Source organism: Dinoroseobacter sp. S124A (assembly GCF_049801015.1).
In the GTDB taxonomy this organism is placed as follows: domain Bacteria; phylum Pseudomonadota; class Alphaproteobacteria; order Rhodobacterales; family Rhodobacteraceae; genus Dinoroseobacter.
In genome coordinates this window covers 113,754-161,761 of the sequence record NZ_JBNAGD010000002.1, presented here as the reverse complement: position 1 = coordinate 161,761, position 48,008 = coordinate 113,754, and the positions used below count along the sequence as shown (strand labels likewise).

The 48,008-nt window shown below is 60.8% G+C and carries 83 protein-coding genes and 2 tRNA genes (2 of these 85 cut by a window edge); 29 read left to right on the top strand and 56 right to left on the bottom strand.

All coding sequences use genetic code 11. The features are described from left to right. On the top strand, positions 1 to 1,022 hold the 3' portion of the coding sequence (locus tag ACP15I_RS05665; RefSeq protein WP_424974296.1) for a cobyric acid synthase. It extends 439 nt beyond the left edge of the window; the window shows 1,022 of its 1,461 coding nt (coding positions 440-1,461); its start codon lies beyond the left edge, outside the window; its stop codon occupies positions 1,020 to 1,022. On the opposite strand, the gene ACP15I_RS05660 is transcribed toward ACP15I_RS05665, so the two are convergent. The 3 genes from ACP15I_RS05660 to ACP15I_RS05650 all read right to left on the bottom strand — a co-directional run bounded on the left by ACP15I_RS05660 (position 1,019) and on the right by ACP15I_RS05650 (position 4,123). Further along, complete coding sequence (locus ACP15I_RS05660; RefSeq protein WP_424974295.1) at positions 1,019 to 1,876, bottom strand: hypothetical protein; 858 nt, start codon at positions 1,874 to 1,876, stop codon at positions 1,019 to 1,021. The genes ACP15I_RS05665 and ACP15I_RS05660 overlap by 4 nt on opposite strands. Before the next feature lie 159 nt (positions 1,877 to 2,035). Continuing rightward, a complete protein-coding gene (locus ACP15I_RS05655; protein ID WP_424967738.1) occupies positions 2,036 to 3,406 on the bottom strand; it encodes a TolC family outer membrane protein in 1,371 nt (456 codons plus the stop codon). A gap of 63 nt (positions 3,407 to 3,469) precedes the next feature. Beyond that, positions 3,470 to 4,123 (bottom strand): protein-L-isoaspartate O-methyltransferase family protein, encoded by a 654-nt coding sequence (locus ACP15I_RS05650; protein ID WP_424967737.1) that lies wholly within the window; start codon positions 4,121 to 4,123, stop codon positions 3,470 to 3,472. Between the two features lie 467 nt (positions 4,124 to 4,590). Between ACP15I_RS05650 and ACP15I_RS05645 the strand changes: the two genes are divergently transcribed. The 4 genes from ACP15I_RS05645 (at position 4,591) to ACP15I_RS05630 (ending at position 6,127) form a co-directional block, all read left to right on the top strand. Then, positions 4,591 to 4,758, top strand: coding sequence for a hypothetical protein (locus tag ACP15I_RS05645; RefSeq protein ID WP_424974294.1), 168 nt, complete (start codon positions 4,591 to 4,593; stop codon positions 4,756 to 4,758). A 591-nt stretch (positions 4,759 to 5,349) separates the two neighbouring features. Beyond that, positions 5,350 to 5,586 carry a hypothetical protein gene (locus ACP15I_RS05640; protein ID WP_424974293.1) on the top strand — a complete coding sequence of 79 codons (237 nt, stop codon included), beginning with the start codon at positions 5,350 to 5,352 and terminating at the stop codon, positions 5,584 to 5,586. 15 nt (positions 5,587 to 5,601) lie between these two features. Next, positions 5,602 to 5,760, top strand: coding sequence for a hypothetical protein (locus tag ACP15I_RS05635; protein ID WP_424974292.1), 159 nt, complete (start codon positions 5,602 to 5,604; stop codon positions 5,758 to 5,760). 13 nt (positions 5,761 to 5,773) lie between these two features. Further along, positions 5,774 to 6,127, top strand: coding sequence for an ASCH domain-containing protein (locus tag ACP15I_RS05630; protein WP_424974291.1), 354 nt, complete (start codon positions 5,774 to 5,776; stop codon positions 6,125 to 6,127). 10 nt (positions 6,128 to 6,137) lie between these two features. Here the strand turns inward: ACP15I_RS05630 and ACP15I_RS05625 are convergent, their stop codons facing one another. From ACP15I_RS05625 to ACP15I_RS05605, 5 genes are all read right to left on the bottom strand, one after another. After that, positions 6,138 to 7,076 (bottom strand): hypothetical protein, encoded by a 939-nt coding sequence (locus ACP15I_RS05625; protein ID WP_424974289.1) that lies wholly within the window; start codon positions 7,074 to 7,076, stop codon positions 6,138 to 6,140. After that, the gene (locus ACP15I_RS05620; protein WP_424974288.1) at positions 7,073 to 9,409 is read right to left on the bottom strand and encodes a hypothetical protein; all 2,337 of its coding nucleotides are present in this window, start codon (positions 9,407 to 9,409) and stop codon (positions 7,073 to 7,075) included. The genes ACP15I_RS05625 and ACP15I_RS05620 overlap by 4 nt, the downstream gene beginning before the upstream one ends. Before the next feature lies 1 nt (position 9,410). Continuing rightward, complete coding sequence (locus ACP15I_RS05615; RefSeq protein ID WP_424974287.1) at positions 9,411 to 9,686, bottom strand: hypothetical protein; 276 nt, start codon at positions 9,684 to 9,686, stop codon at positions 9,411 to 9,413. 160 nt (positions 9,687 to 9,846) lie between these two features. Then, complete coding sequence (locus ACP15I_RS05610) at positions 9,847 to 10,209, bottom strand: hypothetical protein (protein WP_424974286.1); 363 nt, start codon at positions 10,207 to 10,209, stop codon at positions 9,847 to 9,849. Next, positions 10,209 to 10,883, bottom strand: coding sequence for a phage antirepressor KilAC domain-containing protein (locus tag ACP15I_RS05605; RefSeq protein WP_424974285.1), 675 nt, complete (start codon positions 10,881 to 10,883; stop codon positions 10,209 to 10,211). The genes ACP15I_RS05610 and ACP15I_RS05605 overlap by 1 nt, the downstream gene beginning before the upstream one ends. Before the next feature lie 192 nt (positions 10,884 to 11,075). On the opposite strand from ACP15I_RS05605, the gene ACP15I_RS05600 reads away from it, so the two are divergent. Genes ACP15I_RS05600 through ACP15I_RS05585 form a run of 4 tightly spaced genes read left to right on the top strand, consistent with a single transcriptional unit; the run spans position 11,076 to position 13,076 of the window. Further along, positions 11,076 to 11,294, top strand: a complete 219-nt coding sequence (locus tag ACP15I_RS05600; protein WP_424974284.1) for a histone H1 — start codon at positions 11,076 to 11,078, stop codon at positions 11,292 to 11,294. Next, entirely contained in the window at positions 11,294 to 11,782 is a 489-nt protein-coding gene (locus ACP15I_RS05595) for a Panacea domain-containing protein (protein ID WP_424974283.1), read from the top strand. The genes ACP15I_RS05600 and ACP15I_RS05595 overlap by 1 nt, the downstream gene beginning before the upstream one ends. Beyond that, positions 11,779 to 12,132 (top strand): hypothetical protein, encoded by a 354-nt coding sequence (locus ACP15I_RS05590; RefSeq protein WP_424974282.1) that lies wholly within the window; start codon positions 11,779 to 11,781, stop codon positions 12,130 to 12,132. The genes ACP15I_RS05595 and ACP15I_RS05590 overlap by 4 nt, the downstream gene beginning before the upstream one ends. A 47-nt stretch (positions 12,133 to 12,179) precedes the next feature. Then, on the top strand, positions 12,180 to 13,076 hold the full coding sequence (locus tag ACP15I_RS05585; protein ID WP_424974281.1) for an IS1 family transposase: 897 nt from the start codon (positions 12,180 to 12,182) through the stop codon (positions 13,074 to 13,076). Positions 13,077 to 13,206: 130 nt separating this feature from the next. Here the strand turns inward: ACP15I_RS05585 and ACP15I_RS05580 are convergent, their stop codons facing one another. Then, positions 13,207 to 13,350, bottom strand: coding sequence for a hypothetical protein (locus ACP15I_RS05580; protein WP_424974280.1), 144 nt, complete (start codon positions 13,348 to 13,350; stop codon positions 13,207 to 13,209). A 144-nt stretch (positions 13,351 to 13,494) separates the two neighbouring features. Between ACP15I_RS05580 and ACP15I_RS05575 the strand changes: the two genes are divergently transcribed. Both ACP15I_RS05575 and ACP15I_RS05570 read left to right on the top strand, forming a co-directional pair. Then, positions 13,495 to 13,674, top strand: a complete 180-nt coding sequence (locus ACP15I_RS05575) for a hypothetical protein (RefSeq protein ID WP_424974279.1) — start codon at positions 13,495 to 13,497, stop codon at positions 13,672 to 13,674. A 73-nt stretch (positions 13,675 to 13,747) separates the two neighbouring features. Then, entirely contained in the window at positions 13,748 to 14,011 is a 264-nt protein-coding gene (locus ACP15I_RS05570; RefSeq protein WP_424974278.1) for a hypothetical protein, read from the top strand. Here ACP15I_RS05570 and ACP15I_RS05565 read toward each other — a convergent pair. The 24 genes from ACP15I_RS05565 to ACP15I_RS05450 form a co-directional block, all read right to left on the bottom strand. Then, positions 14,008 to 14,238 carry a hypothetical protein gene (locus ACP15I_RS05565; protein WP_424974277.1) on the bottom strand — a complete coding sequence of 77 codons (231 nt, stop codon included), beginning with the start codon at positions 14,236 to 14,238 and terminating at the stop codon, positions 14,008 to 14,010. The two genes, ACP15I_RS05570 and ACP15I_RS05565, sit on opposite strands and share 4 nt — an antisense overlap. A gap of 105 nt (positions 14,239 to 14,343) precedes the next feature. Then, the gene (locus tag ACP15I_RS05560) at positions 14,344 to 14,520 is read right to left on the bottom strand and encodes a hypothetical protein (RefSeq protein WP_424974276.1); all 177 of its coding nucleotides are present in this window, start codon (positions 14,518 to 14,520) and stop codon (positions 14,344 to 14,346) included. Further along, entirely contained in the window at positions 14,517 to 15,032 is a 516-nt protein-coding gene (locus ACP15I_RS05555) for an N-acetylmuramoyl-L-alanine amidase (RefSeq protein ID WP_424974275.1), read from the bottom strand. The genes ACP15I_RS05560 and ACP15I_RS05555 overlap by 4 nt, the downstream gene beginning before the upstream one ends. Beyond that, positions 15,029 to 15,532, bottom strand: coding sequence for a hypothetical protein (locus ACP15I_RS05550; RefSeq protein ID WP_424974274.1), 504 nt, complete (start codon positions 15,530 to 15,532; stop codon positions 15,029 to 15,031). Before ACP15I_RS05550 ends, ACP15I_RS05555 begins: the two co-directional genes overlap by 4 nt. A gap of 129 nt (positions 15,533 to 15,661) precedes the next feature. Further along, entirely contained in the window at positions 15,662 to 17,065 is a 1,404-nt protein-coding gene (locus ACP15I_RS05545; protein ID WP_424974273.1) for a glycosyl hydrolase family 28-related protein, read from the bottom strand. 53 nt (positions 17,066 to 17,118) lie between these two features. After that, positions 17,119 to 17,553: a hypothetical protein gene (locus ACP15I_RS05540; protein WP_424974272.1), complete on the bottom strand. Its 435-nt coding sequence runs from the start codon at positions 17,551 to 17,553 to the stop codon at positions 17,119 to 17,121. 2 nt (positions 17,554 to 17,555) lie between these two features. Next, on the bottom strand, positions 17,556 to 18,116 hold the full coding sequence (locus tag ACP15I_RS05535) for a hypothetical protein (RefSeq protein ID WP_424974271.1): 561 nt from the start codon (positions 18,114 to 18,116) through the stop codon (positions 17,556 to 17,558). Continuing rightward, positions 18,113 to 19,843, bottom strand: coding sequence for a hypothetical protein (locus tag ACP15I_RS05530; RefSeq protein WP_424974270.1), 1,731 nt, complete (start codon positions 19,841 to 19,843; stop codon positions 18,113 to 18,115). Before ACP15I_RS05530 ends, ACP15I_RS05535 begins: the two co-directional genes overlap by 4 nt. Then, positions 19,836 to 20,660, bottom strand: coding sequence for a hypothetical protein (locus tag ACP15I_RS05525; RefSeq protein ID WP_424974269.1), 825 nt, complete (start codon positions 20,658 to 20,660; stop codon positions 19,836 to 19,838). Before ACP15I_RS05525 ends, ACP15I_RS05530 begins: the two co-directional genes overlap by 8 nt. After that, the gene (locus ACP15I_RS05520; protein ID WP_424974268.1) at positions 20,657 to 22,144 is read right to left on the bottom strand and encodes a hypothetical protein; all 1,488 of its coding nucleotides are present in this window, start codon (positions 22,142 to 22,144) and stop codon (positions 20,657 to 20,659) included. The genes ACP15I_RS05525 and ACP15I_RS05520 overlap by 4 nt, the downstream gene beginning before the upstream one ends. Further along, complete coding sequence (locus ACP15I_RS05515) at positions 22,141 to 22,293, bottom strand: hypothetical protein (protein ID WP_424974267.1); 153 nt, start codon at positions 22,291 to 22,293, stop codon at positions 22,141 to 22,143. Before ACP15I_RS05515 ends, ACP15I_RS05520 begins: the two co-directional genes overlap by 4 nt. 56 nt (positions 22,294 to 22,349) lie before the next feature. Then, positions 22,350 to 22,682 (bottom strand): hypothetical protein, encoded by a 333-nt coding sequence (locus ACP15I_RS05510; protein WP_424974266.1) that lies wholly within the window; start codon positions 22,680 to 22,682, stop codon positions 22,350 to 22,352. 53 nt (positions 22,683 to 22,735) lie between these two features. Further along, positions 22,736 to 23,131 carry a phage tail tube protein gene (locus tag ACP15I_RS05505; RefSeq protein ID WP_424974265.1) on the bottom strand — a complete coding sequence of 132 codons (396 nt, stop codon included), beginning with the start codon at positions 23,129 to 23,131 and terminating at the stop codon, positions 22,736 to 22,738. 2 nt (positions 23,132 to 23,133) lie between these two features. Then, on the bottom strand, positions 23,134 to 23,613 hold the full coding sequence (locus ACP15I_RS05500; RefSeq protein ID WP_424974264.1) for a DUF3168 domain-containing protein: 480 nt from the start codon (positions 23,611 to 23,613) through the stop codon (positions 23,134 to 23,136). Further along, on the bottom strand, positions 23,610 to 24,032 hold the full coding sequence (locus tag ACP15I_RS05495) for an HK97-gp10 family putative phage morphogenesis protein (RefSeq protein ID WP_424974263.1): 423 nt from the start codon (positions 24,030 to 24,032) through the stop codon (positions 23,610 to 23,612). The genes ACP15I_RS05500 and ACP15I_RS05495 overlap by 4 nt, the downstream gene beginning before the upstream one ends. After that, positions 24,029 to 24,343 carry a phage head closure protein gene (locus tag ACP15I_RS05490; protein ID WP_424974262.1) on the bottom strand — a complete coding sequence of 105 codons (315 nt, stop codon included), beginning with the start codon at positions 24,341 to 24,343 and terminating at the stop codon, positions 24,029 to 24,031. Before ACP15I_RS05490 ends, ACP15I_RS05495 begins: the two co-directional genes overlap by 4 nt. 11 nt (positions 24,344 to 24,354) lie before the next feature. After that, positions 24,355 to 24,918 (bottom strand): head-tail connector protein, encoded by a 564-nt coding sequence (locus tag ACP15I_RS05485; RefSeq protein WP_424974261.1) that lies wholly within the window; start codon positions 24,916 to 24,918, stop codon positions 24,355 to 24,357. Further along, positions 24,919 to 25,044, bottom strand: a complete 126-nt coding sequence (locus tag ACP15I_RS05480) for a hypothetical protein (RefSeq protein WP_424974260.1) — start codon at positions 25,042 to 25,044, stop codon at positions 24,919 to 24,921. It lies immediately after the preceding gene. Positions 25,045 to 25,091: 47 nt separating this feature from the next. Continuing rightward, on the bottom strand, positions 25,092 to 26,324 hold the full coding sequence (locus ACP15I_RS05475) for a phage major capsid protein (RefSeq protein ID WP_424974259.1): 1,233 nt from the start codon (positions 26,322 to 26,324) through the stop codon (positions 25,092 to 25,094). Positions 26,325 to 26,334: 10 nt separating this feature from the next. Beyond that, positions 26,335 to 27,162, bottom strand: a complete 828-nt coding sequence (locus ACP15I_RS05470) for a head maturation protease, ClpP-related (protein WP_424974258.1) — start codon at positions 27,160 to 27,162, stop codon at positions 26,335 to 26,337. Further along, positions 27,140 to 28,327, bottom strand: coding sequence for a phage portal protein (locus tag ACP15I_RS05465; RefSeq protein WP_424974257.1), 1,188 nt, complete (start codon positions 28,325 to 28,327; stop codon positions 27,140 to 27,142). The genes ACP15I_RS05470 and ACP15I_RS05465 overlap by 23 nt, the downstream gene beginning before the upstream one ends. A 43-nt stretch (positions 28,328 to 28,370) precedes the next feature. Further along, positions 28,371 to 29,906 carry a terminase large subunit gene (locus tag ACP15I_RS05460; protein WP_424974256.1) on the bottom strand — a complete coding sequence of 512 codons (1,536 nt, stop codon included), beginning with the start codon at positions 29,904 to 29,906 and terminating at the stop codon, positions 28,371 to 28,373. Continuing rightward, positions 29,903 to 30,343 carry a hypothetical protein gene (locus tag ACP15I_RS05455; RefSeq protein WP_424974255.1) on the bottom strand — a complete coding sequence of 147 codons (441 nt, stop codon included), beginning with the start codon at positions 30,341 to 30,343 and terminating at the stop codon, positions 29,903 to 29,905. The genes ACP15I_RS05460 and ACP15I_RS05455 overlap by 4 nt, the downstream gene beginning before the upstream one ends. Positions 30,344 to 30,561: 218 nt before the next feature. After that, positions 30,562 to 30,843, bottom strand: coding sequence for an HNH endonuclease (locus ACP15I_RS05450; protein WP_424974253.1), 282 nt, complete (start codon positions 30,841 to 30,843; stop codon positions 30,562 to 30,564). Here ACP15I_RS05450 and ACP15I_RS05445 point away from each other — a divergent pair. Next, positions 30,842 to 31,057: a hypothetical protein gene (locus tag ACP15I_RS05445; protein ID WP_424974252.1), complete on the top strand. Its 216-nt coding sequence runs from the start codon at positions 30,842 to 30,844 to the stop codon at positions 31,055 to 31,057. The genes ACP15I_RS05450 and ACP15I_RS05445 overlap by 2 nt on opposite strands. A gap of 842 nt (positions 31,058 to 31,899) precedes the next feature. On the opposite strand, the gene ACP15I_RS05440 is transcribed toward ACP15I_RS05445, so the two are convergent. The 22 genes from ACP15I_RS05440 to ACP15I_RS05335 form a co-directional block, all read right to left on the bottom strand. Next, positions 31,900 to 32,433, bottom strand: coding sequence for a hypothetical protein (locus tag ACP15I_RS05440; RefSeq protein ID WP_424974251.1), 534 nt, complete (start codon positions 32,431 to 32,433; stop codon positions 31,900 to 31,902). A 153-nt stretch (positions 32,434 to 32,586) separates the two neighbouring features. Continuing rightward, a complete protein-coding gene (locus tag ACP15I_RS05435; protein ID WP_424974250.1) occupies positions 32,587 to 32,772 on the bottom strand; it encodes a hypothetical protein in 186 nt (61 codons plus the stop codon). 24 nt (positions 32,773 to 32,796) lie between these two features. After that, on the bottom strand, positions 32,797 to 32,949 hold the full coding sequence (locus ACP15I_RS05430; RefSeq protein ID WP_424974249.1) for a hypothetical protein: 153 nt from the start codon (positions 32,947 to 32,949) through the stop codon (positions 32,797 to 32,799). Then, positions 32,937 to 33,191 carry a hypothetical protein gene (locus tag ACP15I_RS05425; RefSeq protein ID WP_424974248.1) on the bottom strand — a complete coding sequence of 85 codons (255 nt, stop codon included), beginning with the start codon at positions 33,189 to 33,191 and terminating at the stop codon, positions 32,937 to 32,939. Before ACP15I_RS05425 ends, ACP15I_RS05430 begins: the two co-directional genes overlap by 13 nt. Continuing rightward, entirely contained in the window at positions 33,188 to 33,433 is a 246-nt protein-coding gene (locus ACP15I_RS05420) for a hypothetical protein (protein ID WP_424974247.1), read from the bottom strand. Before ACP15I_RS05420 ends, ACP15I_RS05425 begins: the two co-directional genes overlap by 4 nt. Beyond that, positions 33,430 to 33,663, bottom strand: coding sequence for a hypothetical protein (locus tag ACP15I_RS05415; RefSeq protein ID WP_424974246.1), 234 nt, complete (start codon positions 33,661 to 33,663; stop codon positions 33,430 to 33,432). The genes ACP15I_RS05420 and ACP15I_RS05415 overlap by 4 nt, the downstream gene beginning before the upstream one ends. Beyond that, positions 33,660 to 33,815, bottom strand: a complete 156-nt coding sequence (locus tag ACP15I_RS05410) for a hypothetical protein (RefSeq protein WP_424974245.1) — start codon at positions 33,813 to 33,815, stop codon at positions 33,660 to 33,662. Before ACP15I_RS05410 ends, ACP15I_RS05415 begins: the two co-directional genes overlap by 4 nt. A gap of 136 nt (positions 33,816 to 33,951) precedes the next feature. Next, positions 33,952 to 34,287 carry a helix-turn-helix domain-containing protein gene (locus tag ACP15I_RS05405; protein ID WP_424974244.1) on the bottom strand — a complete coding sequence of 112 codons (336 nt, stop codon included), beginning with the start codon at positions 34,285 to 34,287 and terminating at the stop codon, positions 33,952 to 33,954. Next, positions 34,284 to 34,745 carry a single-stranded DNA-binding protein gene (gene ssb, locus ACP15I_RS05400; protein ID WP_424974243.1) on the bottom strand — a complete coding sequence of 154 codons (462 nt, stop codon included), beginning with the start codon at positions 34,743 to 34,745 and terminating at the stop codon, positions 34,284 to 34,286. Before ssb ends, ACP15I_RS05405 begins: the two co-directional genes overlap by 4 nt. Before the next feature lie 13 nt (positions 34,746 to 34,758). Then, a complete protein-coding gene (locus ACP15I_RS05395; protein ID WP_424974242.1) occupies positions 34,759 to 36,183 on the bottom strand; it encodes an AAA family ATPase in 1,425 nt (474 codons plus the stop codon). Then, complete coding sequence (locus tag ACP15I_RS05390) at positions 36,180 to 36,494, bottom strand: hypothetical protein (protein WP_424974240.1); 315 nt, start codon at positions 36,492 to 36,494, stop codon at positions 36,180 to 36,182. The genes ACP15I_RS05395 and ACP15I_RS05390 overlap by 4 nt, the downstream gene beginning before the upstream one ends. After that, positions 36,491 to 37,249 carry a hypothetical protein gene (locus ACP15I_RS05385; RefSeq protein WP_424974239.1) on the bottom strand — a complete coding sequence of 253 codons (759 nt, stop codon included), beginning with the start codon at positions 37,247 to 37,249 and terminating at the stop codon, positions 36,491 to 36,493. The genes ACP15I_RS05390 and ACP15I_RS05385 overlap by 4 nt, the downstream gene beginning before the upstream one ends. Beyond that, complete coding sequence (locus tag ACP15I_RS05380; protein WP_424974238.1) at positions 37,250 to 37,438, bottom strand: hypothetical protein; 189 nt, start codon at positions 37,436 to 37,438, stop codon at positions 37,250 to 37,252. Positions 37,439 to 37,551: 113 nt separating this feature from the next. After that, positions 37,552 to 37,935: a hypothetical protein gene (locus ACP15I_RS05375; protein WP_424974237.1), complete on the bottom strand. Its 384-nt coding sequence runs from the start codon at positions 37,933 to 37,935 to the stop codon at positions 37,552 to 37,554. Beyond that, positions 37,932 to 38,132 carry a hypothetical protein gene (locus ACP15I_RS05370; protein ID WP_424974236.1) on the bottom strand — a complete coding sequence of 67 codons (201 nt, stop codon included), beginning with the start codon at positions 38,130 to 38,132 and terminating at the stop codon, positions 37,932 to 37,934. Before ACP15I_RS05370 ends, ACP15I_RS05375 begins: the two co-directional genes overlap by 4 nt. Then, the gene (locus ACP15I_RS05365) at positions 38,129 to 38,290 is read right to left on the bottom strand and encodes a hypothetical protein (RefSeq protein WP_424974235.1); all 162 of its coding nucleotides are present in this window, start codon (positions 38,288 to 38,290) and stop codon (positions 38,129 to 38,131) included. The genes ACP15I_RS05370 and ACP15I_RS05365 overlap by 4 nt, the downstream gene beginning before the upstream one ends. A gap of 277 nt (positions 38,291 to 38,567) precedes the next feature. Next, positions 38,568 to 38,644: transfer RNA gene (locus tag ACP15I_RS05360), tRNA-Arg, on the bottom strand. Positions 38,645 to 39,082: 438 nt separating this feature from the next. Next, positions 39,083 to 39,334, bottom strand: coding sequence for a hypothetical protein (locus tag ACP15I_RS05355; RefSeq protein ID WP_424974234.1), 252 nt, complete (start codon positions 39,332 to 39,334; stop codon positions 39,083 to 39,085). Further along, the gene (locus tag ACP15I_RS05350) at positions 39,331 to 39,594 is read right to left on the bottom strand and encodes a helix-turn-helix domain-containing protein (RefSeq protein WP_424974233.1); all 264 of its coding nucleotides are present in this window, start codon (positions 39,592 to 39,594) and stop codon (positions 39,331 to 39,333) included. The genes ACP15I_RS05355 and ACP15I_RS05350 overlap by 4 nt, the downstream gene beginning before the upstream one ends. Beyond that, positions 39,594 to 39,896, bottom strand: a complete 303-nt coding sequence (locus ACP15I_RS05345) for a hypothetical protein (protein WP_424974232.1) — start codon at positions 39,894 to 39,896, stop codon at positions 39,594 to 39,596. Before ACP15I_RS05345 ends, ACP15I_RS05350 begins: the two co-directional genes overlap by 1 nt. Before the next feature lie 148 nt (positions 39,897 to 40,044). After that, positions 40,045 to 40,311 (bottom strand): hypothetical protein, encoded by a 267-nt coding sequence (locus ACP15I_RS05340; RefSeq protein ID WP_424974230.1) that lies wholly within the window; start codon positions 40,309 to 40,311, stop codon positions 40,045 to 40,047. Positions 40,312 to 40,394: 83 nt separating this feature from the next. Beyond that, positions 40,395 to 40,604 carry a hypothetical protein gene (locus ACP15I_RS05335; protein WP_424974229.1) on the bottom strand — a complete coding sequence of 70 codons (210 nt, stop codon included), beginning with the start codon at positions 40,602 to 40,604 and terminating at the stop codon, positions 40,395 to 40,397. A 27-nt stretch (positions 40,605 to 40,631) separates the two neighbouring features. Between ACP15I_RS05335 and ACP15I_RS05330 the strand changes: the two genes are divergently transcribed. The 17 genes from ACP15I_RS05330 to ACP15I_RS05250 all read left to right on the top strand — a co-directional run bounded on the left by ACP15I_RS05330 (position 40,632) and on the right by ACP15I_RS05250 (position 47,692). After that, positions 40,632 to 41,027, top strand: coding sequence for a helix-turn-helix domain-containing protein (locus tag ACP15I_RS05330; protein ID WP_424974228.1), 396 nt, complete (start codon positions 40,632 to 40,634; stop codon positions 41,025 to 41,027). Between the two features lie 273 nt (positions 41,028 to 41,300). Beyond that, the gene (locus tag ACP15I_RS05325; RefSeq protein WP_424974227.1) at positions 41,301 to 41,654 is read left to right on the top strand and encodes a hypothetical protein; all 354 of its coding nucleotides are present in this window, start codon (positions 41,301 to 41,303) and stop codon (positions 41,652 to 41,654) included. A 9-nt stretch (positions 41,655 to 41,663) separates the two neighbouring features. Continuing rightward, positions 41,664 to 41,867: a hypothetical protein gene (locus ACP15I_RS05320; protein WP_424974226.1), complete on the top strand. Its 204-nt coding sequence runs from the start codon at positions 41,664 to 41,666 to the stop codon at positions 41,865 to 41,867. A gap of 80 nt (positions 41,868 to 41,947) precedes the next feature. After that, positions 41,948 to 42,766, top strand: coding sequence for an ERF family protein (locus ACP15I_RS05315; RefSeq protein ID WP_424974225.1), 819 nt, complete (start codon positions 41,948 to 41,950; stop codon positions 42,764 to 42,766). Next, entirely contained in the window at positions 42,763 to 43,218 is a 456-nt protein-coding gene (locus ACP15I_RS05310) for a hypothetical protein (RefSeq protein WP_424974224.1), read from the top strand. The genes ACP15I_RS05315 and ACP15I_RS05310 overlap by 4 nt, the downstream gene beginning before the upstream one ends. Further along, the gene (locus ACP15I_RS05305) at positions 43,215 to 43,583 is read left to right on the top strand and encodes a Ref family recombination enhancement nuclease (RefSeq protein WP_424974223.1); all 369 of its coding nucleotides are present in this window, start codon (positions 43,215 to 43,217) and stop codon (positions 43,581 to 43,583) included. The genes ACP15I_RS05310 and ACP15I_RS05305 overlap by 4 nt, the downstream gene beginning before the upstream one ends. Continuing rightward, positions 43,580 to 43,879, top strand: a complete 300-nt coding sequence (locus ACP15I_RS05300) for a DUF6197 family protein (protein WP_424974222.1) — start codon at positions 43,580 to 43,582, stop codon at positions 43,877 to 43,879. The genes ACP15I_RS05305 and ACP15I_RS05300 overlap by 4 nt, the downstream gene beginning before the upstream one ends. Positions 43,880 to 44,060: 181 nt before the next feature. Then, entirely contained in the window at positions 44,061 to 44,453 is a 393-nt protein-coding gene (locus tag ACP15I_RS05295; RefSeq protein ID WP_424974221.1) for a hypothetical protein, read from the top strand. Then, positions 44,450 to 44,686 carry a hypothetical protein gene (locus ACP15I_RS05290; protein WP_424974220.1) on the top strand — a complete coding sequence of 79 codons (237 nt, stop codon included), beginning with the start codon at positions 44,450 to 44,452 and terminating at the stop codon, positions 44,684 to 44,686. Before ACP15I_RS05295 ends, ACP15I_RS05290 begins: the two co-directional genes overlap by 4 nt. Further along, complete coding sequence (locus ACP15I_RS05285) at positions 44,683 to 44,871, top strand: hypothetical protein (protein WP_424974219.1); 189 nt, start codon at positions 44,683 to 44,685, stop codon at positions 44,869 to 44,871. Before ACP15I_RS05290 ends, ACP15I_RS05285 begins: the two co-directional genes overlap by 4 nt. Then, positions 44,868 to 45,041, top strand: a complete 174-nt coding sequence (locus ACP15I_RS05280) for a hypothetical protein (RefSeq protein WP_424974218.1) — start codon at positions 44,868 to 44,870, stop codon at positions 45,039 to 45,041. The genes ACP15I_RS05285 and ACP15I_RS05280 overlap by 4 nt, the downstream gene beginning before the upstream one ends. Next, positions 45,038 to 45,589: a hypothetical protein gene (locus ACP15I_RS05275; protein ID WP_424974217.1), complete on the top strand. Its 552-nt coding sequence runs from the start codon at positions 45,038 to 45,040 to the stop codon at positions 45,587 to 45,589. Before ACP15I_RS05280 ends, ACP15I_RS05275 begins: the two co-directional genes overlap by 4 nt. 210 nt (positions 45,590 to 45,799) lie before the next feature. Continuing rightward, the gene (locus tag ACP15I_RS05270) at positions 45,800 to 45,985 is read left to right on the top strand and encodes a hypothetical protein (protein ID WP_424974216.1); all 186 of its coding nucleotides are present in this window, start codon (positions 45,800 to 45,802) and stop codon (positions 45,983 to 45,985) included. 155 nt (positions 45,986 to 46,140) lie between these two features. Further along, positions 46,141 to 46,305 (top strand): hypothetical protein, encoded by a 165-nt coding sequence (locus tag ACP15I_RS05265; protein ID WP_424974214.1) that lies wholly within the window; start codon positions 46,141 to 46,143, stop codon positions 46,303 to 46,305. After that, on the top strand, positions 46,302 to 47,315 hold the full coding sequence (locus ACP15I_RS05260; protein ID WP_424974213.1) for a tyrosine-type recombinase/integrase: 1,014 nt from the start codon (positions 46,302 to 46,304) through the stop codon (positions 47,313 to 47,315). The genes ACP15I_RS05265 and ACP15I_RS05260 overlap by 4 nt, the downstream gene beginning before the upstream one ends. Then, positions 47,315 to 47,536 carry a hypothetical protein gene (locus tag ACP15I_RS05255; protein ID WP_424974212.1) on the top strand — a complete coding sequence of 74 codons (222 nt, stop codon included), beginning with the start codon at positions 47,315 to 47,317 and terminating at the stop codon, positions 47,534 to 47,536. Before ACP15I_RS05260 ends, ACP15I_RS05255 begins: the two co-directional genes overlap by 1 nt. 82 nt (positions 47,537 to 47,618) lie before the next feature. Beyond that, positions 47,619 to 47,692, top strand: a tRNA-Cys gene (locus ACP15I_RS05250). A gap of 92 nt (positions 47,693 to 47,784) precedes the next feature. On the opposite strand, the gene ACP15I_RS05245 is transcribed toward ACP15I_RS05250, so the two are convergent. Further along, positions 47,785 to 48,008, bottom strand: partial view of a LysR substrate-binding domain-containing protein gene (locus ACP15I_RS05245; protein WP_424974211.1) — the end only. 646 nt of this gene lie beyond the right edge of the window; only the last 224 of its 870 coding nucleotides appear in the window; the start codon falls outside the window, past its right edge — the gene reads right to left on this strand; the stop codon is at positions 47,785 to 47,787.

Below are 48,008 nucleotides of genomic sequence, written 5' to 3'. Positions count from 1 at the left end.
TCGCCAATATGGGTTTTGCCGAGGCGGTCTCGACACCGGTGGTGCTGGTCGGGGATATCGACCGGGGTGGTGTCATCGCGCAGCTCGTCGGCACCCATGGCATCCTCCCCCCCTCGGACCGCGACCGGATCACCGGCTTTGCGGTCAACAAGTTCCGGGGCGATGTGCGGCTCTTTGATGGCGGCGTGACCGAGATCGTCGACCGCACCGGCTGGGCCCCGCTGGGCGTCATCCCCTGGTTCGCCGATGCCTGGCGGCTGCCGGCGGAGGATGTGATGGATGTCGCCTCGCGCAAGGGCGGCGCGTGCCGCATCGTGGTGCCGCGCCTGTCGCGGATCGCGAATTTCGACGATCTTGACCCGCTGGCCACCGAGCCCGGCGTGAGCGTCGAGATCATCGAGGCGGGCCGCCCCCTGCCCCTCGACGCCGATCTGATCCTGATCCCCGGCAGCAAATCGACCATCGGTGATCTCGCCCATCTGCGCGCCCAGGGCTGGGATATCGACATCCATGCCCATGTGCGGCGCGGCGGGCATGTGATCGGGATCTGCGGTGGCTATCAGATGCTGGGTCAGAGCATCGCCGACCCGCTGGGCCTCGAAGGGGCGGCGACCACCGTGCCCGGGCTCGGCTTGCTCGACATCACGACCAGCATGCAGCCGGAAAAGCGCCTCGCCCTCACCACGGCGGAGGATATCGAGACCGGGACGACGGTGACCGGCTACGAGATCCATCTGGGTGTGACCGAGGGGCCGGATTGCGCCCGGCCCTGGCTGCGCGTCGATGGCCGGGCCGAAGGCGCGATCAGCGCCTCGGGGCGCGTCCGGGGCTGCTACCTCCATGGGCTGTTTGCCGAGGATGGGTTCCGGGCCGAGACGCTGCGGCGTCTCGGGGCTGCGATCTCGGATCGCAGCTACGAGGCGGAGGTCGAAGAGACGCTCGACGCCCTCGCCGCGCATCTGGAAACCCATATGGATCTGGACGCGCTCTTGCGGCTCGCGCAGCCGGTGCCTGCACCCTAGTCCAGCGCGTCGGTCTGCAGGATCCGGTGGACCTCGGAACGCACGAGCTTGCGCACGCGGCGGGTGATTTCATCACCCAGCGCCCCGCTCAGCTCTTCATGCAGGATCCCCGAGACCAGCCGACGCACCGCATCCGCGGTGATATAGCCATCCGCATCCACGACGGGCGCTTCCGGTGGTGCCGCCCGAGGTGTAAGTGGCCCTTCGGCCCGCAACGCCTCACGCACGGACTCTCGCACCGTCTCGCTCACGGCTTCGCGCAACACCGACGTCAGATCCGGGATCATCGCGCTTTGCACCGCGCCACCCAGATGGTCAGAATCCTCGAGATAGGCTTCCGGCGCAGGGGTCTTCGGGGCCGTGCGGGGTGGCAGACCAGGCGCTGTCGCGGGCCGCACACGGAACTCCTGCGTCAGGAGCAGCGTGCAGGGACGCGGCTCTGCCACGGGGGACGGCTGCTCCGGGGCCGCCATGGGCGCCTCCACGGGCGCAGGCTCTGTGACAGGCGCGGGCTCAGGCGCCTGCGTTGGCGCGAGGCGGTCCGTCAGGCTGGTCATCCGGTCCGCGAAATTGCCATTGGCGAAATCCGGGTCAGGCAAGGGCGGCGCGGATACGGGCTGTGGCGGACGCACGGCATCCGCCGCCCCGAGCCAGAGCACATCCGGGCCGATCGCTTTGGCCTCGGCCAGTTCGGCGGCCAGCGCCCGGATATCGGTCCGCCCGCGCGGCGCAGGCCCGTCAAGATCCGGCACGGCGGCAGTCGCCAGAGCCCCCTTATCGGCGCGCTCGGTCACGATCCGCCGAATGGAATTCAAGACGTCCTGCGATGCGTCGCTCGAAGACGGATTGGCCATGGCACCCTCTGCTCGTTATACCAGATAGTGTATGTAGAGCGCCCCGTTCACACAATAGAAATGTCTTGCCGAAAGGTCGGAAAGAAAAAGGCGGGCCAAAACCCGCCTGATCTTCTGAGTTCTTTCAGGACTGTTGCCCGGGCCGAAACGACCCCGCGCTCAGTCGCGCACGATGCTTTGCAGCACACGGTCCAGTGCGGCGCCCCGCGTGCTGGTGGCCGGCGCGTTGGAGACCGCGTTGTAATAGACCTCCGGGTCATAGGTCGGCACCGGCAGGCCGAGATACTCGACCGTCATCAGGCCCATGGATTGCAGCAGGTCATAGACCGCCTGAACCGCGGAAATCTCGGCCGAAAGCAGCGAGGTCCGCGCATCGAGCACGTCCTGTTCCGCGTCCAGCACATCCAGCGTGGTCCGCGCGCCCAGACGGGCCTCTTCGGTCACGCCCTCAAAGGCCACCTCGGCCGCCTCGACCTGCCGCCGCGTGGCGTCGATGGTCGCGCGTGTCACAAGGATATCGGCCCAGGCAATCCCGACGCTCTGACGGATGACAAGGACGGATTGGTTCAGGCCAGCCCGCGCATTGTCGACCGAGGCCAGCGCCTGGCGAAAGGTCGCGCTGATGCTGCCGCCCTGGTAGATCGGTCCGGTCACCGTGACGCCAATCGAGGAATCGGTGCTGTCATCCAGCGTATCGCGGATGTTGCGGGTGACGCTGGCGGACGCGCTGGCCGATGGCAGGATCGCCCGTTCGGCCACTTCCGCCGCAATCTCGGAGGCCCGCACATTATGCCGGGCCTGCAGGATCTCGGGATGGGTACGCTCGGCGATCGAAACCGCCTCCTCGACGCTGCCGGGGATGGTCGGCGACGGGGGCGGCGGCGCGAGCGAATTGGGGAAACTGCCAACCACGGCGCGATAGACTTCGCGCGCCGCTGCCTGCTGCCCCAGGGCGCTGGTCAGGTTCGCGTTGGCCTCGGCCAGCCGGGCCTCGGCCTGGGCCACATCGGTCCGCGTGACCTCGCCCACTTCGAACCGGTCCTGCGCGGCACGCAGCTGTTCACTGATAACCCGGACGTTGTTGCGGCGCAGCTCCACATTGTCATTGGCCAGCCGCACATTGAGAAACGCGCTCACCCCGTTCAGCAGCACATCCTGCTCGGTGTCGCGCAAGGCTTCCCGGGTGGCGAGCACCAGTTCCTTGTTGGCCTCGATCCGCAGGCGCGAGCGCCCGAAATCGTAGAGCAGCAGCGACGCTGTCACCCCAACCGCGGCACTGTCACTTTCCGAGTTCAACGAGTCCGAATAGCCATAGCTCGCAGAGTAATCGAGGATCGGGCGCAGCCGGGACGTCGCGATCGCCACGTCTTCGTCCGCGGACCGCAAGAGCGCGCGGCTCTGCTCGATCAGTTCGCTGTTCTTATACGCATCGACCAGCGCATCGGTCAGAGACTGTGCGGACGCGCCAAGCGCCGTGGAACATGCCAGCACGGCCCCAAGCGCCATGTGTCGGATAGATCTGGTGAACACTGCCTGCACCTCTCCTGTGATCGAATCACTTTTTAGGTGACTATGCAGTCAGCAGTTTAGCGTTTAAAGCACAAATGCAGTCGCGCGCTCAAACCCATTGAGAACTGGTGCAGATGCGTTGAACTCAAACCGCCAACTCACGTCGCCATCGATTTTGTAGCCCAGACGGCAGACGCCGAGCCCGCCCTCCATGAACACCGCCGCGATGCGCCCGCCTTCCTTGAGCTGCGCAAGGATCGCCTCGGGCACCTCCTCGACAGCGCCCTGAAGCGTGATCACGTCATAGGGCCCGTGCTTCGGCGCGCCCTCCGCCAGCGGCGCGGTGATCAGCGCGGCATTGTCGACATTCTCGGATGACAGCAGGGCCTCGGCATCGCGCGCCAGATCGGCGTCTTCCTCGACGGCCACGACAGCCTCGGCCAGCTTCGCGATCAGCGCGGTGGAGTAGCCAAGCCCGCAGCCGATATCGAGCACCATCTCCTCGGGCTGGATATCCAGCGCATCGAGGATCTTGGCCAGCGTCCGTGGCTCGAGCATCACGCGCTCCCCGCCGAGCGGAACATTCTCGCTGACATAGGCGATCTCGCGCTTGTCGTCAGGCGTGAACACCTCGCGGCGCACGGTGAGCATCGCGTCGATGATATTGAATTTCGTGACATCAGAGGGGCGGACCTGCGTGTCCACCATCATCGTGCGTCGGGCTGCATAGTCGGTCATAGGTCGGACTTTCCAAATGCGGTTATCTGGGTGTGCCATATTGCAAGGCGCTCGGCAACGCAGCCCCCCTGCGACACGGACGCCCGCCCGCCCCGTCAAGGGCGAAGCAGAGACCAAGAGATTTCCCCCCGACCCGCTTGCGCGCCAGATACGCCAATGCTAAGCCCTCGCGCACACCATGGCGCGGCGAGTTGGCGGAGTGGTGACGCAGCGGATTGCAAATCCGGCGCGGAGCATTGTTTTCAAACAACAAAATGTAGGGCAGCGTCCGAAAACATGGGTGAACAACCCGTGAATGTATGGCGTGCCTTGCATGTCTCGGGGCGCTCTGGCGCAGGGGATTTTGAATCCCGCAACTATCCAGCCCAACCAATAGCTTACGCGAAATCGAACCCACGGCCATATCGTGAACAGGCGGTGAAAGTGGGTATGGGCGAATTGCATCGTTTCAATGAAAGGAAAGTACCATGAATCTTTTTCTGATGACCCTCGGGGTTGCCTTGATGGGTTTCGCCCAATTCCCGCCTTGGGAACTACCCAACTGGCAAGCGGTTTTTGGGCTTGGGGCTGGCACGTTCTTCTCTGCCTACATGATTGCGCTGTGGCGCTGCCTGCTGCAGAGGTTTGGGAAATGACACCGGCGTTAACCCCTGCCTTCGGAGGGCAGCGCTAGACGGTTTGTTCACCGTCAGTTCGCGCTATTTCCCGCGTTTCGTTCACGTTCAGACACAGCCAAAAGCGCCGAACTTGTGGCGCGCTACAGATTGAGAGGAGAGCGATGATGGACTGGGCTATTATCGGTGCTACGCTTCTGTGCGTCGTCGGGCTCGCCTCTGCTTACGCTGGCGCGGCCATGAAGCGGGCGCAACGCCCTCCACGCCCATGCTTCGAAAAGATCAAGCAGGCGCAGGCGCGTCAGGCCACAAAGCAGCGAAGCCACTTCGACGGAATAAGCCCGCCCCGCGATGATACACCCGAACAGCGCTGGATACGTGAGGCGGTTCGTCGCCTGCTTGAGCTTTGGCCCGGGATGGGTCGCGAGCGCGCACGCCGTGAGATCGTAGGATACATGGAGTGCTTTCCTATGAGCTACGGGGACCCCGGCTTTGACTGGTCCATGAGCGCCGCTCGCGAGCTTGCAGAAGCCTATGTAGAAGACTTTGGCGAAGATTACGGCTCCAACGCCTAACCCCACCGCGCGCGATGCGCAGAACAGGAGAGAGATGATGAATGATGACAACGAATGCCCAGATTGCGGCAGCACCTCTGCCGTCAGCAAGGCCATTGCATGGGACGCAGCCCTCGCAATCCCGGCAAAAACCGCCTCTGAACTGGAAAGGCTTTACGAAGTTCGAGAGGCTGCGCGGCACCTCGTGGCTATCGACGAGGATGATCCTGATGACTCTGTCACCGTGTCGCGCCGTGTATTTGATGACATACGAGACGCCGTTGGCCGTTCATAGAAGGACCGCAGAGACATGCATATCAGCGAATTGATCGAACAACTTGCCGCCCTTGAGGGCGCCCACGGCGACCTGCTGGTGCAGACTGACAGTGGGGAAGTGATCGAAGAAGTTGACGTCTGGTATGAGGACAGCAAGCCCGCCACCAACCCCACCTGCGTCGTAATCAAATAAGGACCCCAGAGACATGCCGCGCAATATCAGCTTTGCCATGACCACTGAGCAAGTCCGCAACCGCACAAAGGACGTTACGCGCCGCTTCGGGTGGTGGTTCCTGAAGCCCGGTGACAGGCTGTGCGGCGTCAAAAAAAGCATGGGACTGCGAAAAGGCGAGACTATCGAGCGCCTTTGTATGATCGAAGTTATCAGCACCAGAGCCGAGCCGCTAAATCAGATCACTCAAGACGATGTGGTCCGAGAAGGATTCCCGGACTGGAAGCCCGCCGACTTCGTGCGAATGCTTGTCGATCACTACCGGATCGACCCGAGCAAAGAGTGCAACCGGATCGAATTTAAGTACATCGAAGATTTGACAGAATAGGACCCATCAATTAATCCGCCATCCGATTGCCAGCCTCGACCAGCCCGTCCCGCACTCCAAGAATGCGAATGATCGGCTGCGAGTTTTCATCGCCCTTCGGATACCGGATGAACGCTTCCCGATCCCATTGCAGCGTATTCCCGATGATCCGCGACCGAATGGCATTCGCCACATGCACACCATGCACATGCCCGTTGCGGATGTTGTTGCCCTCGATCCGCAGATCCTCGAAGGGCACCCCGGTAGCCCCGAACCGCTCATTAAGGATGAAAATGCTCTGCGTGGCGCGCCCGCCTCGGCAGTCCAGCGTGTTGCCGATGATGCTCACCCGCTTGGTGTCCAGATCCAAGAAAGGCGCGGTGAAAATCTGCACCATGTCGGTGTGATTGCGGTCCTGCGCTGAGCCATAGAAGGCCCGGAAGGTGTTGCCATCTGCGCGCATGTCCTGCACCCCGGCCATGCGCAGGCCGTCTCCCGCCATATTCCACACCCGGTTCAGCATGAAGGAACAGCCGGTGCAATCAAGGAATGATGCGGCGTGCCAGTATTTGAAAATGTCACAACCGAGGATGTGACAGTTATTCGAGCTTCGAACCATCACAAAGCTGCCGGGCACTGGATCGCCTCGCCCGACATAACCGATCGCTCCGCCTTTGCAGTTGCAGTCCAGCAAGGTGACGTTATCGCAGCGCAATAGGCTCGCACCGCCTTTGCCGTCCTCCCCATTGCGAAAACGGATGCCCTCAAAGAGCATGTTTCGGCACTTGTTGAGATCAAGCGACTGGAGAACGGGCCGCGCGCCGGGAGCTGGCTTGATCGTCAGATGCCCGCTTTCCGGTCCTGCCGAAAACCTCTTGAGCCGGTAGTAGCCGTCCTCCAGAAGGATCTCGCCGCCGCCGGGCAGCTTGGAGACCGCCCGGCTCAGCTCAAGAGAGTTGCCGACAATCACAACTGCAGCGCGCCCGACACGCCGCCGGAGCTGATCGCAGCGCCCGACAGGTCGAAGGGATACGCGGCAAGATCGCTCGGGATCGTGGCAAGGTCCGTGCCCGAGGTGGGCGTGTAGTCCCCGCCGCCTGTCCCTCCGCTGCCGCTCTGGTCGTCTGTGAAGCTGACGGAGAGGGGCCCAAGCGCTGAATCGGCAACCCCGCCCGAAATGGACCCCGCAGGCGCGACGTCACCCAACCACGAGAGCGGGTAAAAGCCGTTCGGTGCGGCGTCTTGGCTTTGGCCCTGCAAAAGTGTGTCTGCAAGGTGCCCAACACCGTACCGGATATTCCAGTTGCCAACCCGTGCCGCGTTCGTGCCGCCGCCCTGATAGCCGAAGAAGTCGCCCGCCTTGGTGTTGCGCTCGTAGTAGATGTTGAAGCGCGAGACCATCAGATGGTCGTAGCGCGTAGCTCCGCCCGCATCCGTATAGCTGGTGTTCATCCGGCCGCCGACCCATGTGGAGCCGATCAGGTTGATATTCTCACTTTCTTGCGTGGTGCCGTCGCCGTTGATCAGGAAGGCCGAACCGGCACCGCCCGAGCCGTAGCTTTCCATCACGCTCCCAACCACGGCAAAGCCGAGCGCGGTGGTTGTGTAGTTGATAAACAGCACCTGCGAGAAGTCCGCCCGCGCCGCCGTGATGTGCGACCATCCCACAAAAAGCCCGTCCGCGCGCGAAGCGTTGTTCGGCGCGATCTGACCATTCGGGACCCGGCTGGCCACGCAGGCCACGGTGGACGGGCCGGTGAAGCTGCCGTTGCAGCCGACAAGCTTTTGAGCGGCCACCTGCGCGCTGTCCTGCGTGCATTCCTCGAAATAGCTCGCATCATAGCGCCAGAAGAAATTGGACGTAGGCGAGAAGCCGCCGTCATCAATGGCCACGTTTTGCATCGCGAGGTAGGTGTCGCGGGTGGACGTCCCAGCGTCGATCATCCGAATAGCCGAGGCGGTGGTGCGTGTTATCGTGAGGTTCCGCACAAGGGCCTTCTCGGGGAAGCTCGCGTCCGTGCTTGACCCCGCGTCCTGATAGATCACATTGGCTGGGGTGCTTCCGGGCACGCCTTCGATGGTCATGCAGTAGTTATCGCAGACGCGATTGGGCATCACCGAGTGGGTATGCGTGGCCTCAACAAGCCGCATGACAGAGCCATCAATCGCACCGCGCCCGGTGTTCGCATCATGCCAGTTGCGCAAGGCCGCAGAGGCGAGCGCTGTCGTCGCAAATGGGGTGGTGGCCGCTACAGCCGGGTCCGTCGAGACCGCTGCGCCGCCGCCTGCTGCCGGATCCACATAGGCGTAGAGCGTCTGCCGCCAGTTGTTGCGGTTGTTTCCGTATTTCAGGACAGTATTTTCGGCAAAGGACTTGCCCGCCGTGAACACGCTCGCGCGGTGCTCTGTCCCTACCCATGGCAGGAAGCCGGGATCCAGGGTAATCAGCCGGTCCTGAGCGCCGTCCGATGAGAGGCCCGTGATATCGACGGAGCCTTCATAGATCGATCCGGTGAAGCCGCTGGTGGCGTATGTCTCTCCGGTACAGTTTAGCTCCAGAGTAGACACCTCATTGCCAAGGTGATCCATGGCGTACATTCGGATGCCAGCGACAGGCTTGCCGTCTCGTGCGTGCCGATGCGCCACCGCGATCTTGTACGGAATGCTATTCTGACCGGGCCCGACCTCTTGGAAGTCCGGCACCAGCCACGCGAACTGCGCATACGGGTAAGCGCGCGTCGAACTGTTGGTGACGCCGGTGATCGTCTCGCCGGAATACACGTAGTCGCTCAGGGCCACGGTTTCTGGCGTCGGGGTCGCAACCCCGGGCTCCCGCACGCGGGCCGTGATGTTGAGTGTTTCGTCGAAGGTCGTGGCTACCCCCGAGGCATTGTAGCCGGAGCGGGTCACGGTGGCCGTGCTCGACGTCACATCCGCAGGGGGCGAAGGCCATGTTGCTTGCCAGCCGTCCGCGAACACTGCCGTGATGTCGGGATCGTCGCCGGGCGTCGGGGGAGGTGTCGGCACCAGATCGCGGACGTCGATCCCGGCAACCGCACCAGCGCCGGTGACAGTCCACACGTCATCAAGCTTGCCCCTGCCATAGACGGCCTGCGAGCCGCCAGTGACACGGAAAAGAGCCCCCGGAAACAGCCGTTCGCCGTAATTGCGGGCCAAGGTTGCAGCGCTCGCGCCATCGTCTTGCACCTGCACAAAGCCGCCATACGAACCCGCAGACAGCTCGATGTCACCATCAGCGATTTTTTCCCAACCGCCGGTCATCTGGAGAGATTGCGTTGTCATATCATGCACTCACATCAATGCCGGTCGCGGCGTTGGGGCCTGTCACGGTCCAGATTTCGCCCGTGCGACCCTTGACCCAAACGGCCAGCGAGCCGGCTTCGATCACCGTCCGCGCGCCGGGAATAAGGGAGTGCCCGTAGTTGCGGGCCAGTGTGTCGGCGGTCGCGTCGGTTGCCTGTTGCTGCGCGAAGCCGCCGTCACCTTGCGGCGTGATGGTCAGCGTGCCGGTCCCGACATTTTGCCAAGAGCCTGTCATTTGATGGGATTGCGTCGTCATGAAGGGGTCTCCTGTGCGCATGTAAAAAGGCCCCGCCCCCGCTAGGGGACAGGGCAACCGGCAACCCGGCTGGGGGAAAGGGAGGGTGGACGCCGGTTATTCGGACACGGCAAAAGCCCCGCAAAATGCGAGGCTTAGGTTAGTGAGTTGAGGTCATAGGTTAGGCCAGTTCGCGCGCCAGAGTGGCCCGCGCTTCTTCCACCAGCGCTTTGCTGCGGTCGTTGCCGTCTTGGATCAGGTCTTCCCCGTTTTCGGTGAAGGCCATCAGCTTGGCGAGCATATCAGTCGCGCTTTCTGATCGAGTGTCGATCAAGGCCTTTGCCCTGTCAGAGCTGTCTTGGCACATCTGATCAAACGGATCGTTGGGCAGGCACAGGGCCTCCGGGCTGGACAAGTGATCGTAGTGCGCCAGCCAAACGCGATATCGGCGCATGACAGGGGTTCCAGGTGCCGCCGAGGCCGGAACGGCAGCGACGGCAGGCAAAGAAGCCAAGAGCGAGCGGCGGGTGATGTGATGTCCCATTATGCAAGCTCCGCCGCAGATGGAACGACTTTTGCGAGCTTGCTCAAGCCCTTAGCGGTCACTCGAACTTGCTCGGTGATCCTTTCCGTCCCGTCTGCCCGCAGAACCGTGGTGCTCTTGTGCTCAAGGTCCCCAGAAACACAGCGCACCTGATAACCCAGCCATGCCGCGCCGCCCGGGCGCTTATAGGTCCAGCCATTCGCACTGAGCCACTGGAAAAGCTGTTTCGGGCGGATGCCGAGGTTCTTTGCTGCCTCGGTGATGGTGATCGATCCTTCTGCCTTCACAAGGCGTTCATGGGCCTCAACATCTTCGCGCATGTCCTCGATCTGCACCGCTTGCGCCTCAAGCATCGAATTGGCTTCGATCAGGGCGGCGGCGACAAGCTGCGGGCCGGTGAGCGTTGCAGGTTGGGTGACTTGGGCTTCAAGCTCTTGCCAGCGGTCCACCAGCCGAGCCGTGAACTCAGGAGAGAGCTGGGCCACGACCACATAGGTGTCGCGCTTTTCAAGATGGTAGACAGATGTTGTGCGCGAACGGCCCATCGCATCACGTTCTTGTTCGTCCCCCATTGGGGGTTGGACGATCACGCCCTTTTCAGCAAGCCGCTCAATGGACTGCTTGACCTTGTCGTGACGCTTCTCCAGTAGCTCCGCGATCTCGCGCGAAGACATGGTCAGGGGGTAGTGTCTCAGTTTGAAATTGGAGGACTCTTGTGATGTCTTCACGCTTCCCTAAGGCTCTTTCGATATTATCGCGCGGCTGTGACGCGGCCTTGCGCATGTCTAGGTCTGTGTACACATATGTGGATAACGTGCTACATAGTTATACACGCAGCGACAGTCTGCGACACGAGGAGAGGAACGATGCCCAAGGGACCGCAAGGCCAGAAGCGCCCGGCGGACGTGATCGGCAACGCTGTTCACATTGCCAGGATCGCGACCGGGGAAGAACAGGAAACCACATTGAAGCAACCAGCCAAGCGCAAGAGCGGCTTGGCGGGCGCGAAGGCGCGCGTGGACGCGACTACAGCAGAGGAACGGCAGGAGACCGCGCGGAAGGCCGCTGCGGCGAGGTGGGGCTGATGCCCTACAAGCCGACTTGGGTCGCAAATTCATTTTTGAACTCCGCCCGTGAAGAAGGCGTGGGCGACATAGACCAGCTTAAGATCCAGAAATTGGTATATTGTCTGCATGGCTGGAACTTAGCCACGCAAGGCGAGGCTGTTGTCGGTGAATTGTATGAGGCGTGGCCCTATGGCCCTGTTTTGTCATCTTTGTATCATGAGTTTAAACACGCGGGGAAGTCGCCTATTTCGCGTTATGCGGATGATATCGACCCCAAAACCGGTGATAAGAAAGCCCTCATGGTCGCGAAAACCGACAAAAGGTTTTACGAAGTATTCCAACGTGTTTGGGATAGGTACAAGGGCTACTCTGGGATACAGCTTTCAATGCTAACGCACGCTGCGGGCACACCTTGGTCGAACGCACGCGAGCGTGGGGACGATTATATCTCGGATGAAGAAATTAGGGAGCATTTCTTAGCCCTTGCCCGGGGGAAATCAGAGTGAGCGAGGACGAAAAAGAAAAAGCCTCTTTGGATTCTATACAGACTACGCCCGTAAACTTCCCTAAGGAAAATGGCTCTAGAGCCACTTCTGAGTTGACTCAACTTACGCACGAGCAGGAAACCTTTAAGAATGAGCTGGGCTGGCTCGGCAAGCCATTTGGGGGACGGAAAGAGAAGCCGGGCAACATATCTGGCTTGGTAATTGTTGCGTGTTTTTTGCTCCTGCTTGTTGCTTATCTCAAGCCGCCAAGTGAAGGGCTGGGGATGACTTTTGAGCAAATGTTTCTTGGCCTCATAAGCGTGGTGACCCTCATACTGGGGTATCTTTTTGGCTCAAATGACAGGTCATAGTGAACATATTGCTTGATAGTTGAATTTAGCGTAACTACATCAAGGGTATGAACAAGCTGTCCACACACAAACGCGTAATGATCCTGAACATGCTGGTCGAAGGCATGTCCATGCGCTCGATCTCCCGCACGGTTGGGGTGTCTATCAATACGGTTTCTAAGTTGCTGGTAGAGGCTGGCGAGGCTTGCGCTGAATACCACGACCAAGCCGTGCGTGACGTGAAAACGACCCGTGTGCAGTGCGATGAAATCTGGTCATTCGTCTATGCCAAGGAGAAGAACGTGCAGGGCGCAACTGCTGCGCCCGAGGGCGCGGGTGACGTATGGACGTGGACGGCTCTGGATCAAGACAGCAAGATGATCCTGTCCTACGAGGTGGGCGACCGATCCGGTGCAACCGCCTATGAGTTCATGGTGGATCTGGCGTCACGCCTCCGCAATCGCGTGCACCTGACAACAGACGGGCACAAGGCGTATCTCGACGCCGTGGAAGGCGCATTCGGTGGCGACATTGACTATGCTATGCTGGTCAAGCTGTATGGCGACCCGACAGGGCACAAAGGCCATGAGCGCAAGTATAGCCCCGCAGAGTGCACGGGCGCTCGCAAGCAGCCTGTCTTTGGTGAACCCGTCAAAGAGTGGGTCAGCACGTCCCATGTAGAGCGTCAGAACCTTTCCATGCGAATGGGCATGCGCCGCTTCACTCGTCTGACCAATGCGTTCAGCAAGAAGCTGGAAAACCATATCCACATGCTGAGCCTGTATTTCGTGCACTACAACTTTGTGCGCATTCACAAGACGCTCAAGTGCACCCCCGCAATGGCTGCTGGCGTGTCTGACACCCTGCACGATATGGAATGGATTGTGGGTCTGATCGACGCTCGCGCACCGGCCCCGAAAAAACGCGGCCCTTACAAGCCCCGCAAAAAAGTAAATTCAAACTGAGACACTACCGGTCAGGGGCTGGTCCTTGAAATCAGGGGTAAGAGTTGGTAGGTTCATTAAGAACACCTTTCATTGGGGTTGTTTTTTGAAAGGCCGCTGATCCGCCAAGATTGCAGCGGCCTTTCGCTTTTCATGTCGCCGCTTTTCCTGCGGCATCTTCGCTCCGATACGTCTTCATTCCCTCCGCAATGAGCGTGCGGATAACCTCGCTGCGGCTGGGAAATCGGTGCATGAAGCGAATATCGTCAATATCCCGAACCTCTTGCTCGGTCATGGTGACGGCTACGGGTTTTGATCTCAGTGCTGTCATGGGCTTCACTATACCCCATCCTCGCGTCTATTCAACACCTAATATCCTATTAGGTTATTATGTTTATCGTTATTGCGATGCATAACAAGGCGTGCCAAGTATCCAAACATGGCAGAGAAGAAAGATAAGATCGTCACCATTTTGCTCGCCCAGTCGGAGCTGGATGCGATTGACGGCTGGCGTTACGAAAACAGGATCCCCTCACGGGGCGAAGCCCTGCGCCAGTTGATCCGCTTGGGCTTCACTGCTCACCAGCTACAGCAGAAAAAGACCGAGGCTAAGGGGTAGCCTGCGCCAAACCGCCGGTTGCCCCCTGCCCGCGCAAATGCAAGGGTTTCCCAAATCTCAGGAGGTTTCTCACATGCGCATTGTAGCTCTCGCCGCCCTCGGCCTTTCTCTTGCGGGTTGTGCAATTCCTCAGGACCAGCGCGGACAGGTCTATGAGTTCACGGGCGAAACCGTGACCATTCGCGGTGCGTTCGTCTCCACCTCCAAACAAAGGTTTGCTGCACCAACCGAGGCTATGGTCGCGCAGGCAAAAGAGGTGTGCCCTAACGCCACCTACCTTGGCGCGAACCCAAGCCCAACCGACGGCTATACTTCCCTGTTTTTGTTCCGCTGCTAAGGCAGCTCAAACCCCGGACAGATCGCCTCGAAGGCCGCGTAAAGCTCGCCGATTTCTTTCTGGGTTTGGTTCGTGTCCGAGCGCGAGCGGGTCGGCAGCTTCACCGATAGCTCACGGCACACAGCTTGCGCCTCCCGGCTAGTCGCGCCATCCGGCGTCGTCATTACGCACTCCCCGAGCGTCATCAGCCCGGCGACGTACAGCATCAGCAGCGGCTTGGTCAGCATCGCGGGCTTCCTCCTGCGCTTTGTGTTTTCCGATGGATCGCTGAGACAGGCCGAACGCGGCTAGTACAGCGGCGAAGGCTGCGGCAATGAAAGCCCAGACGCGGGTCACTTGCGCTTCTCTGGGGCCGTTACAGAGGCCCAGAAGCCCCACACCGCCATCCCAACGCCCACGATGATCTGCCAATAGGCGTCGGTCGTGACGCCATATACAGCAAGCAGCGGGCCAAGGCTGGTCAGCAGGTGGCGGGCTGCGCCCATAAGTTTAGGATCACGCCAGTTCATGACTTTCTCCAGTTCTGGAAGGCCTCAAGGATCGCCGCGATGAAGGCTGCGAACTTGCCCTGCGGCTGCACCACTTTGGGCGCTGCCGCCTCAAGCCACGGCCCCACCTGAAACCCCGGGCAGCCCTTGTTCGCGAATTCGTTGTGACCCTTGACCAGTGCGCCGGGGAACCTCGCTTGCAGGCTCGCCAATTCGGCACGCAACGTGCGCTCTTGGTCGGCAGTGAAGTGATCGGAGAAGCTGTCCATGGCGCTCGCACCTCGCGCACCAACAAGAACAATCCCGATGCTGTTGGCGTTGTGGCCTTTGATGTGCGCGCCTGCCTCTGCGAAATCCCGGCCCGGCGCGGTTGTGCCGTCCCGGTCAATCAGGAGGTGATAGCCGAAGCCGCGCCAACCGCGCGCCTTGTGCCACCGATCGATTTCCATGACCTTGGACTTGGCCGTCTGGCCCTGCATCCAATCGGGATCGGTGGCCGTGCAGTGAATGGCGATCAGGTTTATCTGTCTCATTCCACCCCCTCCGGGTCGATAACTCTGAAAGATAGCCAGGGCGAAATGGCAGGAGGTGCGCCACCCACAGCGTCCGGGTACGTGACGACCACGCGGAAGCGAGCATGGCCGGGCCGCACCTCGGGGTTGATCTGAAAGAGGTAGCCGAGTTCATGCGCTCCCACCGAAAGCGGGATGCCCGAGATAGACAGCGGAGCGTCGTGGAAGTACCCGCCGCCATTTGTCAGCACGCCGCTTACCACCGGCACGCCGCAATTCGCGCGAAGCCGCACCACATCACGCCACACAACCTCGCCCCAGCCGCCCGGAAGCCCGCCAGTGATGCGGTGCCCGTTCGCGGGGATATGCGCGCACGGCCCGCCGCCACGCTCCTCAATCGCCAGCGCAATCAGGCTGTCGAGCCCTTGCAGGATCTTACCGCCTGCAACACCCCAAGCGGCACCGCAAACCACGCCCACGACAATAAGGGTTTCCCCCCAGTGCTTTAGTCTTTCCCGCATGTGGGGCCTTCCATTTCTTCAAACATTCGCTTGCAATGCTCCGGCGCGAACCAATACGCCCGCGCGCAGATCGGCGCGGTTACTCCGTCACGCCAAATCAGGCTGTGCAGGAGGGTTGAGACGGGCATGTCATGAGGTGCGAATGCGGTTCTGGTCGATGATCGTTCCCGTCCCGGCGTCCGTGATCCCGGCGCCTGTGATCCCCGCAGAAATCAGGATGCACTCCCTGATAAGCGAGCCGGTCGCGCCTGCCTCAACGGTAATCAAGTTTTCCCCGCCGGTCGGGTCATCAATGGTCAGGGCACGCACGGTCGCGTCCTGTGCGCTGGCCGTGATCTCCAGAACTTCATCAAAGCTTGCCGCAGCGTTCATGATGATGTGCCCGCCCTCAAGCAAGAAGCCCCTGCCGCGCAGCGAAACGCCGTCACCGCCATAAATACCAGTTCCAGTGATCCGCCCGACACGCCCCCCGACACCGCTCTGCAGAAGAACCGTGCTGACGTCTTGTGCGATGACCTCGCCCACGACCGAGCGCGGGTCTGACGTCTCAAAGGAACAAGCGACAGTTGTGCCCCCCCCGAGCCCTGGGCCTGTAACCGCAACAGTTTGAACAGAACCGAAGCCCGCCCGTCCGTTCCCGTCCGCACGGTACCGCATACCCAAGGCCGCGCCCGACATTTCCACTGTCAAGAGCCGCCCATAGACAGGGCCGCGCGCGTCAAGCGCCGCGTCATCTGCATCGTCAAGGGCGTGGTTGAGAACGCGAATATGGTCAAAGACGAATATACCGTTGTCGTTATCACGGTCTTTGATATCAATCGCGTCCTTGCCGGTCGTGTCGATCTCAAGATATCCGATCTCAACGCGCTGCGTTGTGCCGTTTTGAATGCCCAGGCCGTAGCTTTGACAGTTCTGGATGCGGACCTGATCCAGCCGCACCAGATTGCAGCCCGCAGACCGCAGGCCATGCCCCGCCGCGCGCGTGCCTCGGTTCCCGTCAAGGCAAACGCCGTACAGGTCAAAGACCGCCGTGCTGTCAGTCGCGGTGTTCAAAACATGGCCATCCGGCCCGGGCTTGAGCTTCAAGACGGGACGGTTATTCGGATCGCCTGTCAGGAACAGCGTTTCCGAGCCCTCAAGCCGCAGCGGATCGATCAGGTACGTGCCGCCAGACCCGAAATCGACCTTCTCGCCGCTGGCTGTGCAGAAAGCCTTGATCGCCTCCATGACAGCGGTGTTGTCGGTCACGCCATCCCCGACGCCGCCAAAATGCGAGATGTGCGGGGTGCTCTTGGGCGCAGCGGGCACGAACCCCGGCTGGTTCGGGAGCGTGGTCGTGTCCGACGATTGACGCTCAAAAACCAGATCGCCAACCTGAGCACGGTCCCCGTCCGCGAGCGTTGCAGCGGCCATGGCAGCGGTGTCCGCATAGATGGGATAGTTGGAGCCCTTAAGCGTCTCTGTGTCATCAAACGCGGTGTTCAGTTTCGCGCGGATTGACGCAAGGCTTTCGCCCTCTGCGATAGTCGGCATAGGCACGCTCCTAGACCCCGCTGGCGGGGCTCATCTTCGAAAAGTGGGGGTGGTTAGGCGGTCGCGAATTCCGCGAAGAATGCGTCTAGTTCAGTGTCAGAGACGCCCTCAGCCGCAGCGAGGGCTTGCACAAGGTCGCTGGTGCGCTCGGCTTTGCTCATGCGCAGAAGCCGCATACGGGCCGCGTATTGCGCATCAGCAGGCAGTGTGGCTACTACGGCCAATGCCGAGGCGGGCAGGGCTGTAGCAGCCGCCCAGGCATCGCCCTCGGCCTCGGTGATCCAGCCCCGATCTTTAAGGCCGATAAGCAGTTGCGGCATGGTGAGGGTCATGGACGCCCGGTCGGGCTCGGGCTTTGCGGGCTTGCCCACGCTGATTTTCCCCGCCAGCGCCTTCCGAAGCAGTTCCCCTTGGTTCACAACCGAGCGGCCATCTTCTTCATAGACAACCGCCGTGCGGGTGTCGTCAGTCCAGCGCAAGTTCAGCACCGTTAGGTCTCATCAATGGGGGTGTATTCTTTGAGATAGTCATCGCCGGACTGGCTGAAGGCGCTGACGCTTGATACAACACCAACGCCCCCGGATACCTTGTGCTCCCAAGTGATCACGTCCCCGACCGCTACGGGTACGTCGATTGATACAGATTGGGACAGGTTGTTGCCGATGTCCCAAGTCTGGAGCTGTGTCGTGGTGCCGCCGCTTGTTTTGGTGATACGAAGATCGACTTCGGTGCTCGCATTCGTTTTGTGGGTCGCTTTGAAGCGAATGCTGCCGGTGAAAGACACCACCGTGATTTCCCGAGCCATGACATAGCTCCCCGAGCTTGTCGATGAGGCCCCCAGAACAAGCGATAGGCCCCGGGAAATGGCAAAGTCATCGCTAGCGGCAACGGCAATCAGAAAGGCGTCGTCTGTGGCCATAGCCTTGCCTTTGATCTTCGGCGCGCCGGTCACGCCGTCCGCGAAGTCGCTAAACGCCGCCTCAAGGGCGTTCCAGCGCTCGACGGTCACGGCATCGCCAACCTGTGCGGCGGGGAAGGTAAAGAAACTCATTGCAGTCTTGGTGCCTCCGAACCATCGGGCAGAAGCCCTTTGCTATCGCCTATGAAAAAGCCATCCGGATCATCCGACCCGTCCCCAACGTAAGCCGGGGTGTCAGCGGCTTGGAAATATCCCACCCGACCAAGCGGGGAGACGTCCCACGCCTCGCAATCGATCAGACCGCCCGGTGAGGGCTGGTGCGCTTTCGTGATGAACCAAGCCTTGGTGATCGGATCACCGCCGCCAGTAACAACGGTGTCGTCAGCCTTCCGCACGATATCCCCGCGCTTCACCGATGAGCGGGACGGATGCAGTTGAAACGAGCACTTGATGGGTGTGATCTCACACAGAGTATGGAGCCGTGAACACGTCGAGAAGGCAAGAATGTCGCTCGTCAGCCAAGGCGAGTAGAGCTTGCGACTGATGTCCACCCCATCCCGGTTGTCATCGCCGCCGCGCCCGTTCACCTCGACCACCGTGCGGTAGCTCAGTTCCTCGTCCGGATCGGCAACCGGCGACACCAGATTGTAGTGCAGGATCGCGCGGGAAATGCGCTGCAGCGGCATGTCGGACACTTTGAACGAACCCGCCACAATGTCCTTGTCGTCGTCCAAAACGAGCGAATTGCTGTCGTATCCCCGAACCGGCAAAAGCTTGGTCTTGCCGGTGAGTTCGTCATAGTCGATGTGCGTCAGCGTGTGGCGCACCAGTTGACCCAGAAGCTCACGGGCGGGCGTTGGCTCACTCACGACGCGAGACAGTGCACCGGTCCATGGACGCCGCCAGGTCCCCGCCACGCTGGCCGCTTGGGTCGCATCATAAACCGCGTCGGGAAAGTCCGTCTCTGCCAAGATGTCGCCAAAGGCTTCATCAACAGAGCGGTTTTCCAGAACGAAGCAAATTTGCACCTCGGTGTCGTTGGAGTGGTCGTCTTGCTCGGTGTCTCGGTGCCCCCGCTCGGTCGCCCGAATGCGGATGCCGTAGCTTTCCTCATGGACGCTTTCATACGAAATCAGCTCGTCGCCAATTCGAACCATACCCGGCGCGGGGTAGTCCTCGACCCCTGCCCCGATGATCGGCAGGTCAAGCTGTTCGTCTGTGATGTCCTGATAGAGGATGCCGGTCGATTTCGCGGGCACGTCCGAGCTTTTGAAGTCCAGAAACGTGAACGGGTCCTTGGCCGTAAGTGTTGCGCCCTGCCGTGTGACGGTGAGGTCCGTGGCGTAGTAGGTCGTTGCCCGCATGTCGGCCAGAGCGTCGTCTTTGTAGCCCTCGTATCGTGTGACCTTGGCCTTGGTCAGGTAAACATTCCGGGCTTTGAACTTGCGCCAGAAGGTGCTCTTGGTGCGCGGGTCTACGGTCCGATCATCCCGGTAGGGGTCCATCAGTTGGTCCGAGTGCGGGCCGTCCTTGAACTGCACCGTGAGCGTGCTGACATACCCCAGCCCAATTTCGGTATCCTTGGAGCCCGCGAAGTTGATCGTGCCGCCCGTGCTGCTGACCGAAGCTACAAAGGGCAGGATGTAGCTCGGCGCGTCCGTGATTGTGCTGTCCGCGAGGTTGCCCCGCGAGAACCAGACGTCAAAGGTCCCCTTGTCGAAATTCTCCTGGTCGTTACAGCTTGAGAACGTGTTGTAGCACTTCGCGTCCCCGGTCTCAGTGGCCGTGCAAGGGGCCGAGCCATGCGTGCGTGTGCAGCGCGGCAGCTCTATCTTGATCAGGCAAACAGGCTCACTCATAGGCTTCCGCCGTGTAGTTGATCGAGCTTTCCAGATAGTCGAGAACGCCCATCGTCGTCACCTTAGGTGTCTCGGTCGCCACCCCGTAGATCACATCGTCGTAGAGGCCGGTTGTCTTGCTGCTGTCCGGCCTCCAAGCAAGGAAGAAAGGACCCTTCTCAAGGGCCAGCATGGCTTCATGCCAATCGCTATCGAGCCAAGCGGGCGTCATATGCTTGATCGGGATTGTGCCCGATAGGTTCGAGCGCTCCACATGCCGCCCGAGCAGCTTGCCAGTCTGCGAATAAACCGGATCGTGGGAGGTTGTCCGCGCGTAGCGGGACGGCGTTACCCCGGCGAAGATTGGTTGCTCAAACTGCGTTACGGCCCCGAAGCGGATAACCCCAATTGTGGGGCGGGAAGTGCCGGACGTGATGTGAACCCGAATGCCTGTCACAATGAGCGGATCGAAAAACCACATGATGGGGCTGTCATCGCTGACCGTTTGGCTTGCCTGCGAGATTGTCCAATCGGGTTCGGCAACCGTGGTGATGTCAATACGGATCTGTGAGCCTGTCGTGCCCAGGTCATGACCCGCAATCCCAACGCAATTGATCAACACCGTGAAGGGCCATTCCCTGCCCCAAAACCCAGTGTCTGTTGCAGGCTGGAAGGCTTCGAAGGTGTCGCCGTTGTTGGGGCCATCCTCAAAATACCCATCGGCAACACCCGAGCGGTGCAGTGTTCCATCTGCCCTGAGGTTGTCCTCGTGGAGCATGCGCGGATGCGTGGCAGGCTCCCAAAGTCCCGGCGTCCAGTTCGTGTAAATCACGGTCATGCGAGGCCGCTCCGAATGTTCACGTTCGCAATCCCGCCATCCGCTGCATATGCGTCAGCATCCGCAAAGATTGCCCGCATGAGATTGCTGGAAAGTCCGTCGCGGGCGTAAATGTTGATGTCGCCCCTCAGGACGGACGCTGGCTCGGATGCTGCGGACGCTGTAGTTCCGCCTGCGGTTGCCGCGCTGCTACTGCCACCCCCGCCACCGGCAGTGACGCCTTTGATTGCGCTGACAGCGCCTAGGCCAGTGGCGAGGACTTGAGCGGCGGCAGCCGTTCGCATCCACCATGGCAGCATAGGGTCTGCGAGGACTTCGTTGTGGGCTTCCCAAGCATTTACAAGAGCCTGCGCGGACCCGAAGGCTTTCGCGGCATTGAGAAGCCTTTCATTTGAAGATCCCGAAGCGCGAATGAGATGATCGAAATAGTTTCCCCAAGCGCCCAACTGATCGCTAAGACCTCCCTCGGTCAGGTCGGTGAGGCGCTGCATGTGCTCGGAAATGGCTTCTTGCTGCCGTGTCAGCTCCTCTTTGAGCGTCTGCGTGCGGGACTTCTGGCCACCCTCGCCACCACCTAGCAAGTCCTCTGGTGTAACCAGCGTGCCGTCGAGAGCCGCGGACGCCTCATCGGCTGCGATCTCGACAAGTTTCAGCTCCGCTTCTAGCTTCTTGATCTGCGTCGAACGTGAACGCATCGCTTCGAGCGCGCCGCTATCCACAGAAGACAGAATATCCGCCGCACTCGGCCCACCACCGGCATAGCCTGCGGCGTCATCTGCGCGCGTTCCGGTGGCACCCGGCCCCACGTTCCGCAGGTTTTCGAGCATGTTCTCGCGCGCGATAGACTGCTGATCTCTGAGGTTGCGCAGAGCTTGCTGCTGGTCCTGACTGCGCAGCTTGAGCAAGGTCAACTCGACTTCGACCAGCTCACGCCGGGCGTCATATTCCTTCTGGCTGTTTGCAATTACCGCGCTGGCACCCGCAAAGGACGCGCCAGCCTGTGCCCGGTGCAAATCGTTTAGGGTCTCTTGAAGCTGAGACAGACCAGAGATTTGGCCCCGCATAGAACCCAACGCGCCAGATAGCCCGTCGAGCTTCTCAGCGGCCTCGTCAGCGTTGTCCCCGGTGTCGAGAAGCGATTGCGCCAGCGGCCCCACAATAGCCACCGCAGCGCCTGCCACGGCCCCAAAGACGCCGAAACCGCCAAGCAACTGGGGGAGCTGCTGCGACATCGCCCGTACAGCAGAGGTCCCGCCGCCAACCTGCACTGCAAAATCGCCGACCTGAAACGCCGCGTTCTGCACGCCCAGAGCAAAATTGCGCGAAGACTTGTTCGCCTGAGTGATCTCTGTCGAATACCCGCGCGAGGCCCTGCGGGCCGTTTCCGAAAACCCCCGAACGGCTTGCGCGCCCTTGGCCATCTCGTTTCGGAGCGGGCGGATGTCGGCCCCCACCTCAACGGCAAGGCTCGCAATTCTGCTCATGTTCGCTTTGCCTCGTGGAGTTTGCGGGCGATGGACATTGCCTCGGCGCGCTCCTTCTTGGTCGGAGCGCCGCCTGCCATGGCCTTTTCTTCGGCCTCGGCCTTGGCGTTTTGGAACTCGTATTCCCACCACCATGCGGCGATAGGCATCTGATCAAACTCGGAAGGTTGCACGCCCCAGGAACGCGCCAACTGATAGGCTGTCTTTACGACTTCGGCCCAGACTGGGGTTTCGCCTTTTTTTCCGGATCGCCCTCCTCGGGCTCCTCGGTTTTTGGCCCGGCCACCAAGCCGGTAATGACCGAAATCGCGTCGTAAATCACACCGCCTGCGCCTTCGGCAATAACTCGCTCGCCGATTTCATCGTCGGAAACTTCGTGACCCGCATGGCGCAGGGATACCCCAAGAATGCGCACCGCCATTGCTTCATTCATGCGAAACGCGCCGTTGTAGATCAGGCCATTCTTCGCAAGCTGATCCTGCATGACGAAGGCCGATGAAATGTCGCTAGGGCTGGCCACCTTGTCGTTGATGGCCATGGACAGGCCCCAAGTCAGCGGGATGTCCCGCCCCATGATCTCAATTTGACGCATCAGGAGCTTGCCGCGTAAGTGACAGCGCCGGAAGACATCAGGGTCGCGCTGAACTCAAGCGCCCCGTCATGCTCGCCGGTATGCTCAAGCGTGGACACGAACCAGTTGCTGGTGAGCGTGCCCGAGCCGGTCGCGAGGTTCACAACACCGCTCTTGAGCGTAAAGCTCCCGGCCCCAGTCATCACCTCGGCCATCAACACCTCGTCTTCGGTCACGCCGGAAACGGTCACCTCAACGGTGCGCTTGCCCGGTTCGGCCAGAAGCTTCTGCCACCCGTCATCATCATCCGATGTGACATCCACGGGGCTGTTATTGATCGAAACCCCCTTGTTGCGGACCCCAACAAGCGTCGTGCTGTTGAAGTCAACGGTCATATCCCGCCCGATATAGGCCATGTCTAGGCTCCTTCGTCCCAGGTTTCGTTATCGTCCCAAACGTCCACATCGGACCACAGCCCGAGCCGGGACCCGAAGCTGTCCCACCACACCATGACGCGGTAGGTCTGCACCCCGTGACGGGTCTCACCGTCCGGGTCTGTGTCCACGCTTTCCGCCTCCAAATGGGGAGAAAGCAGCTTGTATTTGGCGTGTGTCGGATCTTCGCGGTGCAGCGCTCGGTAGGCTTCGGACATGTGCCCGCGGGCCTCTTTCATCCCCGCCGCGCGCGACCAGAAATGCAGGGTCATCGTGACCTCGGCCCCCAGTCGGCTATCAGTGTCCATATATGCCGCAGTGCTTTCACCGATTACGCAAAGCGGGAAGTCTTCCTCAGGATCGAGCCCATCGCCCTGCCCCGGCCCGTCCTCCACAGGACAAGACACAAACGGCGTCAACGCCGTGTAGAATGCCTGCTGCACGGCAGTTCCGTAATCGATCATCGGCTTACCCGAGCGAGCCTTGCGGCCAGTTTCAGCCCGAATTGCTTTCGGTACAGCATGGGCAGTCTTGGCCGGGTCTTTTCAACAAGGGGGCGCACAAACGGGCGCGCGCGCATCTTGACCGTGCCGTTTTCGATAAACGTCCAGTAAGGAGCTGTTTTCTTGCCGCCACGCTTCGTCTCGATCCGCACCGAGCTTTTCGCGTAGTACCTGCTGCCGCGCTCGCGCTTAGCCTTGGTGGAGCGCACGATGTCCCCACGGGTCGTGTAAGGGTTGTCCGGGGCGACCGCCTTAATCCCGTCTCGCACATCCCCCGCAATGCCGTGCACGGTCGTGCGGTTGAGGTTTGAGGCCTCCCGAGGCGCTACAGTGAGCAGCACCGCCATGACGTCTCTGTCATTCTTGATGCGGATGCTCACGCCACGCCCCGTTCAGCCACGATCCGCAAGTAATGCGCTCGCCCACCTTCCCGGTGGATTTCGCGGATATTGTAGATCCCGCTATCCCAAAGAATGCGCATACCTTCGTCCAGATCCGAGCGGTTGCGGATGACGAACAGCGTTCCGCGCACGCCAACGCTGCGACCCGCCTGCTCTTGCTCCTTGGCGGTCTCGACTTTGACACCGGCCCAAACGGTCGGGGTCGTGGATATGTTCGCCCAAGCCTCGGTAAAGCCGCCCATGCCGTCAGCCGTGCGCGTTTTCTGCTGAAACGCGATGCGCTGATCCATCTTGCCGGGGTTCATAGCCGCAACCACCGATAGGCCGAAATCAGGCTATGAAATGCCATGGGCACCTCGCGGTAAGGCGTCTCAGCCGCAGAAGTCCGAACCTCGTACCAGTGCCCCACAAGAACCCGCACGGCGTGCAGCAGTGGCCCAGGCACCGCCGAAGCACCCCCAAAGCCAAAGACGACATCCACCGTGACCGGGTAGTCCTCGTCGGCATCAAATGTCAGCGCGTCGCCAGCATAGACCAGCACAGCGCCAGAAGCCTCCTCGCGCACCGACAAGTCCGAAACCGCCTGCGTGTCGCCCGCCGCGTCCAGATATGTGCCCGTCACGCTCTGTGCATCAGGCATCCCCAGCGGCACCAAGGCAGGCAAAGATGCCAGCTTGTAACGCCATGTCTGAGTGACCATGCAGCGCCCCAGAATGCCCGCACGCCCGTCAAGATAGGCTTCCGCAGCAGCGATCAGAGACGTGATGTAGGCGTCCTCGTCCGAGCTGTCTACACGCAGGTGAAGCTTGGCATCAGCAAGCGTCAGAACGCTTTCTGCCGGGTCTGCGATGCGCGTTGGGCGCAATTACTTGCCCCCACCATACGGGAACGGGTCAAGGCCCATCTCCACGGCTTTTTCGGGGGTGATGCCCACTTGCTCGGTGGCCTTCGGCTCCGGCTTGGGCTTCTTCGTCGTTTTCTTGGTGGTCATGTCAAACCCCTTTCGAGTGCCCCGGCCACTACAGCCGGGGCGTTTTCTTAGGCCATCTGGAGGATGTTGAGGCCCTGCGGATCCACGACCGCACCGCCGACGCGCTTGGTGGTGTAGAACAGCACTTTGGGCTTCGCGGTGAACGGGTCGCGCAGCACGCGCACGCCGGTGCGATCCACGATCAGATACGCGCGGGCGAAGTTGCCGAAAGCAATGGGCGTGGTGCCCGTTGCCATGTCCGGCATGTCGGGCAGTTCCGTGACCGGGTACGCCAGGAGCGTGGAGGGCTGCCCCTCAGCGGTAGACGGCTGCCAGAGCTGACGACCGTCACCGTCGCGGAGCTTGCGGATCTTACCCATGGTCGTGCGGTTCATCACGAACCGCGCGCCGTTGGTATAGCTCGACGGCACCCCATAGATCAGGTTCAGCAACTCGTCTTCCGTGACTGCGGTTGCCGAGACAGCCGGCTCCACGGAAATGGAGCCCAGCGGGTTGGCCGATGCATTCGCAGCACCGGTGGCGTAGGTCAGGAAGCCGTTGGGCTTGTCCGTGCCGTTGCCGGAGATGAAGGCCAGGCCTTCCTCTTTCGCAAACTCGGTCTGCACCTCACCAGCAATCCAAGCTTCAAGATCCACCGCAGCGTCATCAAGCATGCCCTGCGTTGCGCCCGGGTTTGCGTAGATTTCGCCGGGCGTGATGGTCATCGAACCGAAGGTCGGGGTGGAGGTTTCGGGGCGCGATGCATCCTCCGCAACCCAGCCGGAGCCGGTGCCACGCAGGTTGAACAGCTTCGTGAAACCCGCCGTCGAGATAACTTGCGTCGAAGCGATCTGCCGCATGGGGCTGACCTCGACCAGTGTATCTGTGATGGTGCGATCCCACTCAACCGGCGCAACAAAACCGCCTTCGCTGTCAGCGCCCTTGTTCAGGCTCGCATTGACAACGCCCTTCTTGAAGTGCGCCTTGAACGCTTCGGTGTATTCCGCGTCCTTGAGGGGCTTCGTGCCGCCCGCCATCTCAGCCGCAGCGGCGCGCGCGTTGGCTTGGTCGATTGCCGCCTGCATTTCGCCCACCGCCTCGTTCAGCTTGTCGAACTTCTCGGTGGTGACGACATCATCGAACTTCGCTGCGACTTCCTTCACCTTGTCGTCCTGAGTGGACTTGAACTCGGCGAAGGTGCTTTGCATCTCTGCGAGCAGCTTGTTGACGTCCGGCGATGCGTCAGCGCGCACAGCCAGAATGCCCCGCGCTTTCGCGGGGGCTTTGAAATGAGTACCCATTGGGGCCTCCTTACGTTTTCAGAGTATCCATGAGGCCTTGCAGCCCCGCCGCGAGTGCGCCAGCGTCTTGCATGGCGTCCGGGGCAGCGTCTTGCGTGCCCTTCAATTCCCCGATGAGGCTACGGCGCTCACTGCGGGGCATCTTTGCGCGGATAAAGGCGTTTTCTGCCTTCATCTCCGCGCGCATTTGTTTCGGCCCATCTCTTGTCGTGGCGGCATCGCCGGGCAGGAAGGCATCGGCCAGGCCTACCTCAACAGCTTGCTCGCCGTTGAACCATGTTTCGGCGTCCATCCACTGTTCGGCCTTGGGGCGTTCGACATCGGCGCGCTCGGCATACAACGTGGCCATGGCGGTGTCGAAAGGCTCCATTTCCTTGGAAGCCGCCGCAAGATCGTGACGGTTGCCGATTGCCACAACCCAGGCGTTGTGGACCATCATGAAACCCGCCTTGCCGATCTGGACTTCATCGCCAGCCATGGCGATCACCGAGGCCGCAGAGGCCGCAAGCCCTAGAACCTTGACCGTGACCTTCGCCGGATGCTGCCGCAACATGTTGTAAATCGCCACGCCCTCGAAAAAGTCGCCGCCGGGGGAGTTGATGTTCACCACCACGTCTTGTTCGCCAATCGACCGCAAGGCTGCCGCGATCCGCTTGGAGGTCACGCCCTCGCCGGAAAGGAAGTCTTGCCCGATGACGTCAAGAATAGAGATGCTGTTGTCGGTCGCAGCCTTCGGCGCAAGCGCCTCGTAGCGGTCGATGGCACCATCATCCAAATGGAACGCACAGACATCCGGCAAGCGGCTGGCGGAGATTTCAGGAAGTGGGCGCAGGCTCATTTCGGCCTCCCATTGGTTGGGGCAGATCATCCCGCATGGGAAGATCCATCCATTCGCGGGGCTCGTCAGGGTGCAGAAACGGCGTGTGACCGCCTGCCCCGAGGCCCTTGGCAAAGAATTCTGCTTGATCCTTCATGCTGCCGCGCAGGAGCGCCCCAGCGTTGAATTTCGGCTCATAGACTTCAGCGTCTGCATCCGACAGAAGGTCGCGCTCAACAGCTTGCTCCCAAGCGGTGAACCACGGGATGAGGCCGTAGCGCACAAACATCTGGCCCAGAACGTCGATCCCCGACCCCCAAGAGGTGTCATCCACCCCGAGCAGCGGGCGCGGCACGCCAAACGGACGCGCGATTTCCTCAATCTGATGCTGCCGGTTCTCTATGCTCTGGCTGTCTCGGCCTGTCTGCGCAGGAACGGAAAGCGTCATGCCCTCCTCAAGGATGGCGGTCTTGCCTGCGTTCTCCGAACCCTCTTTTTCAGCCATGCTGGCCTTGAGACGGTCAAAGGCTTCTGCGGATAGCTTTTCCGGGTGTTGCAGTACCGCGCCGACCATCATGCCGTTTCTGAATAGACGCTGGGACGCCTTCTGCGCTTCCACGGCAAGGGAGATAGCGTCCGCCGCCTGCCTTACTGTCGAAAGCCCGGAAATCCCGTCTGTGGTCAGCCCATTGCGGACGTGGAACATATCCTGCTGTTGCAACACCAGCGTTCGCCCGTTGGAGAGCGTGGCGTGATACTCCAGCGCCCAGTCATCCCGCTGCTTGACCTGCACCCGCCCAATTCCGAACGGCACCAGAGCAATGATGCGGTTGCCGCTTCGGACAATCCGCGCGAATGCATCCCCATCTTGCAAAACACACTGCTGCATCTGCGAGCGAAATTCAAAAGCGGTCTGCCAAGGGTTCGGCTTCCGGTGAAGGATCCGAAACAATGGGTGATCCCGCGCCATGCTTTTGTCGTCTTTGCGCTGCAAGTGCAGAGGCAGGTAGCCGACCGCAAAAGACAAGAGCGACACGCACCGCAGGACGGTTGTGTTCTTCATGGCCTCGGAGACGGGGATAGCCCCGCCAGAACCGCCGCCTCGGATAAACTCCAAAAAGCGCGGGTCATCCATGCCGTTGAAATACGCCGTGTCGCCAACAGACGCCGAAACCTTGGGAGACATCTCAGCTCCCCGAGACGCCCTGAAAAAGTCTAAGATCCCCATGTTAGACGACCAGGAGGCCGCGTTCCTCGTAGACGGACGGGCCGCTTTCATCCGCCTCCGCCATCACAGAGACGGCCATCGCCAGTGCAACCATGCCGTCAATCCTTCTCTTCTCGCCGAGCTTGATCAACTTGCGGTTCCCCGCCGGATCAGACTTGGTGACGCTGTTTTGCGCGCACATGGTTAGAACCGGGTGCATCCCGTGCCGGGCGCGTCCGTTGAGCAGAAGCTCATCCAAATCCCGCAGAGCGGGCGACATGCTTTGAAAGCCTTGCCCGAACGGGACAAACAGCTCCTCGATCTCGTCTTCGGTGAAGCCAGCCCTCAAAAGCCAGGGCTTGAAGTTCCGCAGGTTCCAGCGATCAAAGGCGATCTTGCGAATGTCGTACTCTTGGCAAACGCGCCAAAGGAACGTCGCCACGAATTCATAGTCCACCGTGTTGCCCGGCGTGGTCTCCAGCAGGCCCTCTTTCGCCCACTGATCGTAGGGCACCCGGTCCTGCCGCGCCTTGGCCTCCAGCCCCTCCCGAGGGAGCCAGAAGGTCGGCTTGATGCTTGTCGCCTCGCCGGTCTGCCCCGCCATGACAAACGCCGTTAGGTCAGAGGTGGCCGAAAGGTCCAGCCCCGCGTAAACCGGCCCGTCCAGATCCAGTGCAGGCCCGCCGTTCTTCTCCCAAATCGACCGCGACACGTAGGGCGAATGCACCTCGACCCGCTGATTTAGGATCAGGTTGCGAAACTCCGCCTCCCGCGACGGCATTTCGCGTGCATCGTTCGCTTGGCCCATGACTTCCGTCGCATTTTGGAAGTCCCCGAATGCCGGGTTGGCCTGACGTATCGTTTCCTCTGCAAAAGGATCAGCCTTAGTGTCGGCTTCGTACAGGAATAGCTTCGTTCTCCCGTCCGTGTTTGTCTTTGCGTTGTCGATCAGAACGGACAGCAGGTCATCGGCATTCGGAGCCTGCGTCGAAATCACAATCGTGATGGGGTCCGTCTGCGCCGCGCTGGCGGTTTCAATCGCCTCGTAAAGCTCTGACCGAGGCCCCCGCACCTGCCCCAGCTCATCGTGAACCGAAAACACCGGCGAAAGCCCATAAGCCGTCTTTGCCTCAGCAGACAGAGCTTTGTACTTGGCCCCGATCTCGGCGCAGAGAAGTTCTTTCGCACTTTCCCGAACAAGAACGTATTCCGAAAGCACCTCGCTCATACGAACCATCTTGGCTGCGAGGTTAAACAGGATTGCCGCCTGATCACGAGACTGCGCCGCGCTGTAGAGCTGCGAGTTTGGCCGCGCTTCCGGCCCGCAGAGGTGCAACAGGTTGAGCATAGCGCTCAGAGCGGTTTTTGCGTTCTTCCGCCCAAAGCTGATCACCGCCCGGCGCGTCTTTCCGTCATAGATCCCGCGCAGAATGTTCCGCTGCCACTCGCGCAGAACAACCGGCTTGCCAACGTCACGCCCCTCAGGGATCAGGCAGTATTCCTCGATCCACGCAATGTTCCGTTCCGACCTTTCGGACGGCGGGTATGTGGGGATCACTTAGCCCACGGCCTCGCGGTTTTCTTGCCTTCCTTCCGGCGCTCCGGGTCGTAACTCGCTTGTTGTGTGATCCGCATCCGGGTTGCCAAGGAAGACAGCGCCCGACCCTCACGCTCCTGCATTTTCAAGAGCTGGTCGTATTCGCCAATGTCCAGCTCTTCGCTTGCCGTCGCCTGGGCAATCAACTGGGCCACGCGTCGGGCGGAAACCACGTGGCGGCAATACTGCGCGAGCAACCCGTGCGTTTCGCGAGGGAACCAATCCGCAGGCATCCGATCAACGACAGCCCACCATTCTTGGCTTTCCTCGTCCGTCAAATCATACGGGGCATCCGGGCGCGCCTCACGCTCTACACGCGCTGGCGCAAGTGCCTTGGCCTCAATTTCTGCACCTGACTTTCTTGGCATTGTCAAACCTTTTCTGTCGGGGCGTAGCAAAAGAAGGCTCCCGCAACGGTCCCTGTGATATAGGCCACAGAGATTTACCTACCCCCCTGCCCGCGGGCGGCACGCTATCACCTCAATCTTGAGCAGAACTGCGTCATCCAGGTTCGCCTCAACGGTCAGCCGCCTAACCAATGGCAGCGGCGCGCCTGATGGCAGCAGCACGAGCGGCACGCCATCCTCGTCAACGCCTAGGGACAGGCCCTCTGCGTCTACAGTATCGGCCATCCATCTTCCCCCACTGGTATCAGCGTCTTGGTGTTCTCTGCTCTGGTCTTGGCCTTATGACAGTCCCGGCATAGGCACTGGAGGTTATCCAGATCGTCTGTGCCGCCCTGCGCTTTAGGCGTGATGTGGTCCACGTCCTGCATAAGGCGGGTGATGCCGCGCTTGGCGCAGGCCACGCATAGGCCGTTGTCCCTGCGCTTGGCTGCTTCCCTTACCTTGACCCATTGGCTACCGTAGCCGCGTTCATGCCGAGAGGAATAACCCATGCGAACGATTGCCCTGCTTGCCCTGCTTGCGCTGCCCGCCTGCCAGATGGCTGAGACGTCTACTGCCGCCCATCTAGAGACCGTGCGGGCGGGTCAGGAGCTTGAGGCCCGGTGCCAAGAGACCGGCGACATTGATGACTGTGCTGCGTTCCAAGCGTTCAAGGCTGACTTCGAGCGCAATGGCGTGGCGTGGGAGCGGGCTTGGAAGGGGTGATCCCCAATGCCAAAGACCGCCCTGAGGCGGCTGTGCTGTTGGATGTGTGATTGGTGGGATTATCCCACTATTGCCCCAGGCTGAGGTTTCAACAGATGACCTCTAACTGTTGCGGGCCTAGCCTCGCAAAGTTGCGATACGGTGATCGCGGGCATGAACCCCGCCTCTGCGACGGGCTGTTTGGCGCGGTGTACCGGCCAAGTGGATGTGTGATTGGCGAAGGTGGGAGGATTCGAACCCCCGCTGACGCGGTTTTGGAGACCGCCGCTCTACCCCTGAGCTACACCGACATGAAAACCCGCCCAGAGGCGCATCTTTGAGAGGCGGGGCGGGTTGTGCCAGCGCTGATATACCGGCCAAGTGGATGAAAACTGACCCTTACACTTTCGCGCAGAGGGGCCAGCCAGGCCAGCGCTGAGTTTGCTCCGGAGCGTCCAGCGTTGGCGAATGATTGGTGGGATTTTCCCACTATTGCCTGTATCGACTGGTGGGGCCTGCCTTGAACCCCACAATGCGCTCCGGGTCTCCCCGTGCTACGGTCGGCAGAATATCACCGTGTCACAGTCGATTGCTTGAACGCGGGCCGGGCGCTTATCTCCGGCTCCAATTGTCCACCCACATCAAGGTGACAGGTATTCTCTCCAATTGGCCCATACCATCAAAGGCTGACCCTCCGGTGTCGCGTGTCTGCTTTTCCACGCCGCCGCGTTCATGAGGTGTCCTGCCGTTAACGTCGCCGCCGGGTTATTCCCAGAAGCACAGAACACCACAAAAACGCGGAAAATCTTATGGCCATCCACAATATCGCGCAGTCTGGCCTTGCCAGTATACTAGCCGTGCGGTCAGCGTAGGTCAACGACAACCTGCAGCGCCCGCATGGCCTCAACAAATCGCCTGCCCTGCCCCGTCACCACGGCAACGATCTTTTCCTTCTTGGCGTCGAAGTCGGACCCCATCACCTGCACCTGATCCGTCCGAGTTTGATAGATCGAAAGCCGGTGAGAGGCCGGCAGACATCCCAAATGGCCCTGCCAGCGCATCCAAGCGTTCACGGTGTCCCGGTCGCGCTCATCCTCGCTGCGCAGATCCGGCTGATCGTCAGGGCGAGACTCGACCACATCGGGCATCATCTCAAGCTTGGCGGTCTTGGGGTGCAGCCCCTTGCCGAGAATGCGGCGATGGTATTTGTCCTGGGCCGCTGTAAGCGCCTTGTACGTGCCCCAAAGGGTTTCCGCCTCGTCTGCCCCGCAGATAGCCATTAGGGCCTGCCCTGCGGGCTCTCCGTAGGCCGGGTGGCGCATTGCGTCCTTGTCCTTGTTGCCTGAGTGCCGCTTGCGGGCTTCAATCGCGGTCTTCTGGGGGTCGCGCTCTGCCACATAATCCGTGTCCCGGCGCAGCCGCCCGTTGGGCTGTTTGCGCTCGACCGGGGCAAGCCCCGGCATATCGGAGCGGCTTGCTTTGCGCGCCCTACGCTTCGCACCCTTGGTGTATGCTTTGGTCATTGCTCTGCGCCCTTCTTCTTGCCCATGTCAGTCTCCGGTGTTCGCTTTCGCTATGGCGTTGACCGCCGCCTGCGTTTCCTCGGCTGTAAAGCCTTCGCGCAGCATGTATCGAAGGATGGCCGCCACGCTTTGCCCGTCTGACCTGATTGCGTTGAGCAGGAGGCGGATGGCTTCGTGCTCTCTGGCTTCGTTTGGCTTGCTGCCCTTGCCCATGTGGTTAGCCTCGTTTGTTGGTGGTTATGTCAGCACTAGGAAGGCGAACACGCCGATAACCAGCAGGGTCCCTAAGCCGACCCAGAACAGAATGCCCATGCCTAGTTCCGTGGCCCATTCGGCATTGGCCAAGTGCCCGTAGATGAGCAGCAGGGTGGCGACGATCAAAATCTCCATGCGCTCATCCCCTCCCTGTGATCGCGAAGGGCCTGCCGCCCGGTGTCGGTGATGCGGAAATGAAACCCATTGTCCGTCTTGATCGAGCCGACGAGTTTATACCCGGCAAGAGCGACCATCGCGCCCTCGACAACCAGCTTATGGAAATCATCGCCACCGGCATCGCGCAACGTGACCCAGGTGCTGTCCCCATGCTCCGCCAGATACGCGAGGCAGAAGGCTTGCGCGTCGGTCAGCTTCATCCCTCGCCCTCCCGCTGCTGTGCAGTGCTGGCAAGATCGAAAGCCATTGTCGCGGGGACAGGCCGCCAGCCTTTCTGCGCCCAACGCGATATGACTGCCGTTTTCTCGCCATTGTCCTGAATGCTGCGATAGGCAAATTGGCAGTGCTTCGCCCATGCCTCGAACATGGTCTTGCCGAAGGTGCCGTATTCGAGCCCGGTTTGGCCGTTGGGGCCAATGATGACGAAGCCGTCAATCTTCATGCACCTTCCTCCCGCTGCTGCAGCTCTGCGCGGCCTGCGGGATCGCCAGTTTTCTCGACGAAGCCAAATTCCCGGAGTTGCCGCAGTCGCGGGGCAGCCCATTCAGGCCATAGCCGCGTCTTGTTGATCTGGGCGTCCCGTGCCCGCTTGGAGATATCATACGGGGTAAGGCGCTCGTTGTGCGCGAGCCGGTACAGGCAGAACAGCTCTGCGTCTGTCAGTGTGGTCATGACGTGGCCACCTTGATCGTTTCGACAATGATGGTTGCGACAAAGATCCCCGCATAGACCCCAGTGACCGTGCCGAGGGTTCTCACAATGCTGCGCCCGGTCATCTCGTGAAAGATGATGACGACGAACGCCAATATGGCATGCTCGATCATGACCGCCCCTCCCTGACCAGCCAAAACACCGCGTTAGCGAACCAAGCGACCGCGGTGGCGAGCCAAGTCCACGAGTCTGTCAGTTCGGCGAGGATCAGGCACAAGTGCATGATGACGAGGCTCGGCCAGTACCCGCTCATACCCGCCCCCAATGCCCACCGGCGCTATCATCGGCCATCAGCTTCGAGTTCAAGCTGGCCGCGTGCCTGCGGAAGTCCGCATCGTCGTCAATCAGCTTGAGCGCAGTGGTCACGCCGTGCTGCACGGTCGAGTGATCCCGCCCGCCGAACGCGCGAGCGATCACCGGGAAACTCGGGGGCTTGCCCGATGGCGTCTTGACGTGCATCCGCGCCATGAGCTGCGCCAGTTGCCGGGCTCGCACCACGGGCTTAGATCGCATGGGACCGGTAAGCTCCTGCACCGGAATGCCGGTATGGGCGGAGGTGGCTTTGAGGACTTCGGCTATGGTCATCCACGAGCCTCCAAGGCAAAGGGAATTTCTGAGGACAGGTCATCGCTGGGCCTGCCCCCTGCCCCGTAGCCGCTGGGCTCTTGGCTGTAGCCGCCATCGCTCTGCTGCTTGCCGTCCAGCATGGTAAGCTCGGACTTGTACGGGCGCAGAACGACCTCGGTGGAGTACCGGTCGTTTCCGTTCTGGTCTTGCCATTTTCTCGTTTCGAGCTGGCCTTCAATGTAGACCTTGGACCCCTTGCGGAGATACTGCTCAGCCACCCGGATCAGTGGGTCGTTCATGATCGCCACGGAATGCCACTCGGTCCGCTCCTTGCGCTCTCCGGTATTGCGGTCCTTCCAGTTTTCGGAGGTGGCGATGCGTAGGTTGCAGACCTTGCCGCCGTTCTGGAATGTGCGGACCTCGGGGTCACGCCCCAAAGAGCCAATCAGGATCACCTTGTTTACGCTTCTGCTCATGCTGTTTCCTTCGCTACGCTGGTGTTGAGGGGAGGGATTGCCGCCGTGCATACCGCTGGGTAATCGGGTCAAAATCGACGCTCACGGTGGACTTGGAAAACCCGTACAGGAGGGTTTCGCGGACCTTCCAGACGACCAGCTTCACATAGCTGTCGCCGTCCTGATCCTGTGCTTGGTGGACAGTCACCCCGAGGGCGGGCTTGTTGTAGAAAGCCGCGCTATCGGCCACGTCATAGCCGGTCGGGGCGCGAGGAATGCCGTTGTCGCTGTTGATCTTCTTGGGGTGCGCGACCAGCGCGATATGCACGTCAAGCTTCCGCGCCCACTGCCGAATGGTCTTGGTCGCGAAGTTAATGTAACTGGTCATGTTCTCGCCCGGCTCGGGCAGGTGTTCCAACTCGTTCCAAGGGTCAACGATGATCAGCTTGCACCGCTCGCGAACCGCCAGCGTGTGAACCATGGACTTGAGCCAGCCGATGTGATGCTGCGTCTCATCAAAAGTTTGGTGAACGATGCGGAAGCGCCGGTCGAGTGTCTCAAGCAGTCGGCCCTTCTGGTCCTCGCTCAGATCGCGGAAGCTCTGCCCGGTGCGAATGCGGGAAAGCTGGTCCCGCGTCGTATGAGGGTGAGTTTCAAACGCCATCAAACCAACGCGGATATTCTCCTCTTGGCTGACCCGTTCTGCCGCCCATGTCAGGAACGTCGATTTCCCCGAACCCGGAACGCCCGTCCAAACCGACATTGCTCCGCACTCAAGCGCTACCACCCGGTCAAAGGGGCTGAGACCAGTCCGCAGGACGCGCCTTTCAGGGAGGGGTGGAAGGTCGGAAAGCGCCGTGATGAACCCGCCCGGCGGATCGATCCGCTTGGCCGCGTTGAGACATGCCGCAAGCTCGCCTTCGCCAAACCTGACCAGTACGTCATTCGGGTCCTTGCATCCCTCCGGCCACTCGCAATACCGGACGTCACTCCCGTCTAAGATGTTCGCCACGCTGCTGGGCAAGCTCGCCCCGGCCTCGTCATTGTCACCAGCCACGATCACAAACGGCGCAGCCTCTAGGGCCTCCTGAGCCTCTAGAAGGGCCTCGGCCTTGGTGCCCTCCGGCGTCCAGCCATCCGGCAGGGAAACCGCCCTCAGGAAGCCCGCCTGCATGACCGAAAGACAATCAATCTCGCCCTCCGTGATAACCACCGGCTGGTCTTGGTACTCGGTCAGTGCGTCCGCGTTGTAGAGGCCCCTCGAAACGCCTTCTGACGAACGAAACGCCTTTGCCTCCGTCCGAAACTTTGCGGCGTAGGGCTTGCCGTTCCGGTCATACGGAAATGCAACGGCGCGCCCCAGGCTTGGGTGATCGACCGCCTTGACGCCCATGTGATCCAAAAGCGCGGCGTCCAGATTGCGGGCTTCCCTGAGCCACTGCATCACGTCCCGGGTCATACCAATCCCCCCCGCTCCACGAGCAATGCCAACAGTGCCAAACAACCCCATCCGGCTTGAACGTGACGGCTAGGCATGGGTCGGCTTTCTTGCGCCTGCCGCTGCTGCACTCGGGGCAAGTCGTGCGCTGCGTTCCCGTCTGCGCTCTGGTCGTGATGCCGTGTTGCCTCAGAATATCCGATGCGGATTGCCTCATGCCGTGAGACCCCTTGTGCCTTGGCGGCAAGCGTCTCGGCCTCGAAACGAGACAGCCCGCCGCTGAATTCCATGATCGCCGCCCGTTCCTCGAATTGGTCCACGTCGAAGCTCATGCGTGAACCTCCATCCAGCCATCCACCGGGCCGTGGTACTCCTCAGTGACACCACTGCGACCGATCCGAGTTTCGCCAACGGTTGGCCTGCCGCCTTGGATTGCCCGCAACTCGGACTTGAGATCATCCTCCCAACGGGAGTTGTTCAGAAACGTGGATGCGTGGATTGGATTTGCGCCCGGCTTGGCCGCTCGCCAGCGGTCAAACCAGCCGCCTCGGACAGCATCCATTGCCGCCTGTTGACGATCCTCCGAAAGCTTGGACCATGCCTTGGAAGCCGCCTGTTTGCCCTGCTTGTCTGGCCAAAAATCCCAGAACTCAGCAAACGGCAAAGAGGCTCTTTTCTTTTTTCCCCTTATTTCATCCTTTTTCTTATTTGTATCGGTCCTGTATCGGTCCTGTATCGCTGCTGTATCGGTTTCTTTAGTGTTGGGCTGAAATTTGTCGTAATTACAGACAGTTACGACGGTCACGCCTGTATCGGTTTTCGAACCGATCATTTTCAGTTTTTGGAGCCTTTTGAGGAACCTTTGCACCCGCGCGGGGCTCCAATCCCAAGCCTGAGCCATGTACCGGACTGACGCTGCGAACTGTCCGCGCTTGGTCTCCACGACTGCGTCACCGGCCCTCACGGTGCGGTCCTTCCATGAGGCTTCCATGATCATCCAGATCCACGCCTCGCGCTCTGAAAGAGGCTCCGAACGGAATGCGGCGCTGGTGAAAAGGGCACGGGATATGGCCACGGTTCCGGTCATTCATGCCCCCGGCTTCCGGCACTCATGCTCGATCAGCATGGCGTGATAGGTCTCTGCGACCTCGCTATTGCGCGCAGCAATGGCGGCATCCACCTTGGATTTCAGCACATCCGAGACATGCCGCCAGTGTTCGCAATTGTTCCGCTTGATTTCGGGGGGTGAGTCCCCATAATAGCTATCAACAGCCATTGTCCGTCCCTCCTGTTTAGGGTCGCTATGGTTAGAGCCGGATCGACGCGCCAACGTCTTTTCGGCTCGCTTCATTTTAGGGGAAATCGCCTTGTTTTCCAAGGGCTTTTCACTCATTTCGACACCCCTTTTACCCACACCTCGAACGTTACCAGCCCGTGCTTAACCACCTCGCCGAACGCGAATTCCGGGTCGAAATGGTAGTCATCTCGCTGGAGGGCCTGGGCCATTCCATCGACGTGAGATTTGATCAGAGAGGGCATGTTGAACTTGTCCCGCTTCCGGTTATCTGGCGGGTAAAACGTAACCTTAACGCGATACCCGTCGCGCCGCTTCACGCCCTCATCATCAGTGCCGAGGGCATCACAAGCGGCAAAGTAAGCCTCGATCTTGGCTGCTTTCTTCGCTGGCTGAGCCTTGCGAAAGCTGCCTCGGGCGTTGCTTGACAGCGCCTTGTCCGGCCACCCGCAGGAGAAGGTCAGGTCGGGCGCGGTCATTTGCGCCACCACTTCGCAAGCGTGCCCTTGGCGCGCAGATCGGCCACATGGGCGCGGACGGCGCGCGCTGGCGTGTCCAACCACAAGGAGATGTCCTCGACCCCGTAGCCGTCCAAGAGCTGCCCATTCACCAAATCGCGCCATTCCTGCGACCCGATGGGAAGGTTCTCGGCTTTTGTGTAGAGCGCGCCCCTCACTTCCCCACCTCCGCCCGCAGGGCCTCTGTGGTGGCCTGACGCAGCCGCAGATCGGCCCGGCGCTGGCGTTGGGTGTCTCTGGCCTTCACCGCCTTGCGTGCGGCTTGCAGGGCCAATGATCGGCGCATTTGTGCAATGCGTTGTTCGGTATCGGTCATGCTTGCTCCAGTCTCGCTATGAGGCGTCTCTGAATGGCTGCGCGGGTGCTGTCCCCGGCCTGCTCGTATTTGGCGAGGGCGCGGCGATAGATCGGCAGGAGGTCTGCGGGTGTCGGTTTCATACTGCCCTCAAAAGCCCCCGGCGCGAGACTGACCCAGCGCCGGGGGAGTTGGCCGCGAGGCAGGGAGGAGGAAGCCTCCTGCGGGATCAGTTGCCCCCCGCGCCGTTGCGCGAGGGGATGCACCGGAGGCCCGTGGGGCGGTTCCTGCGGTGTATTGGCCCGCACGAGAGGACTCGAACCCCCAGCCGTGGGGATAGAAGCCCCCTGCTCTATCCAGTTGAGCTACGTGCGGTGGGGTCCGGGGGTTGCGGGCACCCTCAGCCGCTGCAACGGCTCCCCCGGTCGAGGTTACACCGGCTTTCAGCGGTACTGAGGCGGTAGAAAGGATAACACCCGCCCTTTCCGCGCCGATAGCCGTCGCCCTACCCGCCGTAGCGGGGTTCTTGTGAGTGGTGGTCATTGGTTCAGCCTCATCGCGTCGAACACATCAATGGTGTCGGAGCCATAGTTTCCGTTGGAAACGCTTCCCCCTTTGCGACCAGCGGCTTGAGACCCTTCGCTCTCCAAACGCGAACGCATTTTTTTAGTCCATCCGCGCCGCCGCAGCGTTCTGCCTACAGTGCCCTCAGAGATCTGTAGCTCGCGGGCTAACTCTTTCGCCGTACAGTCCCAGCCAAGGCTGTCTGCCAGCCGCCAAATAAGGAAGTCTCGGGCCTCAATGGTAACACGTTCACCCACGACGCCACCGCAGCGCAGCCAGCGCCCCCAGCAGCAAGGCAAAGGTAGCCGGGAGGGATACGACCGCAGCCTCGCTCGAACCGCCGAAGTCGATCGCCAGGACAAGCGGCACGGCAAACAGCAGGACCGCCGGGTCGAACATGGCCGCTGGGGCAATGACGTCCGAGACGAACTTGCCGCCGAGGTAGACGTCAGGGGCTACAGCGAGGAACGTGCCGAGGGGGTCCATGGCGATGGTGGTCATGCCGAAGCCCCCTCTTGGCGATCAAACCACCGGAGGCGATAGCCCACGCCGTAAACCGTCTCGATCTTCAGGGGGCAGCCTGCGCCCTTAAGGGCCTTGCGGATGCGGCAGATGTGTACGGAGCATGTCTTGCGCTTGCCCTGACTGCCGATGCGCTTAAGGATCTCATCCGCGCCGATTGTGCGGCTCCGGTTCACAACCAAGATGGCGAGGACCATCGCTTCGTGGCGGGTAAGCTGCAGATCACTGAAATCCAGCATCACTGCACCTCGCTTGCTGCGAACTCAGGGCGGGGCTTGTAGACCGACACGGTTGCGCTGGTGTCCGCACCCTCAGAGCAATGAAGCGATGCCCAATGGATCAGCGGCGCGCGCATGAAGCACTTGGTGCCGCCGCGCCAAATCTCGACATCTGCGAAGGGCTTGCACAGACGCTCATCGATCAGCTTGCGGCAAAGGGGGCCTATGGGGCTAGCCATGCCGCGCCCCTTGACGGTCACGCCGAGGCAGGACGCCACGTTGAGGCCGGAAAGCTCGATGCGGGTGGGAGGGGTCGCGGTCATTTCAAGACCCCCCGGCGCTTAATTCTGTTGGCCAAAAACTTTTGCAGGACGGTCAGGCGAGCGGCGCACCACTCAAGCCCGACGCTCGACCCGATCAGCGCTACGATGAGCGCTGATACGACTGCTTTAGCCCCCCGGTAGATGCAGGTCATTCTGCGGCCACCATGTGCTTGAAGAACCCTTCGGGATTGCGCGTGCTTTCCAGCGCCACGATGTCACCGGACGGGCGGTTTACTTCGTCCATCCAGTTGACAGCGGTCTGATAGCGGACGTCGAAAGCGACCGCGACACGCTCTGCGCTGCCATAGTTTTCGTGGAGGTATGCGGCCCAGCGGGCCTTGAACATGGCTTTGAAGCCGCGCGGAGTATCAGCGGTGATGGCGCTGGAAGTCTCTAGAACTCTTGACAATGACATTTGCGGTACGACGCTCCTACTGTTGACCTGTGCAAAAGGTTCACCAGTTGAAGCAGTACGAGGAGCACAGGAGGGCGCGGGCATCAGCTCGCGTCCTTTTGGCTTGGGGGTGTCGCGGCCATGTAGTCGCGAACCCGCTTCATAGTCGTCAGGGAAGTGTCACCGCCGCCCTTGAGGCGTTCGATCAACTGCGACTGGCTAACCGCCCTCTGCGTCACGGTGGACGGCTTGAGGTTTACGAGCGCGCTGTAGCTCTCAACCTCGCCAATGAATGTATCGTATGGGGTGCTCATGGCCCCAAGGTAGTAAAACTTTAGACCATGCGCAATGTAAAACTTGATACTTGCCCATTCGCGGCGCAAAGCCAAAATGCGCGCATGTTGGACCAGACGACCATTTTTTTAACCGGACTGCGGCGCTATATCGACTCCCGCCCAGAGCTTACGATTGCAGGCGTGGCGTCCGACGCGAACATCTCAAAATCCACGCTTCACAAGCTTTTTCAAGGCGCTGGACATTCCCCGAAGATATCGACACTTGAGGCCCTGGCCGAGGCTGTGGGCCTTTCGTATGACGCCGTTATCGCCCTAGGAAGGTCCGACAGGCACGAGGATATACTCGCGGTTGTCGCTATCTTTGAGAAGCTTTCTCCGAGTGAGAAAGCAGCGGCGCAGGACTATCTTGAGTTTCTTCGAGCAAAATCCACGAACGAGTAACAAATTGCCGCACTGCTGCGTCAAGCTTCGTCGTGTCCTGTTGCTCCAAGCTACACATAAGCAACAATAAATCGCTTCTTGTCGTATTGGCCACCTGCGCCTCCGCTAAAGCTGTCCCCACGGTTTCGTCTCAAAGTTGTCGAATTTATCGCGGCTGAGGCTGAGGTCAACAGCGGCGGGGCCTCGCCTATGCGGTATAATATTTTACTACTTCGTTGTTGACTAGTGTAATCTTTTACACCATACTCACCTCAAGCAACAGAGGTGAACACGATGAACCAGCGCCACATGACAGACCTCCGCCACGGTGAGCCGGTGACGGTCAAGATCGCCCCCAGCGAAGGCGGCGCGGTGATCGTGTACCCCTACGGCAGATCGCGCGGTTTCGACTATTGCAGCGATTGGTCGGACGCTTGGGCCGAGGTGATGGACCCGGAAAACGAGTGGGGCGAAGAATGCTTCGCCTGCTTTGACCGCGCCCCTGACTGCGAGATTGATCTGATCGGCTGCTTGGTCGGTGGCGTGTTCTACGACAACGCGAACCTGAGCGAGCTTGGTCTCAACGTGGCCCGCCTCACCGACATTACGCGCAACGAATACCACGCATCCGCCGTGGCTGCTGAATAGGAGAGAACGATGAAAGAAACAGAACGCCACCCCCTGACCCTTCTCCCCCGCGCGCTAATCGAAGCGGGCTATGAAGGCATCTCTTACCGCCGCCTTTACAACGCCGCGTTGAACGCCCGCATTCCGGTTGAGCGCAACGCCGTTGGCCGCTGGACCTTCGACCCTGCCGACCTTCCCCAGATCGCGGAAGCGATGGGCTTGCAGCTCACCTAACCACCCCCCGGGCGCGCGCATCCTCCCCAGCCCCAACACCCCCGCTCTAGGCGCGCAGAGCGGGAGCCGGAGACACAGACATGAACGCACAGAGCAAAGAGCTCGCCCCGGCAACTGAGCCGATGGTGCCCGCCGACCCGATGTTTGCGATGATCCATCAAGTGGCGGTGGATGGGACCGCGAGCATTGAGAAGCTGCAGCAATTGCTGGACCTCAAGGCTACGCACGACGCACAAGAGGCCAAAAAGCAGTTTGACCGCGCCTTCTCGCAAGCGTCGGCTGACTTCCCGAATGTTCCGCAGTCGGGCCGCAACACGCACAATAACACCACCTACTCGACACTCAAGGACATCACCTCCTCGGTGCGCCCCGTCCTGACCCGCCACGGTCTGGCCCTGTCGTTCTCGACCGAGACCGGCCCAGAGGCCGTGACAGTGACCGCTGAGCTTTCTCACGAAGGCGGGCACGTCCGGCGCAACAGCATTACCCTACCTCTCGACACCGGCGCAGGGCGCAACCGGGTGCAGTCTGTGGGATCGTCCCAGACCTACGGTCAGCGCTACGCCGCGCAAGCTATCTTGGGCCTGTCTCTTGGCGAGGACACCGAGGACGATGGCCGCAGCACCGGACAGATCGAAGAACACAAGCGCCAGAAGTCTCTGAATTGGGAACAGACAATTGTGTCCGAGCTTCCCGATGAAGCCACACCGCGCGAGAAGGCCAAGGCCATCGCGGACGCAATCGTCGCCCAATGGGGCCGGATGAAAGGTGTGCGGCAGATCCACAACGAATGGGATCGCCGGGAGCACCTGATTTCCAAGTTGGAGGAAACGCAACAAGACCTGTGGCAGGCCGTCATGGACGCCTACGAGCGTCGGTGCGGGGAGCTGGGCGAATGACCGCAACCAGCTTTGCCCTTTCCCCTCAAACGCGCCTGCTGGCCATGCGGGCGGTAGAGCATTCTCCCGAGGGTTATTTGTTCGACCTTCGCCCGCCAGAGAAGGACAGAACAGCCCGCCAGAACCGCACCATTCACAAGTGGTTTTCTCAGATCGCGGTGCAAAGCCCGGGGCTTACCGAGCCTGAGGTGAAAGCGCAATGCAACCTCACCTACGGCCTGCCGATCATGATGCGCGACGATCCCGATTGGGGGAAGGCGTTTGGCTACATCTTCGCGGATCTCAGCTACCCGGCCAAGCTCAAGGCAATCCGGGTCCTCGACATACCGTTCACCCGCCGAATGAAGGTCGGGCAGCTCAGCGAATACATGGAGGCGATGCAGCGCGACTATCGCGAGGCAGGGTTTAGCCTGATCGACCCCGAGGCCCGCAAGTATGAGGGCGCGGCATGAACCGCCCTCTGCGCCCCGTGCCCAAGCCCATCAAGCGGAAGAAGAAGCCACGCCGGGAGCGTCAGGGGCTTGTTGATAAGCCCCACGTGGCCCGCGTGCGCCGCCTGCCCTGCTGGGCTTGCTACGAATACGGCATGACACAGACCACACCAACCGAGGCCCATCACCCGATCATAGGTCGGCTGTCTCAGGACAGAGCCCCGGACGTCAAAGCCCTGCCTTTGTGCACCCATCACCACAGAGGCGGAGACCCGAACAAGATCGCCATTCACATCGACCCCAAGGGGTTCGTTGCAGCCTACGGCACCGAAGCAGACGGCACCGCATGGGCACACCGCATGATTGAGACAGGACAGTTCACATGACCACGCTTGAAGTTCTGAGAGCCGCCCGCGCGCACCTGTCCGATCCGGCGAGGTGGTACAGGGGCGATTTCTGTGAGTCCGATTGGGACGGGCCGAAAGGTCAAGCGCCCTGCTGCGCGCTCGGGGCTGTTGGTTTGTTCGCCTGCGGCAAAGGTTCGGCATATGAGGCGCTTCAGGCCGTGCTTCCTGAACCTAGGGGCAGCGTCACGTTCTACAACGACGCCCCCTCCACCACTCACGCCGACATTCTCGCCCTCTATGACCGGGCCATAGCCGCTGAGGAGGCCCGCCAATGAGCATGGACACCTACAGTTCGAACGACAAAACGGCCCGGTGTGCCAAGTGCGCAAGGTTCATGCCTTGGTCGCGCAGTCGCCTCATTCAAAAGAGCGATGGCATGCCGTCGCCCTCTCCGATCCTTATCGAGAGGGGCATTTGTGCAAATTGTGAAAGCGGCCTGATCCCTGAGGCCCGCCTATGACCACCACAACAGACAAGACCATGGACGCCGAGGCGCTGGCGGCGCTCAAGAAGTTGCAGGCCGCTGTCGTAGAGGACTCTGACCGGTGGTCCGGCCACGATGTTTTCGTAGGGTTTGGCCAGCACAAGCAGCGCGACTTTCTAAAGGCCAAGGGGGGCTCCCTCGACGCGGCCAAGGCGCTGCATGACGCGGTGCTGCCGGGGTGGGGTTGGCGCTTTCATGAACGATACGGCGACGGGGTGACTAAGGAGTCTGAGGCTAAAAGAGCTTGGGTTTCGCGTCCGCATAGCTGGCGTGTTGGACATACTGCAGACGTGGTTGACGACAACGCAGCACGTGCGTGGTTGACCGCGATCATCAAGGCCCTGATCTGGGAGGCCGAGCAATGACCTGCAATCAGGACCTAAAAACCATGCTGGCGAGAGCAAAGCGGGATGCGGCACGCCCGCAGCGGCAGTCTTTGACCATGCTCGTGCAGGCCCGAGACGCCGAGGAAACCGCAGAAGGCTATGACGCCTATGAACGGGCAATAGACGCTTTGCTGAGGCACCCAAAGCTGCAGCGCTGGCGCGAGGAAGCGCTCAACGATTTGGCGGACATGGGTCAAGAGGCAGAGCAATGAAAAGCGTCTGGACCCCCTACAACGCCGAGCGCATCCGCCGGGAGCGGTGGGAGGCTTTCTTCGGCTGGCTGCGGCTCTGGTGCGTGCCTCTCGCTATCGGGTTTCTGTTCGCAGCCGTCGCGACCTACGCCCTGCCAAAGGCAGCAACCGAAGCCAACGCAATCAGAGTTGAGGTGAGCGAATGATCGTTTACGTGCTGGTAATCCACATGATGGTTCCAACCGGGCAGATCGCCCAGTCGCTCTTTCCGTTCGCCACTTTGCTCGAATGCGAGGCGGCTGGCAAAGCGCTCGGCGCGGCATCCTTCCCCATGCAGTTCCAATGCATCGCGGCAGGCAGTGAGGTGGCGTCGTGAGTGACTGGCAACCGATAGAGACCGCCCCGGTCAATGTGTCCGTTCAGATCTGGGTGCCCGGCCTTGAGGACAATGGCAACGCTGCGCTGCGCGCGATCCTCGTGGATCTGGGCACGGGTCGGCGCTGGCATACCACGGCCTACGCCTGCGGGCGGGATCTGCCCCCGGATCTGCAGCCAACCCACTGGATGTCCCCCGAGCCCCCGGAGACCACACCAGAGCAACTAAAGGCCTGTATCGCGGAGCTGGAGGCGAAGAATAGACGGCTGCGAGCTGACTGCGCCAAATGGGAGAAAATGGCGCGAGCCGCGATGAACGTGGCTGTCGATGCTTATGACGTGCCGAACCCCGCGGAGCTGGAGGCGGAGAATGCGAAGCTATCGGCACTGGTAGCCGCATCCGAGCTCTTGAAAACCGACATGCTGGAGCGCGCCCGCATGCGGGTGGATGTAATTTCTGGTGATGAGTATCGCGTCGTCAATGCAGGCAACAGCGCCTGGATAGGCTTCTGTAAGGCCCTCGATGCCGCGCAACAGGAGAAAGGATAGAGGCGATGAAATGCAGGTTCTGCGACGACCCGACGGATTACATGGGGCCGTGCCGACATTGCGGCGGCTCATACAACGGGCCAAGCGAAGACACCCCCGAGGGCGAGGCAATAGACTATTGGTTCAAAGAGACCATGCGCTTGCGGCACGTCATTAGGGCGATCAAGGGGCCATGGGCGTCTTAACCCCACACACGGAAGGAATGAGGCGATGAAGCTGCGAAAGTGGAAAATAGAGGTCATACCGCACGACTGCGATCCGTTCACGGTCCATTGCTTCGACTATGTGATTGAAGAGCGCGTCCTCAGTGTTCTGATTGAGGCAACGCCTTGTAAGCGCAAGCATTTCCCTTTGGCAAATATCTACGAGATCACCGCAACCGAGGCCGAAATCTAATCATGCCCGTCCGCCCCGCACCCTACAACCCCGCCCGCCGTTGCGTGCCATGGTGGTGGCACTGGTCCGGCCTGTGGGTCGGAAAGACCCGCTATGGCTTGTGGCCTCAGGCCAAAGAATACCGCCAGCGTGCGAAGCGCAAGAAAGGATAGACCGTGCCCGCGACACCCAAAGCGTCCGACATTGAAAGGCTGATCGCGCCCGCCGTGAAGGCAGGGAAGCTGCGCGCCTACGTGGTGTTGCCGGATGGTACGGTGCGCGTAGAGTGGGGAGAGCCTGAGGAAAAGACCATCAACCCCGCTGACCTGATAGACCCATGAGGGGCAAGGACCTCCCTCGCTACGTCACGCGGCACAAGCGGGACGGTATGCTCTATTTCCAGAAACGGAATTGGGGGCAGCGGAAGCTGGAAACGCAATTCTCCGAAGGCGCGCCGGTGCCGATTGAGTTGCATCTGGAGATTGCCCGCATTCTCGACGCCCCGCGCCAAGTTCGGCCCGGCAAGGATCTGGCGGCGGTTGTCGATCACTACCGCCGGACCCGCCTCCCGGACTTGGGGAAGCGCACACAAGCCGACTATGAGAAACACCTGCCCTACATCGAAACAAAGCTCGGGCATCTAGCGCCTGCCTCAGTGCAGAAACACCACGTCATCGCATGGCACGGGGCATGGGCAAAGAAGGGCACGCCCCACGCGGCGAACTATCGCCTGCGGGTGCTGTCGATCATCATGGAGCACGCCCGGGATATGGGGCTGCTCAGAACCGAACAGCTCAACCCCTGCGCCAAGGTCAAGCAGCACAAGTACGATAAGCAGGAGCGCGAGCCGTGGCCGCTCGAATTGATCGCCAAGATGCGGGAGGCATACAGCCTTGAGACACGTGAGCGGCTGATCTTCGAGCTACTGCTAGGCACCGGCCAGCGTATCGGTGACGTGCTTAAAATGCAGTGGGGGGATCTGGACAATGGCGGCATCAACGTCCGCCAGAACAAGACAGGCAAGCGCCTGTGGGTGCCCCTGACCCGCCACGCCCAAGCGGCGTTAGACGCCGCCGAGAAGCGTCACACGGTCATAGTTTGTTACGAGCGAGGACCGCTGTCATATCGACAAGCCTCGTTCTGTCTACACAATGCCCGCAAGGCCATTGGATCGCTCGACTACGACCTGCACAGCCTGCGCTATTCAGCAGCGGCAGAGCTTGTTTTGGCGGGGTGCTCTGACGAGCTGGTCGCCAGCGTGACAGGGCAATCTGCCGAGATGGTGCGGCACTATACGAAAAGCGTTCGCCAGAAGGTGCGGGCGCTGGATGCACAGAACAGGAGAGAATGATGCCAACTTTCGGAGTTACACTTCCAGTCGCGGGCCACGCTTGGCTGGAAGTGCAGGCGGAAGATGAAGATTCCGCAATTGAAACCGCCATGGAAGTTGTGACTTCTGAAGACTTTGTGGAGTGGGAACCGTTGCGCCATATTACACAAGGCAACGTTTGCTATGCGCCTACTTGGGACGCGGAGGCGGTGCTTGTGCCAGACATAAAGAACAGAACATAACCGGAATGTATGGCAAGATGTATGGCAACTCCCCTTGCGCCCCTCTGGCGAACCCGTTAGAGCCCTGCAAACAACCACTATCGGCGAGTTGGCGGAGTGGTGACGCAGCGGATTGCAAATCCGTGTACACCGGTTCGATTCCGGTACTCGCCTCCACTGCACTTAACGACATTCTGTTTTGTCCAAGCTCAAGCGACCGCGTCGGTTGTTGGGTTGAGGCGGTACAACAGCGGACTGCGCGAGCCTTCTTAATCCGACTTACTTTTGAGCCAGGTCAACACGGTATCAATGGCCGGGTTTGGCCCGGACCTGCGCTGGGTCAGGACGTAGAAGTCATGGCCTTCCACGGGCGGGAGGGGGCCAAGCTCTGCCAGTTTGCCCGCCGCGATCTCCCGACTTGCGAGGAAGCGGTTGACCAGCGCGATGCCCTGCCCCGAGATCGCGGCGTCTACGGCCAAGGCGGTCTGGCTCA

What these genes read in the sequence shown, in the direction of transcription:
- ACP15I_RS05660 (WP_424974295.1), bottom strand. Translation starts at nt 1,876, where the DNA reads ATGGCCAATCCGTCTTCGAGCGACGCATCGCAGGACGTCTTGAATTCC.
- ACP15I_RS05650 (WP_424967737.1), bottom strand. Translation starts at nt 4,123, where the DNA reads ATGACCGACTATGCAGCCCGACGCACGATGATGGTGGACACGCAGGTC.
- ACP15I_RS05645 (WP_424974294.1), top strand. Translation starts at nt 4,591, where the DNA reads ATGAATCTTTTTCTGATGACCCTCGGGGTTGCCTTGATGGGTTTCGCC.
- ACP15I_RS05640 (WP_424974293.1), top strand. Translation starts at nt 5,350, where the DNA reads ATGAATGATGACAACGAATGCCCAGATTGCGGCAGCACCTCTGCCGTC.
- ACP15I_RS05635 (WP_424974292.1), top strand. Translation starts at nt 5,602, where the DNA reads ATGCATATCAGCGAATTGATCGAACAACTTGCCGCCCTTGAGGGCGCC.
- ACP15I_RS05630 (WP_424974291.1), top strand. Translation starts at nt 5,774, where the DNA reads ATGCCGCGCAATATCAGCTTTGCCATGACCACTGAGCAAGTCCGCAAC.
- ACP15I_RS05620 (WP_424974288.1), bottom strand. Translation starts at nt 9,409, where the DNA reads ATGACAACGCAATCTCTCCAGATGACCGGCGGTTGGGAAAAAATCGCT.
- ACP15I_RS05615 (WP_424974287.1), bottom strand. Translation starts at nt 9,686, where the DNA reads ATGACGACGCAATCCCATCAAATGACAGGCTCTTGGCAAAATGTCGGG.
- ACP15I_RS05610 (WP_424974286.1), bottom strand. Translation starts at nt 10,209, where the DNA reads ATGGGACATCACATCACCCGCCGCTCGCTCTTGGCTTCTTTGCCTGCC.
- ACP15I_RS05605 (WP_424974285.1), bottom strand. Translation starts at nt 10,883, where the DNA reads ATGTCTTCGCGCGAGATCGCGGAGCTACTGGAGAAGCGTCACGACAAG.
- ACP15I_RS05600 (WP_424974284.1), top strand. Translation starts at nt 11,076, where the DNA reads ATGCCCAAGGGACCGCAAGGCCAGAAGCGCCCGGCGGACGTGATCGGC.
- ACP15I_RS05595 (WP_424974283.1), top strand. Translation starts at nt 11,294, where the DNA reads ATGCCCTACAAGCCGACTTGGGTCGCAAATTCATTTTTGAACTCCGCC.
- ACP15I_RS05585 (WP_424974281.1), top strand. Translation starts at nt 12,180, where the DNA reads ATGAACAAGCTGTCCACACACAAACGCGTAATGATCCTGAACATGCTG.
- ACP15I_RS05580 (WP_424974280.1), bottom strand. Translation starts at nt 13,350, where the DNA reads ATGACCGAGCAAGAGGTTCGGGATATTGACGATATTCGCTTCATGCAC.
- ACP15I_RS05575 (WP_424974279.1), top strand. Translation starts at nt 13,495, where the DNA reads ATGGCAGAGAAGAAAGATAAGATCGTCACCATTTTGCTCGCCCAGTCG.
- ACP15I_RS05570 (WP_424974278.1), top strand. Translation starts at nt 13,748, where the DNA reads ATGCGCATTGTAGCTCTCGCCGCCCTCGGCCTTTCTCTTGCGGGTTGT.
- ACP15I_RS05565 (WP_424974277.1), bottom strand. Translation starts at nt 14,238, where the DNA reads ATGCTGACCAAGCCGCTGCTGATGCTGTACGTCGCCGGGCTGATGACG.
- ACP15I_RS05560 (WP_424974276.1), bottom strand. Translation starts at nt 14,520, where the DNA reads ATGAACTGGCGTGATCCTAAACTTATGGGCGCAGCCCGCCACCTGCTG.
- ACP15I_RS05555 (WP_424974275.1), bottom strand. Translation starts at nt 15,032, where the DNA reads ATGAGACAGATAAACCTGATCGCCATTCACTGCACGGCCACCGATCCC.
- ACP15I_RS05550 (WP_424974274.1), bottom strand. Translation starts at nt 15,532, where the DNA reads ATGCGGGAAAGACTAAAGCACTGGGGGGAAACCCTTATTGTCGTGGGC.
- ACP15I_RS05545 (WP_424974273.1), bottom strand. Translation starts at nt 17,065, where the DNA reads ATGCCGACTATCGCAGAGGGCGAAAGCCTTGCGTCAATCCGCGCGAAA.
- ACP15I_RS05535 (WP_424974271.1), bottom strand. Translation starts at nt 18,116, where the DNA reads ATGAGTTTCTTTACCTTCCCCGCCGCACAGGTTGGCGATGCCGTGACC.
- ACP15I_RS05530 (WP_424974270.1), bottom strand. Translation starts at nt 19,843, where the DNA reads ATGAGTGAGCCTGTTTGCCTGATCAAGATAGAGCTGCCGCGCTGCACA.
- ACP15I_RS05525 (WP_424974269.1), bottom strand. Translation starts at nt 20,660, where the DNA reads ATGACCGTGATTTACACGAACTGGACGCCGGGACTTTGGGAGCCTGCC.
- ACP15I_RS05520 (WP_424974268.1), bottom strand. Translation starts at nt 22,144, where the DNA reads ATGAGCAGAATTGCGAGCCTTGCCGTTGAGGTGGGGGCCGACATCCGC.
- ACP15I_RS05515 (WP_424974267.1), bottom strand. Translation starts at nt 22,293, where the DNA reads ATGCCTATCGCCGCATGGTGGTGGGAATACGAGTTCCAAAACGCCAAG.
- ACP15I_RS05510 (WP_424974266.1), bottom strand. Translation starts at nt 22,682, where the DNA reads ATGGCCATCAACGACAAGGTGGCCAGCCCTAGCGACATTTCATCGGCC.
- ACP15I_RS05505 (WP_424974265.1), bottom strand. Translation starts at nt 23,131, where the DNA reads ATGGCCTATATCGGGCGGGATATGACCGTTGACTTCAACAGCACGACG.
- ACP15I_RS05500 (WP_424974264.1), bottom strand. Translation starts at nt 23,613, where the DNA reads ATGATCGATTACGGAACTGCCGTGCAGCAGGCATTCTACACGGCGTTG.
- ACP15I_RS05490 (WP_424974262.1), bottom strand. Translation starts at nt 24,343, where the DNA reads ATGGATCAGCGCATCGCGTTTCAGCAGAAAACGCGCACGGCTGACGGC.
- ACP15I_RS05480 (WP_424974260.1), bottom strand. Translation starts at nt 25,044, where the DNA reads ATGACCACCAAGAAAACGACGAAGAAGCCCAAGCCGGAGCCGAAGGCC.
- ACP15I_RS05475 (WP_424974259.1), bottom strand. Translation starts at nt 26,324, where the DNA reads ATGGGTACTCATTTCAAAGCCCCCGCGAAAGCGCGGGGCATTCTGGCT.
- ACP15I_RS05470 (WP_424974258.1), bottom strand. Translation starts at nt 27,162, where the DNA reads ATGAGCCTGCGCCCACTTCCTGAAATCTCCGCCAGCCGCTTGCCGGAT.
- ACP15I_RS05465 (WP_424974257.1), bottom strand. Translation starts at nt 28,327, where the DNA reads ATGTCTCCCAAGGTTTCGGCGTCTGTTGGCGACACGGCGTATTTCAAC.
- ACP15I_RS05445 (WP_424974252.1), top strand. Translation starts at nt 30,842, where the DNA reads ATGCGAACGATTGCCCTGCTTGCCCTGCTTGCGCTGCCCGCCTGCCAG.
- ACP15I_RS05450 (WP_424974253.1), bottom strand. Translation starts at nt 30,843, where the DNA reads ATGGGTTATTCCTCTCGGCATGAACGCGGCTACGGTAGCCAATGGGTC.
- ACP15I_RS05435 (WP_424974250.1), bottom strand. Translation starts at nt 32,772, where the DNA reads ATGGGCAAGGGCAGCAAGCCAAACGAAGCCAGAGAGCACGAAGCCATC.
- ACP15I_RS05430 (WP_424974249.1), bottom strand. Translation starts at nt 32,949, where the DNA reads ATGGAGATTTTGATCGTCGCCACCCTGCTGCTCATCTACGGGCACTTG.
- ACP15I_RS05425 (WP_424974248.1), bottom strand. Translation starts at nt 33,191, where the DNA reads ATGAAGCTGACCGACGCGCAAGCCTTCTGCCTCGCGTATCTGGCGGAG.
- ACP15I_RS05420 (WP_424974247.1), bottom strand. Translation starts at nt 33,433, where the DNA reads ATGAAGATTGACGGCTTCGTCATCATTGGCCCCAACGGCCAAACCGGG.
- ACP15I_RS05415 (WP_424974246.1), bottom strand. Translation starts at nt 33,663, where the DNA reads ATGACCACACTGACAGACGCAGAGCTGTTCTGCCTGTACCGGCTCGCG.
- ACP15I_RS05410 (WP_424974245.1), bottom strand. Translation starts at nt 33,815, where the DNA reads ATGATCGAGCATGCCATATTGGCGTTCGTCGTCATCATCTTTCACGAG.
- ACP15I_RS05405 (WP_424974244.1), bottom strand. Translation starts at nt 34,287, where the DNA reads ATGACCATAGCCGAAGTCCTCAAAGCCACCTCCGCCCATACCGGCATT.
- ssb (WP_424974243.1), bottom strand. Translation starts at nt 34,745, where the DNA reads ATGAGCAGAAGCGTAAACAAGGTGATCCTGATTGGCTCTTTGGGGCGT.
- ACP15I_RS05395 (WP_424974242.1), bottom strand. Translation starts at nt 36,183, where the DNA reads ATGACCCGGGACGTGATGCAGTGGCTCAGGGAAGCCCGCAATCTGGAC.
- ACP15I_RS05390 (WP_424974240.1), bottom strand. Translation starts at nt 36,494, where the DNA reads ATGAGCTTCGACGTGGACCAATTCGAGGAACGGGCGGCGATCATGGAA.
- ACP15I_RS05385 (WP_424974239.1), bottom strand. Translation starts at nt 37,249, where the DNA reads ATGACCGGAACCGTGGCCATATCCCGTGCCCTTTTCACCAGCGCCGCA.
- ACP15I_RS05380 (WP_424974238.1), bottom strand. Translation starts at nt 37,438, where the DNA reads ATGGCTGTTGATAGCTATTATGGGGACTCACCCCCCGAAATCAAGCGG.
- ACP15I_RS05375 (WP_424974237.1), bottom strand. Translation starts at nt 37,935, where the DNA reads ATGACCGCGCCCGACCTGACCTTCTCCTGCGGGTGGCCGGACAAGGCG.
- ACP15I_RS05365 (WP_424974235.1), bottom strand. Translation starts at nt 38,290, where the DNA reads ATGACCGATACCGAACAACGCATTGCACAAATGCGCCGATCATTGGCC.
- ACP15I_RS05355 (WP_424974234.1), bottom strand. Translation starts at nt 39,334, where the DNA reads ATGACCACCATCGCCATGGACCCCCTCGGCACGTTCCTCGCTGTAGCC.
- ACP15I_RS05350 (WP_424974233.1), bottom strand. Translation starts at nt 39,594, where the DNA reads ATGCTGGATTTCAGTGATCTGCAGCTTACCCGCCACGAAGCGATGGTC.
- ACP15I_RS05345 (WP_424974232.1), bottom strand. Translation starts at nt 39,896, where the DNA reads ATGACCGCGACCCCTCCCACCCGCATCGAGCTTTCCGGCCTCAACGTG.
- ACP15I_RS05340 (WP_424974230.1), bottom strand. Translation starts at nt 40,311, where the DNA reads ATGTCATTGTCAAGAGTTCTAGAGACTTCCAGCGCCATCACCGCTGAT.
- ACP15I_RS05335 (WP_424974229.1), bottom strand. Translation starts at nt 40,604, where the DNA reads ATGAGCACCCCATACGATACATTCATTGGCGAGGTTGAGAGCTACAGC.
- ACP15I_RS05330 (WP_424974228.1), top strand. Translation starts at nt 40,632, where the DNA reads ATGCGCAATGTAAAACTTGATACTTGCCCATTCGCGGCGCAAAGCCAA.
- ACP15I_RS05325 (WP_424974227.1), top strand. Translation starts at nt 41,301, where the DNA reads ATGAACCAGCGCCACATGACAGACCTCCGCCACGGTGAGCCGGTGACG.
- ACP15I_RS05320 (WP_424974226.1), top strand. Translation starts at nt 41,664, where the DNA reads ATGAAAGAAACAGAACGCCACCCCCTGACCCTTCTCCCCCGCGCGCTA.
- ACP15I_RS05315 (WP_424974225.1), top strand. Translation starts at nt 41,948, where the DNA reads ATGAACGCACAGAGCAAAGAGCTCGCCCCGGCAACTGAGCCGATGGTG.
- ACP15I_RS05310 (WP_424974224.1), top strand. Translation starts at nt 42,763, where the DNA reads ATGACCGCAACCAGCTTTGCCCTTTCCCCTCAAACGCGCCTGCTGGCC.
- ACP15I_RS05305 (WP_424974223.1), top strand. Translation starts at nt 43,215, where the DNA reads ATGAACCGCCCTCTGCGCCCCGTGCCCAAGCCCATCAAGCGGAAGAAG.
- ACP15I_RS05300 (WP_424974222.1), top strand. Translation starts at nt 43,580, where the DNA reads ATGACCACGCTTGAAGTTCTGAGAGCCGCCCGCGCGCACCTGTCCGAT.
- ACP15I_RS05295 (WP_424974221.1), top strand. Translation starts at nt 44,061, where the DNA reads ATGACCACCACAACAGACAAGACCATGGACGCCGAGGCGCTGGCGGCG.
- ACP15I_RS05290 (WP_424974220.1), top strand. Translation starts at nt 44,450, where the DNA reads ATGACCTGCAATCAGGACCTAAAAACCATGCTGGCGAGAGCAAAGCGG.
- ACP15I_RS05285 (WP_424974219.1), top strand. Translation starts at nt 44,683, where the DNA reads ATGAAAAGCGTCTGGACCCCCTACAACGCCGAGCGCATCCGCCGGGAG.
- ACP15I_RS05280 (WP_424974218.1), top strand. Translation starts at nt 44,868, where the DNA reads ATGATCGTTTACGTGCTGGTAATCCACATGATGGTTCCAACCGGGCAG.
- ACP15I_RS05270 (WP_424974216.1), top strand. Translation starts at nt 45,800, where the DNA reads ATGAAGCTGCGAAAGTGGAAAATAGAGGTCATACCGCACGACTGCGAT.
- ACP15I_RS05260 (WP_424974213.1), top strand. Translation starts at nt 46,302, where the DNA reads ATGAGGGGCAAGGACCTCCCTCGCTACGTCACGCGGCACAAGCGGGAC.
- ACP15I_RS05255 (WP_424974212.1), top strand. Translation starts at nt 47,315, where the DNA reads ATGCCAACTTTCGGAGTTACACTTCCAGTCGCGGGCCACGCTTGGCTG.